Source organism: Henriciella aquimarina, assembly GCF_002088975.1.
Lineage (GTDB): Bacteria > Pseudomonadota > Alphaproteobacteria > Caulobacterales > Hyphomonadaceae > Henriciella > Henriciella aquimarina.
This window is the reverse complement of record NZ_NCST01000061.1, coordinates 170344-225274: the sequence shown is the minus strand read 5'-3', so window position 1 is coordinate 225274 and position 54931 is coordinate 170344. Positions and strand designations below refer to the sequence as shown.

60 protein-coding genes, 1 other RNA gene and 1 pseudogene (2 of these 62 running past the window's edge) are annotated in these 54931 nt (G+C 61.9%); 31 read left to right on the top strand and 31 right to left on the bottom strand.

Annotation, left to right across the window (positions count from 1 at the left end; translation table 11 throughout):
- The 3 genes from B8784_RS09600 to miaA form a co-directional block, all read right to left on the bottom strand.
- Nucleotides 1-674 carry the 5' portion of a hypothetical protein gene (locus tag B8784_RS09600; protein WP_143435400.1) on the bottom strand. 13 nt of this gene lie to the left of the window's left edge, so only the first 674 of its 687 coding nucleotides appear in the window; its start codon is at nt 672-674; its stop codon lies off the left edge, out of view.
- 27 nt (nt 675-701) lie between these two features.
- On the bottom strand, nt 702-2480 hold the full coding sequence (locus tag B8784_RS09595; RefSeq protein WP_084397726.1) for an acetolactate synthase 3 large subunit: 1779 nt from the start codon (nt 2478-2480) through the stop codon (nt 702-704).
- 197 nt (nt 2481-2677) lie between these two features.
- On the bottom strand, nt 2678-3607 hold the full coding sequence (gene miaA / locus B8784_RS09590; RefSeq protein ID WP_084397725.1) for a tRNA (adenosine(37)-N6)-dimethylallyltransferase MiaA: 930 nt from the start codon (nt 3605-3607) through the stop codon (nt 2678-2680).
- A 51-nt stretch (nt 3608-3658) separates the two neighbouring features.
- Here miaA and serB point away from each other — a divergent pair, with 51 nt between their 5' ends.
- Both serB and B8784_RS09580 read left to right on the top strand, forming a co-directional pair.
- Entirely contained in the window at nt 3659-4588 is a 930-nt protein-coding gene (gene serB, locus B8784_RS09585; protein ID WP_084397724.1) for a phosphoserine phosphatase SerB, read from the top strand.
- Between the two features lie 40 nt (nt 4589-4628).
- Nucleotides 4629-5999, top strand: a complete 1371-nt coding sequence (locus B8784_RS09580) for a hypothetical protein (protein WP_084397723.1) — start codon at nt 4629-4631, stop codon at nt 5997-5999.
- Between the two features lie 7 nt (nt 6000-6006).
- On the opposite strand, the gene B8784_RS09575 is transcribed toward B8784_RS09580, so the two are convergent.
- On the bottom strand, nt 6007-6864 hold the full coding sequence (locus B8784_RS09575) for a prephenate dehydratase (RefSeq protein WP_233356052.1): 858 nt from the start codon (nt 6862-6864) through the stop codon (nt 6007-6009).
- Nucleotides 6865-7126: 262 nt separating this feature from the next.
- On the opposite strand from B8784_RS09575, the gene B8784_RS09570 reads away from it, so the two are divergent.
- On the top strand, nt 7127-8005 hold the full coding sequence (locus B8784_RS09570; protein WP_084397722.1) for a c-type cytochrome: 879 nt from the start codon (nt 7127-7129) through the stop codon (nt 8003-8005).
- Nucleotides 8006-8008: 3 nt separating this feature from the next.
- On the opposite strand, the gene B8784_RS09565 is transcribed toward B8784_RS09570, so the two are convergent.
- The 6 genes from B8784_RS09565 to hflK all read right to left on the bottom strand — a co-directional run bounded on the left by B8784_RS09565 (nt 8009) and on the right by hflK (nt 13188).
- On the bottom strand, nt 8009-8860 hold the full coding sequence (locus B8784_RS09565) for a C40 family peptidase (RefSeq protein WP_233356051.1): 852 nt from the start codon (nt 8858-8860) through the stop codon (nt 8009-8011).
- A 16-nt stretch (nt 8861-8876) separates the two neighbouring features.
- The gene (locus tag B8784_RS09560) at nt 8877-9260 is read right to left on the bottom strand and encodes a MarR family transcriptional regulator (protein WP_084397721.1); all 384 of its coding nucleotides are present in this window, start codon (nt 9258-9260) and stop codon (nt 8877-8879) included.
- Nucleotides 9261-9360: 100 nt separating this feature from the next.
- Nucleotides 9361-10824, bottom strand: coding sequence for a Do family serine endopeptidase (locus B8784_RS09555; protein ID WP_233356050.1), 1464 nt, complete (start codon nt 10822-10824; stop codon nt 9361-9363).
- A 74-nt stretch (nt 10825-10898) separates the two neighbouring features.
- Nucleotides 10899-11096: a DUF2065 domain-containing protein gene (locus tag B8784_RS09550; RefSeq protein WP_084397720.1), complete on the bottom strand. Its 198-nt coding sequence runs from the start codon at nt 11094-11096 to the stop codon at nt 10899-10901.
- A 31-nt stretch (nt 11097-11127) separates the two neighbouring features.
- Entirely contained in the window at nt 11128-12024 is an 897-nt protein-coding gene (gene hflC / locus B8784_RS09545) for a protease modulator HflC (protein ID WP_084397719.1), read from the bottom strand.
- Between the two features lie 3 nt (nt 12025-12027).
- Complete coding sequence (hflK, locus tag B8784_RS09540) at nt 12028-13188, bottom strand: FtsH protease activity modulator HflK (protein WP_084397718.1); 1161 nt, start codon at nt 13186-13188, stop codon at nt 12028-12030.
- A 90-nt stretch (nt 13189-13278) separates the two neighbouring features.
- Between hflK and B8784_RS09535 the strand changes: the two genes are divergently transcribed.
- Nucleotides 13279-14460, top strand: coding sequence for a P-loop NTPase (locus tag B8784_RS09535; RefSeq protein ID WP_084397717.1), 1182 nt, complete (start codon nt 13279-13281; stop codon nt 14458-14460).
- Between the two features lie 7 nt (nt 14461-14467).
- Entirely contained in the window at nt 14468-14812 is a 345-nt protein-coding gene (locus tag B8784_RS09530) for a DUF3088 domain-containing protein (protein ID WP_084397716.1), read from the top strand.
- Between the two features lie 15 nt (nt 14813-14827).
- On the opposite strand, the gene B8784_RS09525 is transcribed toward B8784_RS09530, so the two are convergent.
- From B8784_RS09525 to B8784_RS21920, 3 genes are all read right to left on the bottom strand, one after another.
- On the bottom strand, nt 14828-15736 hold the full coding sequence (locus B8784_RS09525) for an SMP-30/gluconolactonase/LRE family protein (RefSeq protein ID WP_084397715.1): 909 nt from the start codon (nt 15734-15736) through the stop codon (nt 14828-14830).
- 99 nt (nt 15737-15835) lie between these two features.
- The gene (locus B8784_RS09520) at nt 15836-16360 is read right to left on the bottom strand and encodes a dihydrofolate reductase (RefSeq protein ID WP_143435399.1); all 525 of its coding nucleotides are present in this window, start codon (nt 16358-16360) and stop codon (nt 15836-15838) included.
- A gap of 62 nt (nt 16361-16422) precedes the next feature.
- Nucleotides 16423-16785: a hypothetical protein gene (locus B8784_RS21920; protein WP_233356048.1), complete on the bottom strand. Its 363-nt coding sequence runs from the start codon at nt 16783-16785 to the stop codon at nt 16423-16425.
- Here B8784_RS21920 and B8784_RS21915 point away from each other — a divergent pair.
- Both B8784_RS21915 and B8784_RS09510 read left to right on the top strand, forming a co-directional pair.
- Nucleotides 16777-17187, top strand: a complete 411-nt coding sequence (locus B8784_RS21915) for a VUT family protein (protein WP_233356047.1) — start codon at nt 16777-16779, stop codon at nt 17185-17187. The genes B8784_RS21920 and B8784_RS21915 overlap by 9 nt on opposite strands.
- Nucleotides 17188-17258: 71 nt before the next feature.
- Entirely contained in the window at nt 17259-18044 is a 786-nt protein-coding gene (locus B8784_RS09510) for an SDR family oxidoreductase (protein ID WP_084397713.1), read from the top strand.
- 84 nt (nt 18045-18128) lie between these two features.
- On the opposite strand, the gene B8784_RS09505 is transcribed toward B8784_RS09510, so the two are convergent.
- Nucleotides 18129-18923 carry a thymidylate synthase gene (locus tag B8784_RS09505; protein WP_084397759.1) on the bottom strand — a complete coding sequence of 265 codons (795 nt, stop codon included), beginning with the start codon at nt 18921-18923 and terminating at the stop codon, nt 18129-18131.
- Between the two features lie 185 nt (nt 18924-19108).
- On the opposite strand from B8784_RS09505, the gene B8784_RS09500 reads away from it, so the two are divergent.
- From B8784_RS09500 to B8784_RS09470, 7 genes are all read left to right on the top strand, one after another.
- Nucleotides 19109-20623, top strand: coding sequence for a TadE/TadG family type IV pilus assembly protein (locus B8784_RS09500; protein WP_084397712.1), 1515 nt, complete (start codon nt 19109-19111; stop codon nt 20621-20623).
- 145 nt (nt 20624-20768) lie between these two features.
- On the top strand, nt 20769-22112 hold the full coding sequence (locus B8784_RS09495; RefSeq protein WP_084397711.1) for a pilus assembly protein: 1344 nt from the start codon (nt 20769-20771) through the stop codon (nt 22110-22112).
- Nucleotide 22113: 1 nt separating this feature from the next.
- Nucleotides 22114-22472: a transfer-messenger RNA gene (ssrA, locus tag B8784_RS09490) on the top strand.
- 101 nt (nt 22473-22573) lie between these two features.
- Nucleotides 22574-22765, top strand: coding sequence for a hypothetical protein (locus B8784_RS09485; RefSeq protein ID WP_084397710.1), 192 nt, complete (start codon nt 22574-22576; stop codon nt 22763-22765).
- Nucleotides 22766-22946: 181 nt separating this feature from the next.
- Nucleotides 22947-23444, top strand: a complete 498-nt coding sequence (locus B8784_RS09480) for an SspB family protein (RefSeq protein WP_084397758.1) — start codon at nt 22947-22949, stop codon at nt 23442-23444.
- A gap of 2 nt (nt 23445-23446) precedes the next feature.
- Nucleotides 23447-23905 carry a PaaI family thioesterase gene (locus B8784_RS09475; protein WP_084397709.1) on the top strand — a complete coding sequence of 153 codons (459 nt, stop codon included), beginning with the start codon at nt 23447-23449 and terminating at the stop codon, nt 23903-23905.
- Nucleotides 23906-24070: 165 nt separating this feature from the next.
- Nucleotides 24071-24547 (top strand): SET domain-containing protein, encoded by a 477-nt coding sequence (locus tag B8784_RS09470; protein ID WP_084397708.1) that lies wholly within the window; start codon nt 24071-24073, stop codon nt 24545-24547.
- Nucleotides 24548-24553: 6 nt separating this feature from the next.
- On the opposite strand, the gene B8784_RS09465 is transcribed toward B8784_RS09470, so the two are convergent.
- The 3 genes from B8784_RS09465 to hemH form a co-directional block, all read right to left on the bottom strand.
- The gene (locus B8784_RS09465) at nt 24554-24955 is read right to left on the bottom strand and encodes an MAPEG family protein (RefSeq protein WP_084397707.1); all 402 of its coding nucleotides are present in this window, start codon (nt 24953-24955) and stop codon (nt 24554-24556) included.
- An 83-nt stretch (nt 24956-25038) separates the two neighbouring features.
- Nucleotides 25039-25395, bottom strand: a complete 357-nt coding sequence (locus B8784_RS09460) for a RusA family crossover junction endodeoxyribonuclease (protein WP_084397706.1) — start codon at nt 25393-25395, stop codon at nt 25039-25041.
- A gap of 1 nt (nt 25396) precedes the next feature.
- A complete protein-coding gene (gene hemH / locus B8784_RS09455) occupies nt 25397-26452 on the bottom strand; it encodes a ferrochelatase (protein WP_084397705.1) in 1056 nt (351 codons plus the stop codon).
- A 138-nt stretch (nt 26453-26590) separates the two neighbouring features.
- Here hemH and B8784_RS09450 point away from each other — a divergent pair, with 138 nt between their 5' ends.
- On the top strand, nt 26591-27022 hold the full coding sequence (locus tag B8784_RS09450; RefSeq protein WP_084397704.1) for a hypothetical protein: 432 nt from the start codon (nt 26591-26593) through the stop codon (nt 27020-27022).
- A 108-nt stretch (nt 27023-27130) separates the two neighbouring features.
- Nucleotides 27131-28540 (top strand): class II fumarate hydratase, encoded by a 1410-nt coding sequence (gene fumC / locus B8784_RS09445; RefSeq protein WP_084397703.1) that lies wholly within the window; start codon nt 27131-27133, stop codon nt 28538-28540.
- Nucleotides 28541-28547: 7 nt separating this feature from the next.
- On the opposite strand, the gene B8784_RS09440 is transcribed toward fumC, so the two are convergent.
- Nucleotides 28548-28910 (bottom strand): DUF4180 domain-containing protein, encoded by a 363-nt coding sequence (locus B8784_RS09440; protein ID WP_084397702.1) that lies wholly within the window; start codon nt 28908-28910, stop codon nt 28548-28550.
- A 150-nt stretch (nt 28911-29060) separates the two neighbouring features.
- On the opposite strand from B8784_RS09440, the gene B8784_RS09435 reads away from it, so the two are divergent.
- The 3 genes from B8784_RS09435 to B8784_RS09425 all read left to right on the top strand — a co-directional run bounded on the left by B8784_RS09435 (nt 29061) and on the right by B8784_RS09425 (nt 31268).
- Nucleotides 29061-30701 carry a SulP family inorganic anion transporter gene (locus B8784_RS09435; protein WP_084397701.1) on the top strand — a complete coding sequence of 547 codons (1641 nt, stop codon included), beginning with the start codon at nt 29061-29063 and terminating at the stop codon, nt 30699-30701.
- 81 nt (nt 30702-30782) lie between these two features.
- Nucleotides 30783-31079: an aspartate decarboxylase gene (locus B8784_RS09430; protein ID WP_084397700.1), complete on the top strand. Its 297-nt coding sequence runs from the start codon at nt 30783-30785 to the stop codon at nt 31077-31079.
- A gap of 12 nt (nt 31080-31091) precedes the next feature.
- The gene (locus B8784_RS09425) at nt 31092-31268 is read left to right on the top strand and encodes a DUF4169 family protein (RefSeq protein ID WP_084397699.1); all 177 of its coding nucleotides are present in this window, start codon (nt 31092-31094) and stop codon (nt 31266-31268) included.
- A 178-nt stretch (nt 31269-31446) separates the two neighbouring features.
- Here the strand turns inward: B8784_RS09425 and B8784_RS09420 are convergent, their stop codons facing one another.
- Nucleotides 31447-32517, bottom strand: a complete 1071-nt coding sequence (locus tag B8784_RS09420; protein WP_143435398.1) for a hypothetical protein — start codon at nt 32515-32517, stop codon at nt 31447-31449.
- A 160-nt stretch (nt 32518-32677) separates the two neighbouring features.
- On the opposite strand from B8784_RS09420, the gene B8784_RS09415 reads away from it, so the two are divergent.
- Entirely contained in the window at nt 32678-33790 is a 1113-nt protein-coding gene (locus B8784_RS09415; protein ID WP_084397697.1) for an NADH:flavin oxidoreductase, read from the top strand.
- Between the two features lie 38 nt (nt 33791-33828).
- Here the strand turns inward: B8784_RS09415 and B8784_RS09410 are convergent, their stop codons facing one another.
- Nucleotides 33829-33996: a YqaE/Pmp3 family membrane protein gene (locus B8784_RS09410; protein ID WP_084397696.1), complete on the bottom strand. Its 168-nt coding sequence runs from the start codon at nt 33994-33996 to the stop codon at nt 33829-33831.
- A gap of 177 nt (nt 33997-34173) precedes the next feature.
- Here B8784_RS09410 and B8784_RS09405 point away from each other — a divergent pair, with 177 nt between their 5' ends.
- The gene (locus B8784_RS09405; RefSeq protein ID WP_084397695.1) at nt 34174-34980 is read left to right on the top strand and encodes an enoyl-CoA hydratase/isomerase family protein; all 807 of its coding nucleotides are present in this window, start codon (nt 34174-34176) and stop codon (nt 34978-34980) included.
- A gap of 3 nt (nt 34981-34983) precedes the next feature.
- Here B8784_RS09405 and B8784_RS09400 read toward each other — a convergent pair whose 3' ends face one another.
- From B8784_RS09400 to B8784_RS09390, 3 genes are all read right to left on the bottom strand, one after another.
- Complete coding sequence (locus B8784_RS09400; protein ID WP_233356046.1) at nt 34984-35532, bottom strand: DUF5655 domain-containing protein; 549 nt, start codon at nt 35530-35532, stop codon at nt 34984-34986.
- 68 nt (nt 35533-35600) lie between these two features.
- The gene (locus tag B8784_RS09395; RefSeq protein ID WP_084397694.1) at nt 35601-36242 is read right to left on the bottom strand and encodes a hypothetical protein; all 642 of its coding nucleotides are present in this window, start codon (nt 36240-36242) and stop codon (nt 35601-35603) included.
- 59 nt (nt 36243-36301) lie between these two features.
- Entirely contained in the window at nt 36302-38110 is a 1809-nt protein-coding gene (locus B8784_RS09390) for an AsmA family protein (RefSeq protein ID WP_084397693.1), read from the bottom strand.
- Nucleotides 38111-38197: 87 nt separating this feature from the next.
- Between B8784_RS09390 and B8784_RS09385 the strand changes: the two genes are divergently transcribed.
- On the top strand, nt 38198-40540 hold the full coding sequence (locus B8784_RS09385; RefSeq protein ID WP_084397692.1) for a UvrD-helicase domain-containing protein: 2343 nt from the start codon (nt 38198-38200) through the stop codon (nt 40538-40540).
- Entirely contained in the window at nt 40541-41464 is a 924-nt protein-coding gene (locus B8784_RS09380; protein WP_143435397.1) for an SEC-C domain-containing protein, read from the top strand. It abuts the gene before it with no gap.
- A gap of 192 nt (nt 41465-41656) precedes the next feature.
- On the opposite strand, the gene B8784_RS09375 is transcribed toward B8784_RS09380, so the two are convergent.
- From B8784_RS09375 to B8784_RS09365, 3 genes are all read right to left on the bottom strand, one after another.
- Nucleotides 41657-42118 (bottom strand): XRE family transcriptional regulator, encoded by a 462-nt coding sequence (locus B8784_RS09375; protein ID WP_084397690.1) that lies wholly within the window; start codon nt 42116-42118, stop codon nt 41657-41659.
- 121 nt (nt 42119-42239) lie between these two features.
- Nucleotides 42240-43454 carry an MFS transporter gene (locus tag B8784_RS09370; protein ID WP_084397689.1) on the bottom strand — a complete coding sequence of 405 codons (1215 nt, stop codon included), beginning with the start codon at nt 43452-43454 and terminating at the stop codon, nt 42240-42242.
- 58 nt (nt 43455-43512) lie between these two features.
- Nucleotides 43513-44121 (bottom strand): GNAT family N-acetyltransferase, encoded by a 609-nt coding sequence (locus B8784_RS09365; RefSeq protein ID WP_084397688.1) that lies wholly within the window; start codon nt 44119-44121, stop codon nt 43513-43515.
- Nucleotides 44122-44286: 165 nt separating this feature from the next.
- Here B8784_RS09365 and B8784_RS09360 point away from each other — a divergent pair, with 165 nt between their 5' ends.
- The gene (locus B8784_RS09360; RefSeq protein WP_084397687.1) at nt 44287-45162 is read left to right on the top strand and encodes a pseudouridine synthase; all 876 of its coding nucleotides are present in this window, start codon (nt 44287-44289) and stop codon (nt 45160-45162) included.
- Here the strand turns inward: B8784_RS09360 and B8784_RS22185 are convergent.
- Together B8784_RS22185 and B8784_RS09350 are read right to left on the bottom strand one after the other, a co-directional pair.
- Nucleotides 45161-45694 (bottom strand): annotated as a pseudogene (locus B8784_RS22185) (DUF4349 domain-containing protein); the annotation flags it as partial. The gene B8784_RS09360 and the pseudogene B8784_RS22185 overlap by 2 nt on opposite strands.
- A gap of 350 nt (nt 45695-46044) precedes the next feature.
- The gene (locus tag B8784_RS09350) at nt 46045-47592 is read right to left on the bottom strand and encodes an acyl-CoA carboxylase subunit beta (protein WP_169712618.1); all 1548 of its coding nucleotides are present in this window, start codon (nt 47590-47592) and stop codon (nt 46045-46047) included.
- A gap of 135 nt (nt 47593-47727) precedes the next feature.
- On the opposite strand from B8784_RS09350, the gene B8784_RS09345 reads away from it, so the two are divergent.
- The 5 genes from B8784_RS09345 to B8784_RS09325 all read left to right on the top strand — a co-directional run bounded on the left by B8784_RS09345 (nt 47728) and on the right by B8784_RS09325 (nt 51104).
- Complete coding sequence (locus tag B8784_RS09345) at nt 47728-48357, top strand: TetR/AcrR family transcriptional regulator (RefSeq protein WP_084397755.1); 630 nt, start codon at nt 47728-47730, stop codon at nt 48355-48357.
- An 18-nt stretch (nt 48358-48375) separates the two neighbouring features.
- Nucleotides 48376-48855 (top strand): VOC family protein, encoded by a 480-nt coding sequence (locus tag B8784_RS09340; protein ID WP_084397686.1) that lies wholly within the window; start codon nt 48376-48378, stop codon nt 48853-48855.
- 145 nt (nt 48856-49000) lie between these two features.
- Nucleotides 49001-49303: an SCP2 sterol-binding domain-containing protein gene (locus B8784_RS09335; RefSeq protein ID WP_084397685.1), complete on the top strand. Its 303-nt coding sequence runs from the start codon at nt 49001-49003 to the stop codon at nt 49301-49303.
- Between the two features lie 94 nt (nt 49304-49397).
- Nucleotides 49398-50345, top strand: coding sequence for an alpha/beta fold hydrolase (locus B8784_RS09330; RefSeq protein ID WP_084397684.1), 948 nt, complete (start codon nt 49398-49400; stop codon nt 50343-50345).
- A gap of 96 nt (nt 50346-50441) precedes the next feature.
- Complete coding sequence (locus B8784_RS09325) at nt 50442-51104, top strand: glutathione S-transferase family protein (protein WP_084397683.1); 663 nt, start codon at nt 50442-50444, stop codon at nt 51102-51104.
- A gap of 9 nt (nt 51105-51113) precedes the next feature.
- Here the strand turns inward: B8784_RS09325 and bfr are convergent, their stop codons facing one another.
- Together bfr and B8784_RS09315 are read right to left on the bottom strand one after the other, a co-directional pair.
- Nucleotides 51114-51599 (bottom strand): bacterioferritin, encoded by a 486-nt coding sequence (gene bfr, locus B8784_RS09320; RefSeq protein ID WP_084397682.1) that lies wholly within the window; start codon nt 51597-51599, stop codon nt 51114-51116.
- 193 nt (nt 51600-51792) lie between these two features.
- Nucleotides 51793-51993 carry a (2Fe-2S)-binding protein gene (locus B8784_RS09315; protein ID WP_084397754.1) on the bottom strand — a complete coding sequence of 67 codons (201 nt, stop codon included), beginning with the start codon at nt 51991-51993 and terminating at the stop codon, nt 51793-51795.
- 139 nt (nt 51994-52132) lie between these two features.
- Between B8784_RS09315 and B8784_RS09310 the strand changes: the two genes are divergently transcribed.
- Both B8784_RS09310 and B8784_RS09305 read left to right on the top strand, forming a co-directional pair.
- Nucleotides 52133-52912, top strand: a complete 780-nt coding sequence (locus B8784_RS09310) for a GGDEF domain-containing protein (RefSeq protein WP_084397681.1) — start codon at nt 52133-52135, stop codon at nt 52910-52912.
- An 86-nt stretch (nt 52913-52998) separates the two neighbouring features.
- Nucleotides 52999-54585, top strand: coding sequence for a lysine--tRNA ligase (locus tag B8784_RS09305; RefSeq protein WP_084397680.1), 1587 nt, complete (start codon nt 52999-53001; stop codon nt 54583-54585).
- A 75-nt stretch (nt 54586-54660) separates the two neighbouring features.
- Here the strand turns inward: B8784_RS09305 and B8784_RS09300 are convergent, their stop codons facing one another.
- A protein-coding gene (locus B8784_RS09300; RefSeq protein ID WP_084397679.1) for an indolepyruvate ferredoxin oxidoreductase family protein crosses the window boundary here: on the bottom strand, nt 54661-54931 show its 3' portion. Its footprint extends 3188 nt past the window's final position; the window shows 271 of its 3459 coding nt (coding positions 3189-3459); its start codon lies beyond the right edge, outside the window; it ends in the stop codon at nt 54661-54663.

Here is a 54931-nt window from a genome sequence, read left to right as displayed (position 1 = left end):
TCCTCCTGGGAGTCGTCCGACTCGATGATAACTTGCGGCCGGCGGGCCTTCAGGCGGTTCTTGATCGAGGCGGCCCGTCCGAGCGCCTCCTCACGATGGGCACGGCGCTGCCTGTCATAGCGCTTCACGATCAGGTCACGCCGGCGCGGATCGGTATGCGCCTGCAGCTCCGACACGACAAGCCGGCGGCAATCCTCGAAGAAAAGCGCCGAGTTCTCGCCCGTCGGCCCGCCCTCGCGGGTCATCGCTTCAAGCTCGTAATGGGCATAGACCAGCGCGTCGAGAATAGGCGGGCGCGAGCCGCGATAGGCTCCCTCCTTTTCCGCGCCCTTCTTCTCCGGATCGACATTCGGGAAGAACATCCGCCCGCGCTCGATCAGCGAGGAGAGCTGCATCATCAGATTCACCTTGTTGGTGTTGAAGCCCTGCTCATTGGTCTGGGCCCGGCGGGTGCGCGCGAACATGGCCATGCGCCCAAGCAGATCGATCGCGGCCGCGCCCCAGTCGAGGGTCGCCCCGTCGACCTGCATGCGCAGTGTCTCCACCCGGATCTTCTCCTGACGGCGTGTTTCCATGTGCGAGGCGATGGCCCCGAGAATGGCAAAGACTGCCGACACCAGGGTGATAATGAGGGCCCAGTTGCCCTGCGCCATATCCGAGAGACTAGAGGTCATGCGTGCAATGTCCCGAACGTTTCTGGATCAGACCAGCTTACGACCTTCCTCATCGATTTCATCCCCGGAAATGCTGCCCAGGATCATCTCATTATGCGCTGCCCCGGACGGGATCATCGGGAAGCAGTTTTCCGCCTTGGTGACAAGGCAATCGAAGACGACAGGCCCGGGATGATCGATCATTTCCTGAATCCGGGCATCCAGCTCATCCGGATCGGAACACTGGATGCCATGGGCGCCATAGGCCTCGGCCAGTTTCACGAAATCCGGCAGGCTTTCGGAATAGGAATGTGAATAGCGCTGGCCGTGCAGCAGCTCTTGCCACTGGCGCACCATGCCCATCCACTCATTGTTGAGAATGAAGACCTTGATCGGCAGCTTGTGCTGAACCGCGGTGGAGATTTCCTGCATCACCATCTGCACCGAGGCTTCCCCGGCAATGTCGATGACGAGGCTGTCGCGATGGGCCGCCTGCACGCCGACCGCGGATGGCAGGCCATAGCCCATCGTGCCGAGTCCGCCCGATGTCATCCAGCGGTTCGGCTCCTCGAAGTGATAGTGCTGGGCCGCCCACATCTGGTGCTGGCCGACCTCGGTCGTGATGTAGGTGTCGCGGTCCCTGGTCAGCTCGTACAACCGCTCCACGGCATATTGCGGGCGGATCGAGCCGTCATTCTCCGGATAGGCAAAGCAGTCGCGCTCGCGCCACTTGTCGATCTGGGCTTTCCAGTCAGAGAGGTCGGGCTTTTTCGCCTTCGTCTTCTTCCAGCCGTCCAGCAGCGCCTTCAGCGCGGCCTTGCAGTCGGCCACGATCGGAATGTCGACCCGGATGATCTTGTTGATCGAGGACGGGTCGATGTCGATGTGAACCTTCCGCGAGCCGGGCGAAAAAGCCGAGACCTTGCCGGTCACCCGGTCATCGAAGCGCGCGCCGACGCAGATCATGAGATCGCAGTCATGCATCGCATTATTGGCTTCATAGGCGCCGTGCATCCCCACCATGCCGAGCCAGTCGGGATGGCTGGCCGGAAAGGCGCCGAGGCCCATCAGCGTCGAGGTCACGGGGAAACCGGTGGCTTCCTGCAGCTCGCGCAGGAGTTTCGAGGCTTCAGGCCCGGAATTGATGACCCCGCCACCGGTATAGAAGACCGGCCGGCGCGCGGCTCGCATCAGGGCAATCGTGTCCTCGATGGCGTGCGGGGACGGCTCGGTCTTCGGCTGGTAGGTCGGCTTGTAGACGCCCTCCTTGCCGATATAGGTGCCGGTCGCGAACTGGACGTCCTTGGGGATGTCGATGACCACAGGCCCCGGCCGCCCGGACGTGGCAATCAGGAAGGCTTCGTGGATGGTGCGCGCGAGGTCCTCGACGTCGGTGACGAGATAGTTGTGCTTGGCGCAGCAGCGGGTAATGCCGACCGTGTCGCACTCCTGAAAGGCATCGGTGCCGATGAGATGGGTCGGCACCTGGCCGCTGATCACCACCATCGGAATGGAGTCCATCATCGCATCCGTAATCGGCGTGACCATGTTCGTCGCGCCGGGCCCGGAGGTGACCAGCGCCACGCCCGGCTTGCCGGTCGAGCGGGCATAGCCTTCGGCGGCGTGGCCGGCGCCCTGCTCATGGCGCACGAGCACGTGGTGGATCGAGTCTTCGGAATAGATGGCATCATAGATCGGCAGGACCGCCCCGCCGGGATAGCCGAACATGGTGTCTACGCCCTGTTCCCGAAGCGCAGTGATGACGATCTCTGCGCCGGTCATGGTGCGGGCTTTCGTCTCTGTCTCGGTCAGGGGCTGGGTATCCATGGGTCTGCTCATTCGATCTTCACTGCTCAATTCATGCGACCTGAAAAAGAAAAAGGGCCTCGATTGAGACCCTTCCATACGCACCCGCGCCGACATCTGCTCAGATGTCAGTCACGGGCGGCTAATAAGTACGACGACCTTCTGCTGGCGCAAGGCTTTTTCCTCCAAATCGCAAATGGGGCATATCGTGCCTCAGCCTATCGGTCAACCTCCTTATAAAGGGCAGAAACAACCCTCATCCGGGTCGGGATCTCCGTGGACGGAATTCTGGGCCAGAACGGAAACTGCCGCCCGATCCAGGTGAATTGCCGCTTGGCATAACGCCGCGTATCGCGCTTGGCATTTTCGGCCGCGAGCGCGGCATCGATCTCGCCGCGAATGAACGCCGAAAGCCATGGCATGCCATGCGCCTTCATCGCCGGCAGGTCCGGATCGATGTCCTGGGCGACCAGCTGGCGGGCCTCTTCCATGGCACCTTCCATCAGCATTCCCTCGAAGCGCTTGTCGATGCGGGAATAGAGTTTCGCACGCGGCGGGGTGAGCGCGATGCCGAGCCACTCATCCTCGTTGAGGACCGGCTTGGAACGCTTGCTCTGGAAGCTGGTCAGCGGCGTGCCGGTGGCCAGCCACACCTCATAGGCCCGGCTCAGGCGCTGGCGGTCATTGTCGTCGATGCGCGCAGCCGCCTCCGGATCGACGGCCTGCAGCCGGATCTTCAACCCGCGCACACCTTCCGACTTGGCGATTTCGAGCACTTCATGACGGGTCTCCTCCGGCACGGGCGGGATCTCGGATAGCCCCTGCGTCAGCGCCAGGAGGTAGAGCCCCGTGCCACCGACGACGACAGCGGTCTTGCCACGCTTCTGGATCGCCTCGATCACCGGGCGGGCCTGCTCCAGCCATTGCCCCGTAGAGTAGCGCTCGCTGGCCGGCACATGGCCGAAGAGATGATGCGGAACGTCGGCCATCTCCGCCTCGTCGGGGCGCGCAGAGATTACCTTCAAATCCCGGTAGACCTGCATGGAATCCGCATTGACGATCTCGCCGTCATATTTGCGGGCGATCTGAATGGACAGTTCGGTCTTCCCGCTTGCAGTTGGTCCATGAATGAGGATAGCAGGTCTCATTGAATAGCAAGTAAGAGGTTTGCGCGCGCACGTTAAGTAAGGAGCGCCAGAATGGACGAAAAAACCGCAGATTACAGCCATGTCGCGACGGTAGTTGCCCCGGGCGGGGACAGCCTGCAGCTTGTCGGCGACACGCTGGAAACGGTCCTGCAGGAAACCGGGGTGAGCGAGAAAGCCCCGGTCCGCATGCTGAGCGGCGACGGTCACTTCACCGCAATCGAACAGGCCATCAGCCCGGCCGATGCCCAGGCGGTGCGCAAGGCGCTGGAAACAGCTTTTGCCGGCAAGGCCGATATCTGCGTCTCGCCTAGCCGGGGCCGGCGCAAGAAGCTCATGATCTGCGACATGGACTCCACCATCATCGAGCAGGAATGCCTCGACGAACTGGCCGATTTCGCCGGGCTGAAAGCCGAGATCTCCGCCATCACCGAGCGCGCCATGGCCGGTGAGCTGAATTTCGAGGAAGCGCTGACCGAACGGGTCGGCATGCTGAACGGGCTCGCGCTCGATACGCTGGAGACCTGCTACCGCGAACGCATCACGCTGATGCCGGGCGCGGAAACCCTTGTCGCCACGATGAAGGCCGGCGGGGCCCGCTGCGTCCTCGTCTCGGGCGGGTTCACCTATTTCACTTCACGCATCGCCGAAGCCGCCGGCTTCGATACCCATCAGGGCAACACTTTGCTCGACGATGGCAAGACGCTGACCGGCAAGGTCGGCATGCCGATCCTCGGACGCGAGGCCAAACTCGCCGCCCTGGAGACAGAGATGAAGGGCCTAAGCCTGTCACCGGCCGACACGCTTGCCATGGGCGACGGGGCCAATGACCTCGCCATGATCGAAGCCTCCGGCCTCGGCGTCGCCTACCGCGCCAAGCCGGTCGTGGCGGCGGCTGCCGATTGCGGGATCTCGGTCACCGACCTCACCACCGTGCTCTACTTCCAGGGCTTTTCCGACAGCGAGATCGTCTGGAAGCACTGACAGGCCTGCGCTCGCACAATTATCAAGAGGATGCTAAGAGATGCCGCCAAGCCCGGATCCAGAGGAAGACATCCGGCAGGCCCTCATGGAGACGGGCATTTACACAGCCGCTACCTCGACACCTGCACCCGTGGTCAGCGCCGAGTTGCTGAAATGGCTCATCACCTCTCCCCACATCCCCCACCCTGTCTGCCGGATTGAGGGCGTTGTCTTTCGCGACCCGGTCAATCTCTGCGCCTATCGCAGCGAGAAGCATGTTCACCTCATTGGCTGCCGCTTTCTCGGGGAGCTCGATCTGCGCCATTTGCGTCTGCCGCAACTGATCCTCGACCGAAGCTGCTTTGAAGCGCCCGTCAAAATGAATGGGGCACAGATCGAGCGCGGCATGCTCGCCAACAAGGCCGAGTTCGAAAACCTGACCGTTCAGGCAGCGGAATTCGGAGGCAATCTCGAACTCTCCGACACGAAATTTCGAACCGAACTCAAAGCCTATCAGGTAAACGTTGCAAAAAGCCTGTTCATCCGCGATGGGACAGAATTGAAGGGCGCAAACCTGGCCGGCGCGAAAGTCGGCACCAACTTCCAGCTACGCGGAACGAAACTGGCCGGCATGATCGACCTGACCGGTGCCGACATCAATGGCGAGCTCCAGTTCAGCAATCCGGAGTCCCCGCCCATTTCCTGGGCCGAAGACGCCTCGCTTTCCCTCCGCAACGTCCGGGCCCGTGCTTTCGGCGCCCGCCTGAGGGATTTTCAACGCGGGGCTGAATATGTCCCACTCGATCTGTCGGGTCTCACCTTTGAGGAATTTGGTGGGGTCAACCTCAAGGACAACTCGTCGATCGCGCATGAAAAGCCCGAAGCCCTTCTGACATGGCTTGAACAGTCTTCCTCGAAAGCCTCGAAATTCGATCCCAAACCCTTCATTACCGTGGCCGATGCACTCGCACGCACAGGACAGCTGGAAGCCGCACAGAAACTAAAAATCGGGCTGGAGTGGCAGGAAACCTACAAGGCAGACATGTCGCCAATCAGCCGTTCCGGGCGGTTTTTATCGGGCTGGTTTGTCGGTTTCGGCTATGCCCCCTGGCGGGCGCTTTGGCTGTTCGGGGGCCTGTTCCTACTGGGGTTCGCTTATGCCTATTTTGTCCAGACCGGGTTTTCCCTTGTCTGGGCCGGCATGGGCGCAACAATCGATGCCGTTCGCCTATCGCTGGAAAATTCGATCCCGCTGATTGAATTTACAGCGCCCCTCGGCCGGCAAAACTGCCCCGAAGCGCTAGATGCCGGTTGCATATCCCTCAGCAGCACGAGCCTCCTGCTCTTCGATGTACAGAAGGTCCTTTCACTCATCCTCGGCAGCTACTTCGTCGCCGCGATCAGTGGCTTCGCCTCGACGCGCCGGCACTGACCGGGCGTTACCGTGCCGAGCGATAGCGTTCCGGGTGGGCTGGGAAGACGCCGATGATCTTCAGCGAGGTCGAGAAGAAGCCAAGCTCCTCCAGAGCGAGTTGCACCGAACGCTCGTCCGGATGGCCCTCGATCTCGGCATAGAACTGGGTGGCGGTGAAGGAGCCGTCGATCTGGTAGCTTTCGAGCTTCGTCATGTTGACGCCATTCGTCGCAAACCCGCCCATCGCCTTGTAGAGCGCGGCCGGAATGTTGCGCACCTGGAAGAGGAAGGACGTGACCGTCGGCCCGTCTTCGATGTCATGCTCGACCGGCTCCGGCGCCATGATGACGAAGCGGGTCGTGTTGTGGTCGGCATCCTCGATATTGTGGGCCAGGATATCGAGCCCATAGACCTCTGCAGCCAGTTCCGGTGCGATGGCGGCAATCGACTTGTCGCCCGTCTCGGCCACGATACGCGCCGCCCCGGCCGTATCGGCGGCGATCACCGGATCAATGCCGTGCTCCTTCAGGAAGCGGCGGCACTGGCCAAGCGCCATGATGTGCGAATGGGCGAGCTTCACATCCGTGAGGGACGCGCCCTTCAAAGCCATCAGCTGGAAGCGGATCGGCATGAAATGCTCGCCGATCATGTGCAGGCTGGTGCCGGGCAGCAGGTGGTGAATGTCGCCCACCCGGCCGGCAATCGTGTTCTCCACAGGAATCATGGCGAGGTCGGCATCCCCGCGCTCGACCATGGAGAGGACATCCTCGAACGTCTTGCAGGCGACCGGCTCCATCGCGGGATAAGTGTCGCGGCAGGCAATGTGCGAATTCGCTCCGGGCTCGCCCTGATAGGCGATGCGGCCCGTCATCGTCTTGTTCATCTCACTGTCCTTATGGCGCCGTTCGGCCGGAAAGCGCCATGCCATGCGCGAGGCAGGCGGCATTTTCAAGTCCCGATTCGACAGCGCCTACGCCCCATCTTGTGCCGGCCATTGCCCGGAGACGCGGATTCCGGCTCACCAAGTGCGCCGTTTCGCCGCTATATGCCCCCGCGCATCCCCTGACGCACCCGGTTATATTGCCTCCGACTCGATAGCGTGCCAGAAGGCGCGCGTTAGAAGGTAATCACACAAGGACGATCCCATGGGCGATCTCTTCTGGAACAAGGTTTTCGGCGCCATCCTCGCCGTTCTGCTTGGCGTCATGGGCCTGAAGCTGCTCTCCGAGACAGTTTTCGGACATGGCGGCGGCCATCACGGCGGCGAAGAGGAGGAGATGTCGCTGAATGACTGGGCGCATAGCCGCTTTGCCTATTACACCGACATTGCCGAGACCGGCGGTGGCGCCGCAGAGGAAGAAGAGGTCTATGACCTTGGCGCCCTGCTGGCCAATGCCGATGCGAGCCGCGGCGAGCGCTCCTTCAAGGCAAAGTGCACGACTTGCCACACCATCGAACAGGGCGGCGCCAACGGCACCGGCCCGAACCTCTATGGCATCATGACCGCCGAGCATGCCCACAAGGACAATTTCGGCTACTCTTCCGCCATGATGGAAACGGCTGGCAAGCCGTGGACCTATGAGTCGATCGACGAGTGGCTGACCAACCCGTCCTCCTATATCCGCGGCACCACCATGGCCTTCGCCGGTCTGCGCCGCGACGAGGAGCGTGCCGACGTGATCGCCTACCTGGCCTCGATGACGCCGAATGCCCCGGCTTTCCCGGAGCCGCTGCCGGAAGAAGAAGAGACCGAGACCGCTGAAGGCGAAGAAGGTGGCGAAGCCACTGACGCGGCTGCCGAAGGTGAGCCCCCCGAAGCCGAGCCCGCCGCAGAAGGCGAAACCACCGAAGCGGCACCGGCCGAAGGCGAAGCTGCCGATACGGCTGAAACCGCAAACGAGCCCGCCGAGGGTGAAAACGCCGGCGAAGCTGAAGGTGAGGCTGCCAGCGAAGAAGCCGCTCCGGCAGAGGAAGAAGCTGCACCGGCCGAAACCGGCGACAGCGAACCGACTGAAGAAGAGTAAGGCTTAGCCGGCCTTTAGCCAGGCCGGCGTATCTGCCTTTCCGGAGACAAGATCGATACGGCGGGCCCCGATGGGCTCGCCGTATATTTTTGCGATCCGCTCAATCGCCCCGGCGAGCGGCTCTTTCGCGACCGCCATGTGATGGGCATTGGCATGCAGGAAGATATCCCCATCCAGCATGATGCCGACATGGCCCTTCCAGAAAACGAGATCGCTGCGCTGAAGTGCGCCCGGCTTTCGCCACTCGCCGATGGCTTCGCCGCACCAAGCGTATTGCATGTCGCTGTCGCGCGGCAGGATGATGCCGCAAGCCAGAAAGGCTGCGCGCATCAGGCCGGTGCAATCGATTCCGAGACTGTCGCAGCCGCCCCAGAGATAGGGTGCATGCAGGTAAAGTTCGGCCACACCCGCCGGATCGGTTTCATACGCATCAAGGGCGGCGACATGCTGCTCGGGCAGCCAGCCGCCGCGCTCACTCTTGAGGAAGCGGCCCTCCTGCCCCGTGATCCGGAGCCGGCTGCCCAGCGACACAATCAGCTGCGGGGCCGACTTCAGGTCGGGTTCTGAATAGACATAGGTCCTGAGCGCGGACACCTTGTGGGTCGGCGCGAGCACGGAGGATGCCACGGCCTCCTTGAGTGCCCAGCCGACATAGCGGTCGCGTTCAAGCTGCACCCGGACGAAACCGCCCCGTTCCTGGCCCGCCATAAGAGCCTCGCCATGCAGGGCCTGCGTCACCATCTGGGAGGCTGCATCCGGCGCTTCGTGGATGGCGGCCGTCCCGGCACTCACCTGCATCGGTGTGCCGTCCACGCCTTCCGGCAGGGTCAGTCTCTTGTCGTCAAACTCCGGCACACTGCCTCCCGATAGATCAGGCGGCTGCCTGCGGCTTTGTGGTCACCGCCGGAACGGCGACGTCCTTGCCATCGGCAGCCAGCATGATCAGCTGCGCAAAGCCGCGCAGCCAGTCCATGCCCTCTACCGTGCGCTCTATGAAGACGCTGCGCAAGTCGTTCTCGTCCTTGCGGCGGCGGACAAAACCCTGCTTTTCCAGCGTGTCGAGCGCGCGTGTAACCGCTGGCTTGGCGAGATCGAAACTCGCGGCCAGTCCGCGCACCGTGTGCGGGCCGGGTTCCAGGGCAACGGTCAGGAAAATCGCCTGCTGGCGCGCCGAAAGATCGCAGTCCGAGGTGCGGACATAGGCCGACATGGTGCGGCGCCACAGATCCAGGGACTGTCTTTCATTCATCGCCATTCGGATTCTCCTTCGCGCCATCTTCCGTCGATAAGCGAATCAGAATCTGATTTGCGCGAAGCGTAAAGAGTCCCTTAACGCAGACGGGACTCGAATTCCGCTAGCGCTCTGGCTTTATTGTGAAAAACATTGTCTGGCCGTTCCGCCAGATGCGAATCAGCATGTCTTTTCCGCCCGGCGCGGTCTGCGGATCCAGCGCGGCGTGCGCGTCTTCCACGCCGGCAATCTTCCTGAAACCGATCTCGGTGATGACATCGCCCTTGCGCAGCTTGCCGAAGCTCGGCCCGTTCGCGGCCACCGAATTGACCAGCACGCCATCGACATCGCGCGCGATGCCATACCGCCGGCGTGCATCGTCATCGATGGATTTGAGTTCGGCCCCGATGGGGTTCTGCGCCAGCGCATTCTCCGGAATGGGCTCACGCTCCTCGACGGCGCTTTCGCTCTCAAGCTCGCCGACCGTGAAGTCTACCGTGCGGCGCTTGCGGTCGCGCACGACATCGACGTCGACCGTCTTGCCGATGTCGGTGTCGGCCACGATCCGCGACAGGCCGCGCACATCCTCGACCACTTTGCCATCGAAGCTCAGGACGAGATCGCCCACTTCGAAGTCGGAATCGGCGGCGGGGCCTTCCCCGTCGATGGCGGTGATGATGACGCCTTTCGGCTCTTTCACGCCATAGGCGTCGGCAATGCCCTGGTCGATGCCCTGCACATTGACCCCGAACCAGCCACGGCGCGGGTGGCCATATTCGACGATCTGGCTGGCGACCTGGCTGACCAGGTTGGACGGGATGGAAAAGCCGAGCCCGACCGATCCGCCGGTCGGAGAAATGATGGCCGTGTTCACGCCGATCACCTCGCCATTCAGGTTAAACAGCGGCCCGCCGGAATTACCGCGGTTGATGGCGGCATCGGTCTGAATGAAGTCGTCATAGCGCCCGGACTGGATGTCCCGGTTGCGGGCCGAAATGATGCCGGCCGACACCGAGCCGCCAAAGCCGAACGGGTTGCCGATGGCCATCACCCAGTCGCCTACTTCCGCCCCGTCGCTGTCGGCGAAATCGACGTGCGGCAGCGGCTCATCGCTTTCCACCTTGAGAACAGCCACATCCGTTTCCGGATCGGTGCCGACCAGCGTGGCCTGCAGCGTGCGCCCGGAATTGAAGACGACATTGATCTCGTCGGCATTCTGGATGACGTGATTATTGGTCACGACGGTACCGTCGGCGGAAATCAGGAAGCCGGAGCCCAGCGAGCCTTCCCGGCGGAAGCCGTCCGGGTCACGGCCGAAAAATTCGTTGAAACGTTCCAGCGGTGATCCGTCGGGAAATTCGGGCATGCCGTCAGGCGCAATCGTCTGGCTGGTCGTGATGTTGACCACGGCCGGCATCAGGCGCCTGGCCAGTTTCGAGAAGGATTCCGGAGCCTGTTTCTGGTCGATGACAGAGGTCGTGTCCGACAGCGACGTATCGGCCTGCGAGGCGCGCTGGGCCATGGCGCCCGGCTGCAACAGCACGACACCTGCAAGCCCGGCCAGGACGGACGTCATTTTCAGGCTCATCGATACGCTCCGGTCTGCTTCAAACTTCACTCCTTGCACAGAACTATGGCGCTTCGCGGGCAGAGCGCAACGCATCACACGAAGCGCACCGCAGCATAGAAGAGAACCAGCCCCAATATGGCCGACCAGATACCACCACTGCGGATGCTTTCGATCGGCATACGCGACAGCCATTCGGCCATGCGCTGCATCGTGTCGGGAGCGGCCGCATAGAGGATACCCTCAAGAGCGAACCAGAGGCCGATGGCGGCGAGGAGTGTCTGCCATGTCATGGCTGATACATCCTGCCGCCTTCCATGCCCGTTAACCCGGCGTACCGCTGCGGGCCGCCTGCGTTATGAAGTCATTGCAGAGGCCCAGCTTGTTGGGCCCGACAACGACGCGGGTGCCTTCGGTGAAAGATTCCTCGCAAGCAATGAGCGCCCGCTGGAAGCGGAAGAACTCTTCGTCCCGCTCATAGGCGTTGGCATAGATCTCGTTCCGCTTGGCATCACCTTCACCACGGATCTGTTCCGATTGCTGGCGGGCATCGGCCAGGATGACGGTGCGCTGACGCTCTGCGCGGGCGCGGATACCGCGGGCGCGTTCGTCGCCCTCGGCCCGGATCTGCTCGGCTTCCTGGTTCCGGGTCGCTTCCATCCGAGAGAAGACCCGTTCGGACACATCGTCCGGCAGGTCAGCCCGGCGGATACGCACATCGATGATCTCGATGCCGCGCCCGGAAATATTGTTGGCGAGATTATCGCGGATCTCGTCCATCAGCTCAGACCGCTGACCGGAGATGATGTCCTCCGGAAGGCGTGAAGCCAGGGCGTTACGGATGGCCGCATCTGTGAAGTTCAACAGCTGGCTGCGGGCTTCCCGCTCGGTGCCGAGACGCTGATAGAAGGCCAGCGGATCGTCGATCTGCCAGCGCACGAAAGCGTCGACGATCAACTGCTCCTGGTTCGACGCATAGGCTTCGATGTTCGGCACATCGAGGCCGAGATTGCGCCGGTCATACATGACGACATTCTGAACCAGCGGGATCTTGAACTTCAGCCCCGCCTCATCCGAGCCCGGCTCGTTATAGGCTTCGACAGCCCGGCCGACCTGGAGCAGAAGCGCCTGCTTGCGCTGGTCCACGATAAAGAAGGAATTGAACGCGACGATCACGACGATCACGACCGCGACGATTCCAAGAATTCCGATCGGTCTCATGATCTAGTTCCCCTGACTGCTTCTGCTGCGGTTCATGCCCTCAAGCGGAAGGTAGGGCACGGCCCCGGACTCCTGATCCAGGATCATCTTGTCGCTGCGATTGAGAATACGTTCCATGGTCTCCAGATACATACGTTCCCGCGTGACCTGGGGCGCCTGACGATACTCATCCAGAATTTGCGTGAAGCGAGAGGCCTGACCGGTCGCATCGGCGATGACCTGCTCACGATAGGCTTCGGCATCCTGGATGATCTGCTCGGCGGCACCGCGTGCCCGCGGGATGATGTCGTTGGAATAACGGTTGGCTTCCTGCACGGCGCGTTCCGCGTCCTGCCCGGCGACAACCACGTCGATGAAGGCGTCACGCACCGGCGCCGGTGCCTGGGCTTCCTGGATCTCGACGTTCAGGATCTGCACGCCGGCGCGGTAGTCATTGAGAAGCGTGCTCAGCTGTTCGCGCACCTGCGCCTGCAACTCGCCACGGCCCGTTGTGATGATATCGTCGAGATTGGATTTGCCGACAACCTCACGCATCACCGATTCGGCGGACGCTTTCACGAGTTCTGCGCCGCCCTCGACATTGAGAATGAAGTTTTCCGGATCTTCCTCGTCATAATACCAGAAGACGCGGAACTGGACGTCGACGATATTCTCGTCGCCGGTCAGCATGAAGCGCTCATCATTGTCGGCGCCGATCTCGGTGACCTGTTGCTTCTCCGACGGCATGACCTCATGCGTCTCGATCGGGGTCGGCAGGTGAACGTGAAGGCCCGGCGGGAAATTCTTCTGCCATTCGCCGAAGCGGAAAACAGCCGCGCGCTCGCCTTCGTCGACGACCACGACACCCGTGGCCAGCCAGGCGATCAGCGCTGCCAGCGCCAGAACGGCAAAGCCGAAGGGCCCGAAGCCCTGACCGCCACCGCGGCCACGACCGCCGCCACCGCCGTTTCCACGGCCACGGCGAAAGCGTTCCTGCATCCGGCGCATCTGTTCCTCGAGGTCGGGACGGTTACCACCGCCACCGCCGCTCCCTCCGGAGCCTCCGGATCCACCTGAACCACCCGGTCGCGACCAGGGTGAATCATTGCCCTTCTTGCCGGATCCCCACGGGCTGCCATTGCCCTTGGACGAGCCGTCCCCGTCCTTGTTTTCATTCCAGGGCATTGCCCCTCCTTCATGACTGTCCGTCTATGGCCATATAGGCATTGCGCAGATATGTGCATCCCAGCGCGCTCGCATCAAGGAGTAACCCGCATGTTTCGTGCCCGGTCGCGACAATCAGACAAGCTTGAAAGCGCCATTCGGCGTGCGCTGGGCGATCCCGCCTGGCTGCAAGGCCTTCGGATTCGCGAAGGCGGCGTGGTGACGCTCGTACTCGAGGCGGATCCGGAGAACATGGAAGAATCCGAAACCCGCCGTGTCGAAGCCGAAGCCCGCGCCCTGAATGTGAAAGGCGTCAACGAAGTCCACGCCATGCTGACCGCCGAGCGACAGCCCGGCGCGCACACGCATGAAGCACACGCCCCTCAAGAGACGCCCCCGCAAGCCGGCGCGCAGCGCGTCCGCAAGGGCGCCCGGCTTTCGGACGAAGCGGTCTCACAGGGGCAGCCCGGCCAGCCGACGACCGACAAGATCCCCGGCATCTCCCGCATCCTGGTCGTCGCGAGCGCCAAGGGCGGCGTCGGCAAGTCGACCGTGGCGGTCAATCTCGCGGCCTCCTTTGCCAAGCTCGGCCTGAAGACCGGCCTCCTCGACGCGGACATCTATGGTCCGAGTGCGCCGACCATGCTGGGCACGGGCGATGCCCAGCCCGCAACCGACCGGAACGGAAAACTGATCCCTGTCGAAGCCCATGGCATCCACTCGCTATCCATCGGCTACCTGTCAGACCCGGACGCGCCGATGATCTGGCGCGGCCCCATCGTGATGTCGGCCATCACGCAGATGCTGAACGATGCCGCCTGGGGCACGCCGGAAGATCCGCTCGACCTGCTGATCATCGACACCCCACCCGGCACGGGCGACGCACAGCTCACCATCGCCCAGCGCGTGCCCGTCACTGCGGCCGTGCTGGTGACGACGCCGCAGGAAGTGGCCCTCTCGGATGTGCGCCGGGGCGCGGCCATGTTCGCCAAAACGGCGGTGCCCGTGCTTGGCATCATCGAGACGATGAGCTGGTTCGAGGACCCGGCTGGCAACCGGCATTACCTGATGGGCGAGGGCGGCGGCCAGAAAACAGCCGATACACTTGGCCTGCCCCTGCTCGGCCAGCTGCCCATGCTGACCGAGATCCGCGAAGGCGGCGACACCGGCAAGCCTGCCGCCGCCGGCGAGGGCGAGGCTTCGAAGCGCTTTCACGAGATTGCCCGCTCGGTCGCGCTCAACCTCGACAGCCTGCAGACAAAGACCCCACCGAAAATCATCTTTGAGGACTGAACCACCGATGAGCCACGATGTACTCTACCTGCTGAAGCCCGGCGAAGACCCCGACTATCCCGGCGAGACATTCTATTGTCCGCCCTGCGCGATGGTTGAAGGGGTGCTGGCGTCCTTCCCGGAGCTGGCCAAAAAGCTGGATGTCCGGCGGGTCGATTGGCCCCGCCCGCGCAAGGACGTGGTCGCCGTGGTGGGAGAGGACAATCAGTCCCTGCCGATGCTGCTTCTGGCAGAAGGCGAAACCTCAGCGCACCAGTCGGGCACGTTTGAAGGCCGCGCCTTCATCAATGACCGGGACGCCATTCTGGCAGCGCTCTCTGAACGCCACGGCTTCCCGGCCCCGCACCCCTAAGGGGCCGACGCGCCGTCAGGCATTGAAGTTCAGCTTCAGGCCCGCCTCCGGCCAGCGGCACTTGATGAGCTTGCCGGTGCCCGACAGCGTCACCCAGGCATCCATCATGTCCTCGCCGCCGAACGCGATGTTCGTCACGAACGGGTCGGGGAAAGGGATGTGCGAGTGCTGGCCGTCCGGCTGCACAGTGGTGATGCCGCCCTGCAGAATGGTCGCCACGCAGACATTGCCGGCGGCTGAAATGGCGAGGCTGTCGAAATAGCGAAGGTCCGGCATGCCGGCGAGGAGCCGGCCGGTCGTGAACGGCCCTGCCTGTTTCGCAACGCCCGGGCTTTCCAGGTCATAGGCCCAGACGCGCGCGGTCATCGTGTCGGCGAAATAGACCGTGTTCTCATCCGGCGAGAGGCCGATGCCATTCGGCGATATCTGGTTGTAGTCGAGTTCCTGCACCTTGTCCGAGCCGGCAGGCATGAAATAGACCCCGCCCGTGTCGCGATAATTGTCATAGCTCTTGCCGAGATCGGTGAAGTAGAGATTGCCCGCTTTGTCGAAAACGAGGTCGTTCGGGCCTTTCAGGGGGCGGTCCCCGCAATGGGTCGCGACGACCTCGACCTTTCCGGTCGACAGGTCGATGCGCTCGATCCGGCCGCCGGAATAGTCTTCCGGGGCATGGCCGGGGATCAGCAATCCGTCGCGTTCATGATAGATGAAACCGCCATTATTGGTGCACCAGAGCGCCCCGTCCGGGCCGATGGCGAGACCGTTCGGCCCGCCGCCCGGCTCGGCAATCACCTCTTTCTTGCCGTCGCCCCAGCAGCGCGTGATCTTCTTGCTCTCGATCTCGACAACAATGACCGAGCCGTCCGACATGACGACCGGGCCTTCCGGAAACCGCAAGCCTTCCGTGACCACCTCGAAATCCATGGCGCAACTCCCTTCCGTCTGGTTTTGACGGGGACTGTTGCGCGCTGACAGAGGCCTTTCAAGCGGGGCCGTAGGGGAAGGCGAGACAGGTTTCCGGCTTTAATCCTGCACGCGCTGGAGGACGCGCAGGGTAAAGGGATACTCATTGCGCTCGCCGGCCTCGAAACGGCTCGTCGCTACCTCCTCGAACTCGCTTTCGTCAAAACCGGGGAACGAGACATCGCCGTCAATCTCGGCATCCACCTCGCTGATATAGAGGATATCGGTCAGCGGCATGGCCCGCTCGAACAGGGACTGGCCGCCAATGATGAAAACCTCTTCCACCCCATCCTTGTTGGCAATGGCCTTGGCGGCATTGATCGCGGCGTTCAGGTTGGAATAGACGCGCGCGCCGATGGCGGCATAGGCCCAGTCCTTCGAGATGACGATATTCTGGCGGCCCGGCAGAGGCTTACGCGGAAGGCTTTCCCAAGTGTGCCGCCCCATGATGATCGGGTGGCCCATCGTGGTCCGCTTGAAAAATTTGAGATCGTCGGACAGCTTCCAGGGAAGGCCTCCATCTCTGCCAATGATGCCGTTTCGCGACCGCGCAACGATCATCGACAGCTTTACAGATCCTTCCATACCAAGTCCTCTTGCTTTCCCATCCCGTCTATCGCGGTTTTCTCTTCGCCCCCATGACCTATCTAGGTCGGTGATTTAACCCAGATCAATAGTGCTGGTTTCAGACAGGAAAAATTCAATTCATGATGGAACTTTGGGATGGTTTGATCGGCGCGATAACCAATGGCCGGCCAACGAATAAAGAAGAAGTATTGATTGGCCTTATGGTAACGGCCATTCTTATTTACTCTTTTGGTGGCCGTTTCTGGGCCTTCCTGTACTTCGCAACCATCCCATTCCTGAACTGGTCTTTCGGGATTGTGGAAAGCTTCATACTGCTGCCGCCGAACGAAACCTTCCGGCAGGGAATCGAGATTCACCCCCTCACTGTTGTAACCGGGCTGGTTTTCGTGTTCCGGGATTTCGTCCAGCGCGGCATGGGTCACAAGGTTCTGGTCGTCATGGCGTTGGCGATTGCCTGGTCGTTCTACTATGCATGGCCAGTTATCGCGCTGGCCTCGGGGATCGCCTTCGCCATTTCCGAGATCACGGACTGGTTGATCTACACGTTCACCAAATACCGGCTTTCCACCCGAATCATTCTCTCCAGCGCGGTCGCCGCCCCGGTCGATACCACGATTTTCCTCTATGGTGCCGACCTTGCGCGCCAGATCCGGCTGGGGGATGAGCCCGGCAACATGCTGCATCCGGCCAACTGGGTCGTCTTCATCATCGGCAAGATGATCGGCGCCGTTCTCGTCTCCTGGCTGATCCGGCGGCGCGAGGATGCCGGCCAGATCGATCCCTATGACGATGACGGTTACACACCGGCCACCAACCGGAGCTGACCCGACGGCACACTTCGCAGCCCGATTCAATCGGCTATCGTCCCGGTCACAAGACAAAGGGAGGATATCCAATGAAACTCGGTCCAGACACACCAGCCATCGTCACCGGCGGCGCTTCCGGCCTTGGCCGCGCCACCGCGGAGGCCCTGGCGGATCATGGCGTGAAGGTCGCCATCTTCGACATCCAGGAAGAGAAAGGCGAAGAGGTCGCCAAATCCATCGGCGGCATCTTCTGCAAAGTGGACATTCTCGACGAGGCTTCCTGCGAGGCCGGCTTCGAGAAAGCCCGCGCCGCTCATGGCCAGGAGCGGATCACGGTTCATTGCGCCATGACATCGGGCCGGGGCAAGACGCTCTCCTTCGACAAGGAAACGATGAAATACAAGCGCACACCGACGGAGATGTATGATCGCGGCGCGCAGGGCATCCTCGTCGCCTCCTACCGCATTGCCTCCATGTCAGCACTTGGCATGGCGAATTCCGAAGCGCTCAATGAGGATGGCGAGCGTGGATGTATCACTCTCACTGCCTCTGTCGCCGCGCAGGATGCGCAGATCGGCCAGGTCATCTATGGCTCGTGCAAGGCGGGCGTGAACGGTCTGGTTCTGCCCATGGCGCGCGACCTCATGGATATCGGCATCCGTGTGAACTCGATCATGCCGGGCATATTCGCGACCCCGCTCATGCTCGGGGCCCCACAGAAGGTTCTGGACAGCCTGGCCGCGTCCGTCCCCTTCCCCAAGCGGCTCGGCAATCCGGAAGAGTTCGGATCGCTGGCGCTCGAGATCGCGCGGAACACCTATCTCAATGGCCACAATTTCCGGCTCGACGGCTCGATCCGCATGGCGCCGCGCTAATCGGTGAGAGCAAAAGTGTCGTCATCCCGGCCAGTCGATAGAGAGGCGGGGATGACGGCCATGCCTTGTCCGGCGCCACCTAGCTTACACCGCCACCGGGGCCTTGATGTGCTTGTGGGCCTCGTAACCTACGAGTTCGAAGTCCTCATAGCTCCATGAGAAGAGATCGGTCTTCTCCGGATTGAGGATCATGCGCGGCGGAGCGAGCGGTGTGCGTGTCAGCTGCAACTTCGCCTGCTCGATATGGTTCGAATAAAGGTGCGCATCGCCCAGCGTGTGGATGAACTCGCCGGGCTCAAGCCCTGTTGCCCGCGCCATCATCATGGTCAGCAGCGCATAGGAGGCGATGTTGAACGGCACGCCAAGAAAGATATCGGCCGAGCGCTGGTAAAGCTGGCAGCTGAGCCGGCCTTCGGCCACATGGAACTGGAACAGGCAGTGACAGGGCGGCAGCGCCATCTCGTTCACATCCGCCGGGTTCCAGGCCGACACGACAAGGCGGCGCGAATTCGGATTGGTCCGGATCTCGTTCAGCACCCATTCGATCTGGTCGATGGTCTGCCCGTCCGGGCCGACCCAGGAGCGCCACTGCTTGCCATAGACGGGCCCGAGATCGCCGTTCTCGTCTGCCCACTCATCCCAGATCGAGACGCCGTTTTCCTTGAGGTAGGCGATGTTGGTATCGCCTTTCAGGAACCAGAGCAGTTCATGGATGATGGAGCGCAGGTGCAGCTTCTTGGTCGTCAGCAGAGGAAAGCTGTCGGCCAGGTCGAACCGCATCTGCCTGCCAAAGACACCGAGCGTCCCCGTCCCGGTGCGGTCGCCGCGCGCGACACCGTTGTCGAGGACGTCCTGAAGAAGATCGAGATACTGCTTCATGATGGAGCGACATTTGCCGAGTCTGGCGCCCGTGTCCAGCATTCCCAACCAGCCCGGAACGGCTTTCGCCTCTTAACGGACGGTAAACCGTAAACACGAAACTCACGCACCGGCTCCAATCAGACCTAAACGCGATTGCGTTAAGGGTGTCCCAGATTGAGAAACCATGTCTGGAGCCTAGCGCCATGAAATCCGCCTGGACCCTATCGAAATTCCGTCGCGATGCCCACGGCAATGTGGCCATGATTTTCGCGCTTTGCCTGATCCCGATTGTCATTGTCGCCGGCTTTGCCATCGACACGCAGCTTGCCTTTTCAAAGAAGGGCAAGATCCAGCATGCCATCGACTCGGCGACCCTCGCCGGCGCGCGGATGATGCAGAGCACAAACGACCAGAGCGCCGTGCGTGCCCATGCGCGGAAATATTTCGAAGCCATGATGGCCAACGAGCCGGGCGGGTTCGAATGCGATGCGCTGACGATCCGCTTCACCGGGCCGGAAGAACTCGAAGGCACGGCCGACTGCTACCAGCCGACCACGCTGACCCGCATTATCGGGCGTGACCAGGTCAAGCTGACGACCAGAAGCACTGCCACCTACGGCACGGGCCGCGTCGACGTCTCCTTTGTCTTCGACGTCTCGGGCTCGATGAACAGCTATGGCCGGATCTATGAGCTGAAGAATGCCGCCAAGGAAGCGGCTGACACGCTGCTGCCAAAGCCCGGCTCGGCCAGTGACGGCGACGTGCGTATCGCGATGATCGCCTATAACAGCATGGTCAATGCGGGCGAGTACTTCGAGGATGTGACCGGCCTGCGGGAACGGCGCACATATCAGGGCGTGGACAATTACGACGAAGACGCCAACCGCAATAATCCGCGCGCGGTGAAAAAGCCGGTAAGAGTTTGCCGCGCAAGCTGGGGAAGCTGGTGCTATGGCGGCTATGAATGGCAAGATCGCTGGGTCATCGAAAAAACCGACGAGGTTGAAGAGACGATTGCCGACACATGCGTCTATGAACGCGATGGCGAACATGCCTACACGAACCGGACCCCCAAGCTTCTGAAGCAGTGGGACCTCCTTCGTGACGTCGAATCCGGTACCTACAATGCGCGTGAAGAGGGCGACACTGAGAACGGAGACGCCTATCTCACGGCCAGTCACCTCGTCTGGAACGATAATGAGGAAGAAAAAGACGGCATCTGGAGCCGTGTCGGCGTGGACGAATGCCCGGATTCCGGTCCCTTCGCGCTTAGCCACAACAAGACGCAGATCAACCACTATATCGATGGCCTGCGGGCGGGCGGCGGCACGGCCGGCCACCAGGGTATCGCCTGGGGCTGGTACCTGATCTCTCATGAATGGAGCAGCATCTTTACCGGCAATTCCGCCCCCCTCGACCCGAACGATCCGGACGTTGTCAAGGCAATGATCATCATGACGGATGGTGAATTCCTGAACGAATTTCATCGCAGCCAAGGCACTTCGACCCAGCAATCCCGCATGCTGTGTGACTCGATCAAAAATGACGATGTCATCATCTATACAGTGGCGTTCCAGGCCCCACAGGCGGGCAAGGACATCCTGAGTTACTGTGCTTCCGGTCCGGAGTTCTACTTCAATGCCGAAAACGGCCAGGAGCTCGTGGAAAGCTACAATGCCATTGCAACGTCCATTTCGGATCTGCGCATCTCGCACTAGACGCTTTCTGGCGATCAAGTGAAAGCGGCCGGTCAGGGTTAATCACGCCCTGACCGGCTTTCTTTAATTCGCCGGCGCCGTTGAACGCTCCCGAAACCCGGAGCGCCCATGATTGGGCCCGTCTGTTGGCAGTGAGGAAGGGGCAATGGGGCAGACACGTCCGTCCACAATGCTGTTAAGCCGTCCACGCTGGCGCCTGCCGGGCGCCAAGGGCCTTGTGCGCGACCTGATGGGGCTCAACCAGGGCCAGGTTGCCGTCCTTCTGGCGCTCTCAATCCTGCCGATTGCGCTGATGGCGGGCTTCGCTATCGACTTCCAGCTGCTGACCTCGCGCAAGGCCAAGGCGCAATACACCCTCGATTCCGCGGTCATCGCCGGGACTCGCGCCTATCGTGAAGGCGCCAGCAAGGAAGCCGTCGCCGGGATCGTGCAGCGATATTATATGTCAGCGCTCAGCTCCACGGAGGGCGGACTCAACTGCGAGCTGCCTGTCGTGACGATCGACGAAATCGACGTCGAGGCCTCCACCAAATGCTCCATGGCGACGACCCTGTCTGCTGTCGGCGGGATCGACGAGATGAGCTTCGGCATCTCGACGGCGACGACGTATGGCGTTGGCAAGGTCGATGTCGCTTTTGTCTTCGACGTCTCCGGGTCCATGGATGGCTCGCGCATCCACGACCTGAAGATCGCCGCGCATGACGCAGTCAACACGCTTATCCCGGAAAACCCGCCACCCGGCCAGGAAGACGATATCCGTCTGTCCATGGTGGCCTATAACGGCTCCTTCAATGCCGGCAGCTATTTCCAGGCCGTGACAGGCGAAACGCCAGACATGACCGACACCTATTGGGACAACTACCGGGACGAATACAGAACACGGGATTATTATTCGACCTGTGTCTACGAACGTACCGGCAGCGAGGAGTATACCGATACCGCGCCCGGGCCTGGCAACTATATGGAGCCGATCAGCTATAACCGGTATTATGACTATTATAATCGTTATCGCTGCAGCGACGCCGCCCCGCTCACCCTGACCAGCAACGAGCAACCCCTGCACGATTATATCGATGCCCTGGAGGCAGGCGGGAACACGGCAGGCCATCTCGGCGTGGCCTGGGGCTGGTATACGATCTCGCCGAACTGGGCCGGAATCTGGCCGTCAGACTCGACACCACACCCCTATGACGAGCCCGACACTGCCAAGGCGATCATCCTGATGACCGACGGGGCCTTCAACACCAAGGGCGAGGGGTGGGGCAGTGACAGTTCCAGCAACCAGGCCGAAGCCCTCTGCGACAATATCAAGGAGGAAGATGTCATTATCTACTCCGTCGCCTTCCAGGCGCCCTATGCGGGTGAACAGGTCCTGAAATACTGCGCCAGCGGCGACGAGAACTTCTTCCGCCCGCAGGATGGCGAGGAGCTGACAGACGCCTATCGTGCCATCGCCGCCTCGATTTCCGATCTCAGGATCACACACTGACCCCCTTTCAAGGCGGCAGGCGAGCCTCTATATAGACAGTGTTCCTTCGGGAACTATGGCGATAAACGCACGTGTAATAAGCGGTTCGGACCCGGGTGCGATACCCGGCGGCTCCACCAATCATTCCCCGGTCATTGGGCGGACGGTATGGGGCCGAAACAGGATCGACGGACGTGTAAAGACGATGCTTTCGCCCGGCCGAGCTCCGTTAGAAGCTCATTTCAACATAGTTGCCAATGACAACTTTGCTGAAGGTGAACTGATGGCCGCGTAAGCGGTCGGTAGGTTTACCGTCCTAACTCCTGGGGCTTCAGTTCCTCAGGCGGGGCCCGGAGGCGCCTGGCAACAGAAGCCTCCACCTTATCTTTCCTCATACCCTGTATAAAGCCCGCAGCTCTTGTGCCTGGCCGGAACGCAAACCGCCGCATGGGCGTTCTCACAGGCAAAGTCTGGAGATCATCATGTCATCATTCACGCTGTACGCTATCGGTTTCGTCATCCTCATCGGCGGCCTCGTCTGGGGCGCACTGACGCTCGGTGTCCCGGGCCAATGGGTTGCGATCGGCGCGGTCGTGCTGACCGGAATCGGCATCATTACCGGCGTTACCTCGACCCGGCGCAAGGACGAAACCGAAGCCTCGGAACACCCCTGAGGCCGTCTGGCACGCACCATGCTGTAGCAGGGCCTACAGATCGCATGGCCGTAAATTTGTATGGCGGTGCGGTATAAACGTCAGCGAGCGAACGTGTTAAAATCCCTTCGCTTTCTGAATGAAGCGAGTTGAACCCTGCGACTGGCGCTTTAGAAAGGTGGCCGGGAAATGGATGGGCCGGATGACTGACTATATTGGTTATGAAGCACTAACACAGGCAGCCATGCGAGGCGTGGTGCGCGAAGCCCTGCGGGAAACCGCCCGCCAGGAAACGGCGCCGGGCGAGCACCACTTCTACATTACGTTCCGGACGCGCGCGCCCGGCGTTAAGATGGCCGAGCACCTTGTCGAACGCTTTCCAGACGAGATGACCATCGTCATCCAGCATCAGTTCTGGGACCTCGAAGTCTTCGACGGCCATTTCGAAGTGATTCTCAAATTCAACGGCGTGCCGCAGCACCTCTCGATCCCGTTCGCGGCAATGACGCGCTTCGTCGATCCGTCGGTGAATTTCGGCCTTTCCTTCGAGCGCCCGGAAAAAGCGGCCGGCCAGGACATTGTCGGCCCGACCGGCGCGACCGCACCCGCGACGGACCCACAGCCTGAAGAACAGAAGCGCGCTTCCGGCGACGATACGCCCGGCACGGTCGTGAATATCGACGCCTTCCGCCGGAAATAGCCTTGGCGGATTCCAGCGAAGACAAGCCACGCCTGAGCGATGCCGACATGCTGGCGCGCTTCCGCAACTCGAAGAAGCGCCCTGCCTGCTCCGACACGCTCGGCATGCAGCTCGCCGAGGTCCATCAGGACGAGCAACGCATCGTCGTGGATTTCACCGCCGATGAGAGCTTTGCCAACCCGACAGGCGCCATACAGGGCGGGTTTATCGCCGCCATGCTGGATGAAGCCATCTCGACCAACATCATCATCGCCTCCAATGTGACGATGACGGCCCCGACGCTCGAGATGAAGGTCTCCTACCTCGCCCCGCTCTTCGTGGGTCCGGCCAAGGTGGAAGCGAAAATTCTGAAATTCGGCAAGACGGTGTGCTTCTCCGAAGCCCGCTGCCTCGCCCCCGACGGCAAGGTGGTCGCCACGGCCACGGCGACCGCCGCCCCGAAACCGTTCAAGCGGTTCTGAACCGTCAGCCTGACCCGGTTTAACCGCGATCAAAAGCTCTGCAATTATTTAACTTGAATAATCCCCGATTGCGGGCATCTAGCGTAATTGCGCGACGCCAGCGCGGGCAAAACCCTGATTCGTCTTCCGGGCGGCGACCCGGATTGTTCAGGAGCCCTTCCGGCCATGATGCTGGTGCCCTGCTACCTCGCCGCCTCGGATATTGAGGGTCTTGGCGTTTTTTCCCGTGAACCTGTCAGACGCGGCCAGCTGATCTGGCGCTTCGATCCCCGCATCGACCGGATGGTCTCGCTCGACAGCTTCTCCGATGCCGACGAGCGGCTCTCGGACTTTCTGAAGCGCTACACCTACATTCCGCCCTATGACCGAAGCGTATGCATTCTGGACGGCGATGAAGGCCGCTACATGAACCATAGCGAAACCCCGAATACGGACTTCTCCTCGATCGATGCGGGTTATGCGCTGAGAGACATCCCGGCGGGCGAGGAGCTGACCTGCGACTATCGCGAGTTCGACACCACGGCCCACATCATGATGGCTTCGATCAGCCCGCTCGGGCGCCAGCTGGTGAGCGACGCCATCACGCCGGTGCACACCAATGGCGCCGCCGGCAAGGGCCGTATCCCGCCTCATCTGTCCTGACGGGGCCTAGAAGCCTGTGACGGCGATGACGTAGAGCTCGATCAGGATCCCGATCAGGCTGACCGCCCAGATCAGGGTGCGCAGCACCGGTATCCCGATAAGGTAGACCGGGGCATAGGCCAGACGTGCCCAGAAATAGAGCGCCCCGCCCATCGTTGTCAGGCTGGAATTCAGGTCCGATACCTCGATCATCAGGATCGAGAAGCCGAACAGGAGAAGGCCCTCGATATGGTTGTTCAGCGCGCGTTTGGCCCGCCCGCTGAACGCATCTTCCCTGGCCGGCACATCGCGGGCGCTGAAACCCCATTTCAGACCGTTGACGAGAATGGTGCTGGACGCCTGAACGGCGATCAGCACCAGCAGGATCACGACGGACCCGAAAAGATAGAGAAGTTCCTGAGACATCATGGCAATAGCCCTCCCGTGCTATGGGCAGGAAAATACTCTCCTTCGGGGAAGCTTGCCAGCAGGTTCAGAAAATCCGTTAAAATTCAATCCATGGCTTCGACGCGCATATAAATGCCCTCGCGCTCGCCCACCCGACGCTCGACCAGAAGCCGGGCGACCTGGTGGTCATCCACGAAGACATTGCCGACCACACTGTCGAGCAGGGCCTTGGCGAGATTGTCGAGATCCATCCAGGGCGGATCGCCGGTATATTCCATCACGATATGGACGGCATAATCGCCATGGCCGGGGCGCAGGCGTGTGAAATCCTTGCGGAAGAACTCTCTCAGAAGCGGCTTGTAATACTTCGCCTGCGTCGTCAGCCCGAAGCAGCGCACTTCCAGCGCGCCATCATCGGTAATCCGCGCGCGAACCTTGCCGTTCTTCGTCCAGCCATCCACGCTAATCGGCCACCCAGCCGGCAAGTTCGCGTTTCACCACCGTCTCGATGACGTCGACCGCACGTTCGCTGTCATTGAGACACGGCACGACGGAATAATGCGTGCCACCGGCCTCGGTGAACTGTTCGCGGCCCAGGATGGCGAGCTCCTCCAGCGTCTCGAGACAGTCGGAGATGAAGGCCGGGGAGACGACGGCCAGCTTCTTCACGCCTTCGCCCGGCAGCGCCTCCAGCGTCTTGTCGGTATAGGGCTGCAGCCATTCCTGCGGGCCAAACCGGCTCTGGAAAGTGGTCATCGCGTAACCGTCCGACCAGCCGAGTTTTTCCGCGACCAGCCGCGTCGTCTTCTGGCAGTGGCAGTGATACGGGTCGCCCTTGTCGAAATAGGCTTTCGGAATGCCATGATAGCTCATCAGCACTCTGTCGGGCGTAAAATCGAGACCGGCCAGGTGCTCGCTGATGGAGGCTGCCAGCGCCTCGACATAGGCCGGTTTATCGAAAAAAGGCGGGGTGGTGCGCACTGCCGGCTGCCAGCGGAGTTTCGAGAGCGCGGCAAAAGCGCGGTCATGCACGCTGGCTGTCGTCGTGGCCGAATATTGCGGATAGAGCGCGACAATCGCGATGCGGTCGCAACCCTCATCCTTCAGCCGCTCGATCTTCGAGGCGATGGAGGGGTTGCCATATGTCATGGCGAAATCGACCAGGAGCTCATCGCTGCCGATGCGTGCGGCGAGTTTTTCCGCCTGGCGCCTGGTGTAGACAAGAAGCGGAGAGCCCTCTTCCATCCAGACCTTCTTGTAGGCCGCCCCCGACTTGGAGGGTCGGAAGGTCAGGATCGGGCCCTGCAGGATCGGCTGCCAGAGGAGCGGGTTCAGCTCGATTACCCGCCGGTCGGACAGGAATTCGGAGAGATAGCGCCGCATCGACCAGTAATCGGTGCCGTCCGGGGTGCCGAGATTGACGAGCAGGACGCCCACCTTTCCGCGCGCCACGGCCGGATGGCCCGCCGGGGCATGCTGTGGCACGTCTGCCTGTCCTGTCTTCAATGGTTCGGCCATTCCAGCGCCTTCGTATCTGATCATCCGCGCCTATACATAGACCTGTCGGCGCAGAGGCAAGGCCGACGTGCTGCCGCAGCTTGCCTTTCCCCTCGTCTTGTTGCGAAAAGGAGAGGAATGCAAATTCGGGGGTCGTATATGAAGGCACGTAACGGGGCGATCCTGGCCCTGGGAATGCTGTCCATGCTTGTCGCTTGCAATAGCGAGGACTCCGATCCGATCCGCTTTGAATACGCCGGCTCCGACCTGGAGACCTGCGCGGAGACCGATATCGGCTTTCATCCCGATGCCGCCGACCTGACCGACGCGGCCAGGAGCATTCTCTTCGAGACGGTGGAGAAGCTAAACACGCTCTGCGAAGGCGCGGAGGTGGACATCACCGCCTATTCCGCCGTGCCGGGCGACCAGATCGCCTATATGCGCACCGCCACCATTCAGGACGCCATCACGACCGAGTACGGCCTGTCGGCAGACCGCTTTTCCATGGACGTTTCCGCCCCGCCGTCCGACGAGATGACCGGGCGCGCCAGGATCGCACTCATGGTCGAGCCCAGCGACGAAAGCGAATAATCGTCTACACGCCTGCGACATGCGCGGTCTGGCGCATTTGCGCGCGCTGGCCTGCATGCTAAAGCGCGCGGGACACTCAGGATTTGCCGAACACGAAGGAGCCACCCGATGGGCATTTTTGGCGACAAGGAGCCGAAGCCGCGCACTGAAACCGATACGATGGGCGAGATCGAAGTCGCCGGTGAAAAGTATTGGGGTGCGCAGGCGCAACGCAGTCTCGGCAACTTCAAGATCGGCTGGGAAAAGCAGCCCGCACCGATCGTGCGTGCCCTCGGCATCGTCAAGAAGGCCGCCGCCCAGACGAATATGGAACTGGGCAAGCTGGACGAGAAACTCGGCAATGCCATCATCCAGGCTGCCGACGAGGTGATTACCGGCAAGCTGGATGAGCATTTCCCGCTTGTGGTCTGGCAGACCGGCTCGGGCACGCAGTCCAACATGAACGCCAACGAAGTGATCGCGAACCGCGCCATCGAACTGCTCGGCGGCGAAATGGGCACGAAGACCCCGGTTCACCCGAACGACCACTGCAATATGAGCCAAAGCTCAAACGACACCTTCCCGACCGCGATGCACATCGCCTGCGCGGAAGAGGTCACCGACCGGCTCGTCCCGGCGCTGAAGAAGCTGCAGGAAGCCCTCCACGCCAAGGCGGAAAGCTGGGCTGACATCATCAAGATCGGGCGCACCCACACCCAGGACGCCACGCCCGTCACGCTCGGCCAGGAATTCTCCGGCTATGCCCAGCAGCTCGCCAACGGCATCGAGCGCATCGAGATGACGCTGCCCAAGCTGATGGAGCTTGCCCAGGGCGGCACCGCCGTCGGCACGGGCCTCGCCTCCCCGGCCGGCTTCGACGAAATGGTCGCCAAGAAGATTGCCGACATAACCGGCCTCGACTTCAAGACGGCGCCAAACAAATTCGAGGCGCTGGCCGCCCACGACGCAATGGTCATGACACATGGCGCGATCAACACCGTCGCCATGGCCTGCTTCAAGATCGCCAACGATATCCGCTTCCTCGGCTCCGGTCCGCGGTCGGGCCTTGGCGAGTTGGCCCTGCCGGAGAATGAGCCGGGCAGCTCCATCATGCCGGGCAAGGTCAACCCGACCCAGTGCGAAGCCCTGACCCAGGTCTGCGCACACATTCACGGCAACAATGCCGCTATCGGTTTCGCCGGCAGCCAGGGTCATTTCGAGCTGAATGTCTACAACCCGATGATGGCCTACAACTTCCTGCAGTCGACGCGCCTTCTGGCCGACGCCGCCGTCAGCTTCACCGACAATTGCGTCGTCGGCATCGAGCCGCGCCTCGAGAACATCGAGCGCGGCCTGAAGAACTCACTGATGCTGGTCACGCCGCTGAAGGAAAAGTACGGCTACGACCGCGCGGCCAAGATCGCCAAGACAGCCCATCAGAACGGCACCACGCTGCGCGAGGAAGCCGTGAAGGACGGCATCCCGGCCGAGGATTTCGACGCCATCGTACGCCCGGAGAAAATGATCTCGCCGGGCTGATGGCGGCCTAGCCGGCGGAAAGCTTCGCAGCGAGCGCGTCCTGGTCGGAGATGAACAGGACGTGCTTGCCGCGATTGGACTCGCGAATGAAGTCGGCCATTGGCTTGCTGGATGCAGCCAGCGCCTCGATGTCGCCGAGGATGGCGACCCTGACGTGATAGTTCATGAATTTCTGGAGGAAGAGACCGAACTGGCGCGTCCGCAGGTCCACCATCTCAGGGTGCAGCCGCTCCACCGGAATAGCGATCCAGTCTGCTCCAGTTGCGTACATGTCGCCCATCAGCGTCATGGCGTCGGCCTCCTGTTTGAGGGCCGGGCCATCCTGATCCGCAAATGCGACAGGGATGCCTGAGAGCAACTCCGTTTTCATACCGGATTTATCCGGCGTGGTCTCCCAGACGTCAATCTGGCCGGCTAGCGCCCGTCACACATATTTCTTCACTCTTCATGTTGCGCCGCACCATGAAGGCCGTCATAGGGGCTTGCGAAGACTAACAGCCAACAAGACTGAGCCTTTCCCGTGACAAGCAAATCCACCTTCTCAGCTTTCGCTGACCGCCTTGGCGCGCAAAATTTTTCGCAATCCAACCTCGCCAAGTTCACGCCAAGCCGGATCAAGACCGAGCTTCTGGCGGGGCTGACCGTTGCGCTCGCGCTTGTCCCGGAAGCTGTTGCCTTCGCTTTTGTGGCCGGTGTTCATCCGCTGGTCGGGCTCTACGCCGCCTTCATTGTCGGCCTGATCACCGCAGCCTTTGGCGGGCGGCCGGGCATGATCTCGGGCGCGACGGGCGCCTTGGCGGTGGTCATGGTGGCGCTGGTGGCCCAGCACGGCGTGGAATACCTGTTCGCAACCGTCGTTCTCATGGGCATCCTGCAGCTTGGCGCGGGGGTCTTCCGCTTGGGCAAGTTCATCCGGCTGGTACCCCACCCGGTCATGCTCGGCTTCGTCAACGGGCTCGCCATCGTCATCTTTCTCGCCCAGTTGACCCAGTTCCAGGTGCCCGGCACGGCCGAAGCCTCCGGCCATGGTATGGCGGGCGGTGAATGGATGAGTGGCCTGCCGCTTTACATGATGCTCGGCCTCGTCGCGCTGACCATGGCGATCATCTGGGCGATGCCGAAACTCACCCGGGCCGTCCCGGCCCCGCTCGCAGGCATCGCCATCGTTGCCATCATCGTGATCACGCTCGGCCTCGACGTGCCGCGCGTCGGCGATCTCGCCTCGATCGAAGGCGGCCTGCCTAGCTTCCATGTGCCGATGGTGCCGCTCAATATCGAGACGCTGGAAATCATCTTCCCCTATGCCCTGATCCTTGCGGCCATCGGCCTGATCGAGAGTCTGCTGACACTGAACCTGGTCGGCGAAATGACGAACAGGCGCGGCGGCGCGAGCCAGGAATGCATCGCCCAAGGCGCGGCGAATGTCGTCACCGGCTTCTTCGGCGGCATGGGCGGCTGCGCCATGATTGGCCAGTCCATGATCAATGTGAAATCGGGAGGGCGCACGCGGCTCTCGGGCCTGTCGGCCGCCCTCTTCCTGCTCGCCTTCATCCTGATCGGCTCCAGCCTGATCGAGCAGATCCCGCTCGCCGCCCTGGTCGGTGTCATGTTCATGGTGGTGATCGGCACCTTTGCCTGGAACAGCCTGCGCATCATGACGCGTATTCCGCTCACCGATGCGCTCGTCATCGTGCTCGTGACCGGTGTCACCGTTGCCTATGATCTCGCGACGGCGGTTGTCGTCGGCGTGATCGTCTCGGCGCTCGCCTATGCCTGGAACAATGCCAAGCGTATCCGCATCATCGAGCGCGACTCGGTGCGCACACCGGGCGCGCATGTCTATGAGATCGAGGGCCCGCTCTTCTTCGGCTCGACGGATGGGTTCGCAGAACTCTTCCACCCGGAAACCGATCCTGACATCGTCATTGTCGACTTCATGCGCTCACGCGTGGTCGATCAGTCGGCCCTGCAGGCCATCGAGGATCTCGCGGCCAAGTACGAGGCCCTTGGCAAGACGCTCAGGCTGCGCCACCTCTCGCGTGACTGCCACAAGCTGCTGAACCGGGCCGGCCAGCTGATGGTCGATTCCGACGATGATCCAGACTACGCGCTCGCGGTGGATTATTCGGTGCGCACGGGTGTGTTCGGCGCCGGCCACTAAGTGGTCTCCCGCAGGTGACGCAAAGCCCGCCTTTGCCTAGGCTGACGGTCAGAAACGCCACTGATTCGAAAGGCCAGCTCCATGTCCAACGCGCCCATCGGCTCGAAGTCCAATCCGTCCGAATTCGACGTCATTTCCAAGCTGGGTGACGACGAACCCTATTTCGTCATCCGGGCGCATGACCCGCTCTCCTCGGCTCTGGTCGAGCTGCATGCCTATATCGGTGCCGGCCAGTCGGGGGCGGCTCACAACAAGCTCGCCGAGATCATGGCGCTGACATCTGCGCGGGCCCCGCGGCCAGCCTCCAGCCCGAAATACCGCGAAACCTTCGCGATCTCGCTCGCCATGGAACAATGGCGCGCAAATCATCAGGAGTAAGGGCGCTCCGCCATGGCCGAGCCCATCAATCTGAACAAGGCCCGCAAGGCGAAAGCGCGGGCCGACAAGGCGCAACAAGCGTCTGAGAACCGGGCGAAATTCGGCCGTACGAAGGCACAGAAACAGGCTGAGGCGACCGAACAGGAAAAGCTCAGAAAGGCGATTGAGGCGAAAAAACGGGAACGGTGATCCGTTGTCCTGCGTTCATGTCGGCATGGGAATTGCCCGGAAGGGCTACCCCGCAAGAGCTAGGAAGGATGCTGCCATGACCAAGATCGCCCACAAGGTCTCGATCATTACCGCCTGTTTTCTCGTTGCCGTCGCGGCTGGTTATGCGATGCATGGCATGGCTTGGGCCTGGTAGCCCCTAGCTTCCGACACCATCGCTTTCCGGGCTTGTCCTGATGTCCGGAAACTGCTCCCAGCCGGCCTCTTCACCCGTGAGCCGGTTAAGCAATTGAAGCCCCGATCGATAGGATGACATACGCGCCAGCGCCTTGCGGAAGGCTTTGTCCGGCTGGCCCGCCCCACTGATGGCCGAGGACTGTTCGGCCGCCTCGGCATAAAGCGTGTGAGCGCCGAGATAGTCCCCTGCGGACTCGTAACAGGCCCCGAGATTATGCGTCACCGCCGGGGCATCCGGATAGGCCACGCGCAAATCCCGCCACACCATACAGGACGCATTCGGCGTATCGCGCCCGGCTTTCACTGCCTGCTCAAAGCGCGGATCCGCGCGCACGACCGGGTCGATGGCTTCGTCGATGAACTCAGCCTTCAGCGTTGTGTTTCGCGGCGCGATATCGACGCGGACCTGGTGGAGGGTGTCGGCCAGCGCATCGATCACCATGTCCTGGGGCGGTTGCACACCGCCGAACAGGCCGTAGCTGTAATGGCCGTCATGGCGTCGCCCGCGACGCCCGTGCCAGTAGGTTTCGTCGCAGCTTTCATGCGAGGAATGACCGTAATAGGTCGCCCGGAAGAGGATCTCGCCGGTGCCATACTCAACCAGCCTCGGCGATACGGCGACCTCGACCTCCTCACGCAGGCAGATTTCCTCGACGTCCTCGCGATGCTCGCAATCGAAGATGCCATCCCATTCAACACATTTCTTGACCGTCTGGGTGTACTCCTCAGCCTCATACTCGGTGATGTCGATCACGCCTTCATAAATGCCTGCGCGTTGCCCTTCGGGGACTGTGCCGTCGCTATAACGGGCAATCCGGAACCAGGGCTCACCGTCGAACGTGGCATTGGCCAGCATGGCCTCGAAGCGGCCTTCATACCAGTTGCCCGCGGGGCCGTCGAAGCGGCCGACATCCACGCTTCGCGTTTCCACAGCGGCGGTATTCGGGGGCACAAGGCGCGCAGCATAGTCGATCCCCGGTGTCGAACAGGCCGCTACGACGCAAAGCGCGGCCATTGCGATTATTGATCTCATTACGTCCCTCCCATGCGAGGCGGCATTCGTGACAGGAAGTTTAGGAACGCTCAAGTGAATGCGTACTGAACGCATCGTGAAGGGAAAAATCATTGATCCGGGCGGACGGCTGCGCCAGATACTTGCCTGGTGAAGTATTCTGAGGATTGGGAGAGGTCAGATGTCATCCGTTGCCCCGCTTTTCGAACCCTTCCGGCTGAAAGGCCTGGATCTGCCGAACCGCATCGTCATGGCGCCCATGACGCGCGGCTTCAGCCCCAATGGCGTGCCGACCGACAAGGTGCGCGATTATTATGCCCGCCGGGCAGGCGCCGATGTCGGCCTCATCCTGTCGGAAGGCACGCTGATCCGGCGCAAGGGCGCGGCCGACAATCCCAACTTCCCCCTCTTCCACACCGAACCGGCGCTGGAAGGCTGGAAGAATGTGATTGATGCAGTCCACGCCGAAGGCGGCAAGATGGGGCCGCAGATCTGGCATCAGGGCATGGTCCGCAAGGCCGGCACCGGCCATTATCCGGACGCACCGACCGACAGCCCTTCCGGCACGACCCACAAGGGCAAGCAGATTTTCGAAGCGCCGAGCGAGGAAGAGGTTGCCGACATGGTTGCCGCCTATGCCGACGCGGCCGCCAGCGCGAAGGATCTTGGCTTCGACACCGTCGAAATCCATGGCGCGCATGGCTATCTCATCGACCAGTTCTTCTGGGACGTCATGAACAAGCGCGAGGACAAGTATGGCGGCGGCCTGGTCGAGCGGGCGAAATTCGCCGGAGAGATCATTTCCGAAGTGAAGAAAGCCGTCGGCCCGGACATTCCCGTGATCCTGCGCTTCTCGCAATGGAAGCAGCAGGACTACGCTGTAAAGCTCGCCCAGACGCCGCAGGAGCTGGAAGCCTTCCTGAAAGTCTTCGTGGATGCTGGCGTCGACATACTGCACGCCAGCCAGCGCCGCTTCTGGGAGCCGGAGTTTCCGGAGGTCGACGGCGAGAAGGGCCTCAATGCTGCCGGCTGGACGAAGAAGCTGACCGGCCTGCCAACCATCACCGTTGGCTCTGTCGGCCTGTCAGGCGAATTTATCGGCGGCATGCGCGGCGAAGACTCCAAGACGCGCCCACTGACCGATGTCATCGAGCGCCTGGACAAGGGTGAGTTCGATCTCGTCGCGGTCGGCCGTGCCCTCCTGCAGGACCCGTTCTGGGCCCAGAAGATCAAGGAAGGCCGGACCGACGAGCTTACAGGCTATGACGCCAAATCCATGGCGACGCTGTACTAGCTAAGGCCGGACAAAGCGGCGTGTTCAGGCTTTCCGCCTTAGACCACAGGGCCGCGGCTGTTCACCCAGAAGGCGTGGATGACGGCCGGAAGCCAGAGCACGAAGCACAGGACGATATTGATCACCAGCTGCAGTCCAATGCCGGCGCGGAGAGCCACCGCGACCGGCGGCAGGAATATGCAGAGAAGAATTGTGAGAAGGGACATATTATCTTTCCTTTGGATACCAGACAGAACGCGCCTTCGCCCGGCCCCGTTCCGGTGCGGCATGCGTTTTGAGGGACGCCTGAAGCCCCAGCGACCGGCTTTCGCATAAAGATTCCGCGTGACTGCCGCGGCGGAACGGCGCTCATCCTCCTCGATAAAACATCAGGGAGGTGCGCTATGTCATATGAGCAGATCAAGGTTGAAAACCGGGGTCCCGTTTGCCTCATCACGCTGAACCGGCCCGAGGCGCTGAACGCCTGGACACCGCAGATGAGCCGGGAGCTCGGCGAGGCGATCACGGCCGCAAATGAAGATGAGGATATTGGCGCCATCGTCATGACCGGTGAAGGCCGCGGCTTCTGCGCGGGGGCCGACATGAAGGCCTATTTCCAGTCGAACATCGAGGAGTCAGAGACGAAGGCGCACCAGCGCGACGGCGGCATCGACTGGATCAGCCTGATCCGTGCATCAAAGCCCTGCATCGCTGCGGTAAACGGTCCGGCTTTCGGGATCGGCGTGACCCAGATCCTGCCCTTCGACATGATTGTCGCCTCAAGGGATTCGAAGTTCGGCCTTGTCTTCGTGAAGGTCGGCATCGTGCCGGAACTGGCAAGCTCGCATTATCTCATGCAGCGCGTCGGCTGGGGCAAGGCGCACGAGCTGATGCTGACGGCGAAACCCGTCTCCGGCGAGGAAGCCGTCGCGATCCGCCTGGCCGACCGCCTCGCCGAGCCGGACAGTCTTCTCGACGACGCCATCGCGCTCGCCGGCGAGATCGCGGAAAACCCCTCCCCCATGCTGCGCATGACGAAGGAATTGCTGAGCGCCAATGCCTGCGAGACCGATACCCGGCTCATGCAGGCGCGTGAGCATGAGAAGCTGGAGACCTGCTACAGCCTGCCGGAACACACCGAGGCGGTGTCGGCCTTCCTCGAAAAACGCAAGCCGGACTTCAAGGCCGCGCGAAAAAAGGCGACAGTCTAGGCTTCACGCCCGCTCATAAGCGGCCTTCATCCAGGCCTTCACTTCGTCATCGACCTCACCGGCGGCCTGCAGCTTGATCTTGTGGGTGCACATCCCGCCCGGCTTCTCCTCGATCAGGCGCAACGTACCGGTCTCGCCCTTGAGATTGAGGCCGAGATCGAGCCGGCTTTTGGTCGCCGCAGTCACGACGGCGAAATTCTTCGAGCGGCGGAAGGCGACGGATGTCTTCCTGGGCGCGATATCGACATCTTGCCCCAAGCTTTTCGCATAGGCTTCAAGCGCCTCGTAAATGGGCTTGAGCCCCTCCTTGCCAGCATATTGAGCCGCCAGCAGGTCATCCTCATCGGCCTCGAACCGGCCCTTGGCCGCCTGGCAGACCAGATTGGCATGGCCGTGGCCGAGGCCTTCGGCTTTCAGCATGTTCAGCTGTTCGCCATGCTTTTCGAGACCGCTGTCCTGAACGCGCTTCACCCAGTGCTCAAGCGGCCTGCCGGTCTTCGCTTCCAGCCCCGCCTTCATGCTTTCCAGCATCTCTGCCTGCGATTTGGCCATCTGTGCGCTCCTCCCACGTCAAGAGAAGAGCTTCCGCTTTTGCCCACGCAGGGGCAAGCGTTTTCGGATCAGGGCAGCCTGGGCGCGTACTTGCCTGTCATGACGTCGGTGCGGAACTGCGTGCACTCCGCGCCGGACGGGCTTTTGCCAAGATAGCCGGCCGCCTGCTTTTCGGTGTCCGCCATCATCGACTCGAACTGTGCCTGGCGCTGCAGGGCGTTCATGGCGAGCTGGCCCGTCATCCCCTGGACCATGATGGCCGCCGGGTCGGTCGGCAAATCCTTTTCGAACGCCGACATGTTATGCTCCGGCGGCTCGCTTGCCGCGAGCTGGCGCAATTGTTTGACCTTGCCGGCATGCTTGTTCTGATAGCTGATATGGGCCTTCATGTAGTGCTCGGACAGCCCGCCGCGCGCGCAATAGCGCAGTGTGGTCAGCGTCATCGCATAGCGCTTCAGTTCGGCATGGGCGGAATAGGCTGGCTTGGCCTTCTTTTTTGCCGCGCGGACCGGGGCGGCGGCCGGAGGCGTTGCAGCCGGTTCCGCCGCGGCGGTCTTCACCGGCGAGGGCTTTCCCGACGGCATCGCCGCAAAGGCGAGCCCGGCGGCAATCCCGATCACCGGCAAGGCACCAACGGCCATCCAGAATGTGGTCGAGCTGCCCTGCTTTTTGGTTTTCGCCACAAGCGCGTCGCGGTCAAAGTCCGTCATGCTTCCGGTCCCGGTATTACTCTCCGGCCGGTGAGTAGCAGAATATCCCTGCCGCTGGCTTAATCGGAAGGCGAAGATTTACCGCTTGCCGCTTCGGCACGGGCCAGCAGCGCGCCACAGGGCGCGTCCTCGGCCATGCCGGGCTCGATGAAGGGCAAGGCGGCCAGCCCCCCGCTCAGCGAGCCGAGAATGCTGGCAATCCCGATCTGGGCGACCGTCTTCGCGCTGAAAGGCATCAGCTCCGGATGGCGCAGCGTACCGCCAATGCCGACATCGCCGATAAGCGAGCCGAGCGAGGCATCTTTCGCATCCGAGCGGATCGAGAGCTTCATGCGCTCGGTGCCGAGGTCGATATCGCCATGGACGAGCACGATGCTGTCATCGGTATCGATCACGGCCGGGTCGAACGTCGCGACTCCCGACTCCATATTTGCCACCGCGACGGCGCAACGGGTCTCGGCATAGGTGCGGTCATCGGCCTCTTCGCCCAGCACGGTCAGCGCCTCGCCAATGTCGAGGGCGGCGCCTTCGACCGCGAGCGCCAGCACATCGGCATCGGTGGACCAGATGGACAGCGTCCCGTCCAGCGTGTCCGCCGCCGCCCGGAAACCGTCGCCGGTCGCGGTGACATTGAATCGGCCCTTGGCCGTGCCGCGCAGATAGGGGGCAAGCGCCAGATTGGCGAATGCCACATCGTTCAGGTCGCCCTCGGCCGTCGTCACTGCCGGCGAGCGCGTCCCGTCAATCGTCGCATAGGCATCGAGCGAGCCCTGATCGAAGCTGAGCTGCAGCAGCGGCGCGCGCACCACCCGGCCGTCGATCTCGAAATCGAGCTCCAGACCGGTCAGGTCGAATACGGAATCCGTGACCGTTGCGGCCCGGTATTTGACCGAGCCGTCAATCGCGTCGAGACGGGTAAAATCGATGACCACATTCGGGATCAGCCGGTCGCTTTCATCATAGGCCTGGCGCGCGCGTTTCTGCGTGGCGCTGACAGTCTCGCCCTCGCCGGTGCCGATCGGAATGCCGAAGACGATGCCGAGGTCGTCGGCGTCCAGTGTTTCCGAAACCAGGTCGGCGTCCACCACAGGGGTTCCTTCCCCGAAGGTCACGATCAGCGGACCGGCAATATCGCTATCGCCCACCCGCGTCTCACGGCGGACGTCGAACCGCCAGAGCGCGTCTTCGATATCGACGCCCATCACCACGTCGTAAGGCGGAGTGTCGGGGGCGGCGAGACCGGCAAGCGCGGCGAGGTCTGCGAAATTGTCGCCGGTCACGCGCAAATCGCCCTTGATGGCGGACAGGCTGTTGGAGGCATGGCCCTCAAAATCGAGCGTTGAGTCCGCCCCGGTGGCGCTGATGCCGAGAGCGCCGGAGCGCAGGGAGCCACGGGCCTGCTCGATCATGACCCGGTCCTGACCATCGGGCCGGGTCAGGCGCAGCGCGATATTCGAAAGCGCCACTTCGTCCACAATGGCGCGGTAATCGCTGAGCTCGGTTTCATCGTCCTCATCTCCGCCTTCGCGCCCGTCGAAGCGGATATAGCCATCCGCCCCTTCCAGCCGCGACACCCAGCTGACGAGCGGGAGAAAGCCGAACGGATTGAAGCGGGCCTCAACGCTCTCAGCCTCCAGACGGTCCGGCAGGATGACATCGTCAGCCACAGCCGTCGTCAGCGCGGGAAACTTCAGATGCGCGCGAGCCACGCTGGAGCCTTCCGGGCCCCATGTGCCAAGCGCCCAGTTGGCGAAGGGCGTGCCGAAGCGCGGCTGCGTCAGCGCCAGCAGGAACAGGACGAGAGCGAGCAAAAGCCCGGTCAGGACCATCAGCGTAATCTGTACTGTCTTTTCCGTTCTGGCGCGCATGAGAAGGAAACGCGCCGTGCGCCAAGGGGTTCTATTAACGGTTGGTGAGCGCAGTCAGCCCCTGCCAATGCAGGCGATCCCTGCTATATGTTCGCCATGAGTTCCAACCCGAATCGCCAACGCTCCATCTCCGAAATGGCCGCCGCGCGCGCGCCGATCCCGGAGACGAATGCCGACTATCTCGAAGGCCTCAACCCCGAACAGCGCGAAGCCGTCGAGACGACCGATGGCCCGCTGCTCGTTCTGGCCGGCGCCGGCACCGGCAAGACGCGCGTCCTGACGACCCGGCTTGCCCATATCATCGCGTCCAAGCTGGCCTGGCCGTCGCAGACGCTGACGGTGACCTTCACCAACAAGGCCGCGCGCGAAATGCGCGAGCGGGCGATGAGCCTCATCGGAGAGGCTGGCGAGGGCCTGCGCTGGCTCGGCACCTTCCACTCGATCAGCGCGCAGATCCTGCGTCGCCATGCCGAACTGGCGGGCCTGAAATCCACCTTCACCATCCTCGACAGCGACGATGCCATCCGGCTCTGCAAGCAGGTGATCGAGTCCGAGAATATCGATACCAAGCGCTGGACACCGCGCCACCTCGCCAGCCTCATCGATGGCTGGAAGAACCGCGCGCTGACGCCCGGCAAGGTGCCGCAGGAAGAGGCCTGGAACTTCGCCGACGGCAAGGCGATCAAGCTCTACGAGATCTACCAGTCCCGCCTGAAAGTGCTGAACGCCTGCGACTTCGGCGATCTGCTCATTCACAACATCACCATCTTCCAGGAAAACCCGGACCTGCTGGCCGACTACCACGCCAAATTCAAATACATCCTCGTCGACGAGTATCAGGACACGAACGTCGCCCAGTACCTCTGGCTGCGCCTGCTCGCACGCGGGACCGGCAATATCTGCTGTGTCGGCGATGACGACCAGTCGATCTATGGCTGGCGCGGCGCGGAGGTCGACAACATCCTGCGCTTCGAAAAGGACTTTCCGGGCGCCAAGGTGATCCGGCTGGAGCGCAATTACCGCTCCACCACGCATATCCTCGGCGCGGCCTCTTCGGTCATCGCACAGAACAAGGGCCGGCTCGGCAAGACGCTCTATGTCGGCGAGGAAACCACCGCCGATCCCGATGCGGGCCGGGTGAAGGTGCGCGGCCTGTGGGATGGCGAGGCCGAAGCGCGTCTCATCTGCGACGATATTGAGAGCTGGGTGAACAAGGGCGGCAGCTATGAGGATTGTGCCATCCTCGTGCGCGCCTCCTGGCAGATGCGGCTGTTCGAGGAACGCCTCATCATGCTGGGCATCCCCTACCGCGTGATCGGCGGCCCGCGCTTCTTCGAGCGCGCCGAGATCCGCGATGCGCTCGCCTATCTCCGCCTCATCCGCTCGCCCGACGACGATCTCGCTTTCGAGCGCGTGGTGAACCAGCCCAAGCGCGGAGTGGGCGCGACGACGGTGCAGAAACTGCAGATGTTCGCGCGCCAGGATGGCCGCTCGCTCTTCACGCTGACCCCAATGGTGCTACAGACCGACGAGGTAAAAGGCCCGGCCAAGCGCGGCCTGACGACCTTCATCGACCAGATCAATATGTGGCGCGACCGGCTCAATAACGGCATGCCGCACCATGAGCTGGCGCAGGTCGTCCTCGACGAGTCCGGCTATACTGACATGCTGCAGAAGGACCGCTCCCCGCAGAGCCAGACGCGGCTCGACAACCTGAAGGAATTCATCCAGGCGCTGAGCCAGTTCGATACGCTGGCAGCCTTCCTCGAACATGTCGAGCTGGTGATGGATCTTGGCGGGGAAAGCTCCGGCAATGAGGTGCAGATCCTCACCCTCCACGCGGCCAAGGGGCTGGAATGGCCGATGGTCTTCCTGCCGGGCTGGGAGGAAGAGGTGTTCCCGTCGCGGCGCTCGCTCGACGAGAGCGGCATGAAGGGCCTCGAGGAAGAGCGCCGCCTCGCCTATGTCGGGATTACCCGCGCGCGGCGGAACTGCTCGATCTCGTTCGTGGCCAATCGCATGATTTTCGGGCGCTGGCAGTCGGTGCTGCCGTCCCGCTTCGTCGACGAGCTGCCGCATGACCATGTCGAGGCCGTAAGCGAGACCGGTTATTCCACCATGCCGGGCGCGCAGGACGGCTTCCAGGGCACCATCGAGGACCTCGGCGAGCGCTCCTCCTACAACTCGCCCGGCTGGCGGCGGCTGAAGGAAAACGCCAGGTCCGCCGGCAAGTCAGGCCCGGTCATCGAAGGCAAGGCCGACCTCATCGCCAAGAGCTCCGGCGCGTCGGGCTTCAGGATCGGCCAGCGCGTGCACCATGAGAAATTCGGTTATGGCCAGGTGCTCGCCGCCGACGGGACCAAGCTGCAGGTCAATTTCGAGAAGGCGGGGCTGAAGAAGGTCATCTCGACCTTTGTGACGGGGGTTTGATTGGCAAACGTCTCTCGAGAAGTCGACGAAGCTAGAGCTGAGCTAGACGTTCAGCTTCGACTTTTACGTAAGTCTTGCCATGAATTTGACTCGGGAGACAGCGACGAAACCAGAAATATCTCAAGGGCGCTAAGAGTTATTTGTGCTGACGACAACGGACACAATAACCCATGTTTGCTCAGTCTCGCCCAGAGGGACAATGTCGATTTCATAGACACTAGCTTCCAATATAATCCCTACAATATTGCACCTGAATTTGGTTTGATCGTAGCGGTACTAGGCCCGCAAACAGCTGGACCCAAGGCTTTCTTGGATACGTACGAGCAGGCTCGGAATGTATCATTTTCAAACTGGTTAAACGCCACCATTATAGACGACAAAGAGGGCACAACATTTAGTCGCTTACGTCTATTAAAAGCGATGGCGAACATGGGAGGAGGGACCCACTTCCCGCGAGATTTGCGTCCCTTCTTCACCCGTTTGAGGGAGTATAAATTCACTGCACAAATGACCTTCACGGACAAAGAAATTCCGCTGTTGGGAGCGGCGGATCAATCCATGAGGCAAATTGCCCACGAAGTTTTGAAATCTCTCGACCCTAGCTATCAGCGCTCCATATGGGTAGAAAGCGGAGCGATGATGGCCGGCAAAACTCAGACCATATTATTGCCAGGTCGCAAGATGATCATGTCGATGATTACAAGAACCATCAAGAATGGTGTGACAATTCAAGGGGCACCATCTGCAATTCGCGGTATCGCTCCGCCGACCGTCAAGCTTCCTTACGAAGACACAGCACGAAATGCGGCTTGCCCATGTGGAAGCGGCATTAAATTCAAAAAGTGCTGCGAAACAGCAAGGGAGTTCGATGCAGATTTCATGGCCGAGTTCAGGCGCAGTCGTGGATTATCCGCCAAAGACTGACAATTGTCCGTCGAGACTTCTTAAAAGCGATCAATCTACGAAATAGAACGACGCCCCCTGCCCCGCTATGCCCAAGCGACACCGCAAAGCACCACCAGCGTCGCGGACATCACACCCGCCAGCACCGCATTCCCGGCCCAGCCGGCGAGATCGTAAACGGCTGTGACAGCCGCTCGAGTGGCAGGCTATCCCTCACCCCGCCACTTCAAACTGATCCTGGTGCCGGGTCACGACTTCCACGATGACCACCGCCACCGCATGGCCGGAAAGCCCCACCGTCCACCAGATGGTCGGCAGGATCATGGCATAGTGGTCTCCGCCCACACCGATGCTGATGGCGGCGAAGATGATCATGCCCATGACGTAGCTTGCGAGGTGGATCCAGAACGCCACGCGCATGCCGGAGCGGATCCTGGCGTTCTGCAGCGCGACAAGGCGTACGGCCTCCGCCTGCTGGTCGACGGACAAGGCCACGACATCGACATTGAACGCGGCGGCCAGCGCCTTCAGCGACTCCTGCGAGGCCGGCTCTCCATTCTCGATCCGTTGAACCGTGCGCAGTCCGATCCCTGCAAGGTCGGCCAGATGTTCCTGCGACCAGCGCCGTTCCTCGCGCCAGCGTTTGATCTTGGGGGCATCCGGTTTGAAGGACATTTTTCTCTCCTGGGTTCGCTTCATTAACAGAAGCGATCAGGAAACGGAAAAAACGTTTCTGCGCCACGCCAGCGGGCCGTCAGCAAGCCGTCACGGCCCCGCCACAGCGGGGATATGCCGGCTACTCGGTCGCCCTGCCCCGCCATGCCCAGGCGACACCGCAAAGCACCACCAGCGTCGCGGACATCACGCCCGCCAGCACCGCATTCCCGGCCCAGCCGGCGAGATCGTAAACGGCTGTGCCGGCCGATGAGCTTATCCCGCCGCCGATGAACATCATCACGATATAGACCGTCATCAGCCGCGTGCGGATCTCGGGTGCGAGGCTGAGGAAGGTCATGCGGTTGGTGATGTCGACGGCCGGGCCGACCAGAGTCATCAGCATCACCGGCACGATCAGCAGCCACACACTATGGCCCATCGGCCAGAGCAGCAGCACGCCGATGAGGTTCACCGAGGCGAAGATCATGCGGGACTTGTAGGGCCCGATATTGTCGGCCAGCCGCCCAAGCCATGGCGTCGTGAACAGGTTCAGGATGGAGAAGGCGGCGAGATAGCCGACCACGTCGACGCCATACCCCATGTCCGGCAGATGCAGGCCGAGCCCCATCCAGACCGAGAGAAACACCCCGAAACCGAGCCCCTGGATCGTGCCCGAGAGCAGGATTTCCGGATAGCGCTTCACTAGCCCGGCCATCGACAGGAGCAGGCTGAAATAGCCCTGCTTGGGCTGGGTGTCGTGGCCAGCCTCGCGTTCATCCATCAGGAAGGGCAAGAGGATCGAGACGACCAGCATGAAGCTCGCCGCAATGTAATAGACCGTGCGCCAGCCGAAGAGCTCGGCCACAATGCCGGCGCCCGCGCGCGCCACCAGGATGCCACCAATGATGCCCGTCGTCAGCATCGCCGTCACCGCGCCGAGGCGGGCCGGGTCGATACGCTTGGAAGCATAGGTGGGCAGCAGGTAAGGCGCGATGGTGAAGAAGCCGAGCACGGTGGAGGCCAGCGTGAACAGGCGGAAGTCCTGTGCGAAAGCCATGCCCGTGATGGACAGGAACTGCCCGGTCACGGTGACCGTCACCAGCTTGCGATTGGAGATGCGGTCGCCGAGCGGCAGGATCAGGAAGACACCCAGCGCCAGCGCGATCTGGTTGGCGCCGGGCACGATGCCGATCAGGCCATGACCGACATCGAAGCTGCGTGCCACTTCGGAGATGATCGGGTGGATGTAATAGGCGTTCGCCGTCACCACCGAACAGGCAAGCGTCAGCAGCAAGACCTCTGTGGAGGACAGCCTGCGCTCGCTCTTGGTCGGTTCAGGGGCAGATTCGCTCATCCCGGCCAGTGATAGTGAAGCCAGCCTGCGAGACAAGCTGTGCCGATGCGGCAGGCCGTCAGGCCGCGGCCGGTACCAGTCCGCCGGACTCGATTACCGTGAAGACCGTTTCCTGCGCATCGCCACGGATCGCCTCATTGAGACGCTTGAGTGCGGTTTCGGTGTCGAAGCGGAAGTGGATAACATCGCCATCCGTTCCGGTGCTATTCGCCCCGATCGTTGTCATCAGCGCCCGGCCCTTGCGGTTCTCCCAGAGAACCTCAGCAGTCATGGACGCAATGCCCTTGCCCCGAGATTCCGCAGCCAGAAGCGCGACGAGCAGACGGGCGACACCCTTGTGCTGCCAGGCATCGACCAAGCCAATAGCGAAGTCGGCCACCGGCTCATCCGCCGTGCCGCGCATGGCATGCGTGGCCCCGATCACGGGCCGCTCGGGTTTGGACTCATCGATCGCCACCCATGCAAGATGGCAAGCCCCATCGACATCGGCGAGCCGATGGATCACAGGCGCCGGCACAGGCTGCACACCGGAGAAGAAGCGCATATAACGCGACCGGTTGGAGAAGCTGCCAATCGCTTCGGCCAGCGCCGCCTCGTCGCGCAACTCTAGCGGGCGCAACAGGACCGGCGTTCCGTCGGATGTCTTGATGTGAAGCTGATGAGTCATGATGCAGCCTCCAGTTTTATGCTGCACCTGCGAAATGGGCCCACTGCCCCGCCATTGCAAGGTGTAAGGGCAGCATAAGGCAGGACTCAGCCATGCAGGAATGCATATTACGCTGCAGCGCAGCATACGCTCGCATGAAGCGCGTGCCTCTGCTAGGAACAGCGGATGGCTGATGAGCATACTTTTGACGGCGACGCCCCGATGCGGCTCAATAAATGGATGGCGCAACTGGGGCTCTGCTCCCGGCGCGAAGCCGAAGGGCTGATCGCGAAGGGCGAGGTCAAGGTGAACGGTGAAACCGTGACCGAACCCGGTCACAAGATCTCACCCGGCGAAACCCTTGTCCTCGGACAGGCCGGCGCCAAGGCGCTGGATGACCAGCTCACCGCCGTCCTGCACAAGCCGGTCGGCTATGTCTCCGCCCAGCCCGAAGCCGGACAGACACCCGCCGCCCGGCTGGTGACGAAAGCGAACCTGGTCGGCAAGGCGCCGAAGCTGCCGGGCGGCAAGACGCTGCTCGCCCCGCTCGGGCGCCTCGACATGGATTCGCGCGGACTGCTGCTGCTCTCGGAAGACGGGGTGCTGGCCAAGGCGTTGATCGGGCCCTCTTCCGGGCTTGAGAAGGAATATCTCGTCACCGTGCAGGGACAGGTCACGCCGCAAGCGCTCTCACAGCTGCGCCACGGCCTGTCGCTCGACGGGCGGCGACTGAAGCCGGCCAAGGTCGAGACCATTGGCGCCGGGCGCCTGCGCTTCCGCCTGAAAGAGGGCCGCAACCGCCAGATCCGGCGGATGTGCGAACTGGTCGGCCTGTTGGTCATCGACCTTCATCGCGTCCGCATCGGCCCGCTGGAGCTGGGCAGCCTGCCGGAAGGCAAGTGGCGCGCCCTGACCAGTGAAGAGCGCGCCAGCCTGATCAGCGCGTCTTCTCCGTCTGCGAAGGCTTCCGCCGGCGGATCCGGGGCCAGATCAGCTTCAGCCAGATCCAGAGGAAAATCCCGATCAGGATCAGCCAGGGCAGGCCGACCGCGAAAGCCGTGATCACCGATGCGATGGCTGCCGACAGGTTGTAGAAGAAGTCGCCCAAAGCTTCGCCCAGCGGGTTGGACCGCGACCCCGAGAAAGGCGGCACCTTCGTCTCATAGGAGATATCGAGCGAGGACATGGAGACACGCAGGCGCAGCGCCTTGAGCTGTGCCTCGATCGACTCGATCTCGCCGGTCACCCGCGCCAGCTCGCGCTCGATGGAGAGGAGATCGCCCAGCGTGCCGTCGCGGCGCTCCAGCAGGCCCTCCAGGCGCGTGCGCAGCGTTCTCTGCGCGTCGAGCCGGCTGTCGGTGTCGATGATCTGCCGGGTCAGGTCTTCCGCACGGGTCGAGCGCGATGTGATCTCGCCGCCCGCTTCTTCGGTGGCTTCATCGATGGCGCCGAGAAAGGTCTCGATCCAGTCCGGCTTGGCTCGCAGCGAGAGGTTGCCGGACATATAGTCCTCATTGGCATTGTAGACGTTCGAGTTGATGACGATGCAGATGCTGGTGCCCGCCGACCGGCAGGCCTCGACATGCGCCTTCATCATGGCGTCCACCTCGCCTTTGGGCAGGCGCAGGCCCAGCGAGTGGCTATAGGCGATGTATTGCTCGGCGCCGGGCTCGGCATCCGGGCGATCAGGCGCTGGCGCGCTGTCATTATAGGCCTGGTCGGCGGCCATCTTGGAAACACCGCCATAGCTTTCCGCCACCTCCATCGGTGCGGGCGGCGGCGGGCTGGCCGGACGGTCGGCTTCGCTACCGCCTGGCCCACCACAGGCGGCAAGCCATCCGACAGCCAGCAAGGCCGGGGCAAACTGTTTCATCACGCATCCCTCCCACTCATGGATCACACCAAAGAGCATGACACGGGATTCAGGGCGAATCTGGGGCGAAATCAGGGACGTGGGCCGAAAACTGTCTGGCCGGGTTCCAGCCGGCGGCGAGCATGATGGACGAAATCGACCATCAGCGGTCGTGTCTCGCGCGGATCGATGATCTCTTCCGCGAAGAAGGCCTCGGCCGTGCGGAACGGGTCCTCCATCGCCTCGAACTTCTTGTAGAGGTCTTTCAGGAGCGCTTCCTTGTCATCAGTCTCGGCGAGTTCCTTGCGGAAGGCCGCCTCGATACCGCCGGACATGGGCAGCGAGCCCCAATTTCCGGACGGCCAGCAATAGCGCCACTTCGCCTTGGTCGGGTTCATCATCGCCGAGCCTGCCAGCCCGAACGCCTTGCGGATGACGACCGCGCAGACCGGTACACTCGCCTGGTAGACAGCCGCCATGGCGCGCACGCCTTTCCGCGTCACACCCGCTGTCTCGTGCTTCACGCCGACGGCAAAGCCCGCACAATCGACAAAGTGGATGACCGGCAGGTGGAAGGTCGAGCAGAGATCCATGTGCCGGATGACCTTGGCGCAGACATCGGCCGTCCAGGCGCCATCGAGGAAGTAGGGATTGCCGGCAAGGATGCCGACCGGGTGGCCGTCGACGCGGGCGAGCCCCGTGACGATACCGCGGCCCCAGTGCGCCCCGATCTCGAAAAAGCTGTCCTTGTCGACGGTGGCATTGATGATCTTCTGCGGCTTGTAGGGCGTCTTGCCATCGGTCGGCACGATGGAGATGAGGTCCTCTTCCTTGCGGTTCGGATCGTCCGTCGGCGGGGTGACCGGTGGCAGCTCGTGAACCGAGGACGGGAGGTAGGAGAGAAAGCGTTTGGCCGCCTTGAAGGCGTCGGCTTCCGTGTCGACGGCATCATCGACCGTGCCATTGCGGGCCTGGATCTCCCAGCCGCCGAGCTCCTCCTTGGAAACATCTTCGCCGATGGCAATCGCCACGGGCGGCCCGGCGACAAAGACCTGGGAGAGCTCCTTGACCATGACCGAGTAATGGCTTGAACCGACACGGCCCGCACCCAGCCCCGCGCAGGGCCCGAGCGCCAGCGAGACCATCGGGATCTCGCCCATGCCCTCGACCAGCAGCTCCCAGCTCGGCGTTTCGGGGATATAGGTGCGCGGATCCTTGAGGAACATCTTGATCGAGCCGCCCCCGCCCGTCCCGTCGACGAGCTGGACCAGCGGCATGCGGTATTCGATGGCCTGCTTCAGCGCGATGGTGGTCTTGCCGCGGATCGAAGCGTCGGCCGCCCCGCCGCGCACGGTGAAATCATCGGCCAGCACCATGGCCGGCCGGCCATCGAGCCGCGCCCGACCGACAACCGAATTGGACGCCATGAAGCTTTCGAGCTGTTCGTCCTCGTCATAGGTCGCCACGCCGGCGATCTTGCCGATCTCGTGGAAACTGCCCGGATCGACCAGGAAGGACACGCGCTCGCGGACCGTCAGCTTGCCGCGCCCACGCTGGCGCGCCACCGGCTCCTCGCCGCCCATCTTCTCCGCCATGCGTTCGCGCCGGCGAAGCTCTTCAATCGACTTTTCCCAACTCATAGGGTGATCAATCCAATCTTGGTGACGGGTCCGTCAAGAACATTCCGGCCTTTCCACCAGGATGACGCAAGGACAATCAGGGCGGAAAAGAATCATGATTGATTCACATACCAACCAGTTGGTATGCATGCATTCATGTCAAAGCCTCAACGGATTTCCGCCCGGACGAAACTGCTTGATGCGACGCTCACCATGGTGCGCCAGCAAGGCTTTGCCGCGACCAGCGTGGATGAACTCTGCAAGGCAGCCGGCGTCACCAAGGGCGCCTTCTTCCATCACTTCGACAGCAAGGAGGCACTCGGCGTGGCGGCGGCCGATTACTGGTCGGAAACGACTGGCGCAATGTTTGCGGCCGCGCCTTATCACGAGATTGAAGACCCGGTGGAGCGCTTGCTCGGCTATATCCGGCTGCGCCGCGACCTGCTCGAGGGCGAGGAAGCTGAATATACCTGTCTCGTCGGGACAATGGTTCAGGAGGCCTATGCCTCCAATCCGGCCATTCGCGATGCCTGCAGGACGTCCATTTTCGGCCACGCTGAAACGCTGGAAGACGACATCCAGGCCGCCATCGATGCGCACGGGCTGTCTCCGGACTGGACCGCAAAGAGTCTCGCCCTGCATACGCAGGCCGTCCTGCAGGGCGCGTTCATTCTTGCCAAGGCAAGCGGTGAGCGCGCCGTTGCCAAGGAGATGGTCGACCATCTCGCCCGCTATATTCGCTCCCTCTTTCACGAAATGCCTGTGGATCAGGCCTCACACCCCTAATAAAAAAGGAGCTACGTCATGACCGCAAAACCGAAGGTCCGCACCTGCCTGTGGTTCGACGGCAGAGGCGAAGAGGCCGCGGAATTCTACACCAACCTCTTGCCCGACAGTTTCATCGAGAGCCGCTCCTATCCCGAACCCGGTAAACCGGCCCTTGTCGTGGAGTTCATGCTCGCTGGCGCGCCCTATATGACGCTCAATGGCGGCACTATGTTCCAGCACTCGCCGGCCGCATCCATCTCGGTTCTGACAAAGGACCAGGCCGAAACGGACAAGCTCTGGGACACTCTAATCAAACATGGCGGCAAGGAAAGCATGTGTGCCTGGCTGATCGATGGCTTTGGTATATCCTGGCAAATCATCCCCGAGGTCCTCCCACGTATGATGGAAGCCGAAGACAAGGCCGGTGCCATGCGCGCCAGGGAGGCCATGATGAAGATGAAGAAGATCGACATTGCAGGCCTGCAAGCCGCCTTTGACGGACACACTCCCCAGTGACATGAGAGGGGCAACTTGTCGGCGCCCATGAGCGAACTCTTCGTGTCCTTTCAGTGACATGCGCAGGAAAGCAGAGTGATTGCCTCTTGCTTTCCCTAGTGTCGGCCTGCTTTATCCCCTGAAGGTTCCACTCGAGGAGGCGTCCATGGATCTCGCAACCCTAACCCAGAAAGCCAACGAAGCCGTCACAGCCGGCAGCGACTTCAACAAGAAGGTGAAGTTCGACTTCGGCGATGTCGGCAAGCTTTTCATCGACGGTGCCAATGGCACGGCAGACAATTCCGACGGCGATGCCGATGCAACGGTCAAGGTCGACTGGGAGGACTTCAAGAAGCTGGCCTCCGGCGACATGGACCCGACCATGGCCTTCATGCAAGGCAAGCTGAAGGTGCTGGGCGACATGTCGGTCGCCATGCAGCTCCAGAGCCTGATGAAGAAGCTCGCCTGAGGCAGCCCTTGTCCGCCCGGCGCGGACACTCATCTGACCAGGAGGGCGCTGGAGCGATGGCTCACAGCGCCCTTTTTGATTTGAAGGACCCGGTATGACGGCAAATGACACCAGCGATCTCGGGCAGTTCGTCCAGGTGCCGGGCAACCCGCCCCCCGACGGCGCGAGGATCATCTGGTTCGAAGGCATTGCCGGGCGGCGCTTGCGCGCCTGCATGGCCCCCTCGCCGCGCGAGACGCCCCGCGGCACGGTCATTGTCTGCCCCGGGCGCACCGAGTTTATCGAGAAGTATTTCGAAGTCGCCCGCGAGCTTCAGGACCGCGGCTTCGCCGTCGTGATCCTGGACTGGCCCGGGCAGGGCCTTTCGGAGCGGCTGCTGGAAGACCGGGCGAAAGGCCATATCGACCGGTTCGAGACTTTCATGGGCGCGCTCAGGAACGGTCTGGACGCCTTTGATGACCGCCTGCCCCGGCCCTATGTCTGCCTCGCCCATTCGATGGGTGGTGCGATTGCGCTGGCGGCTTTGACTCAAAAACTGGTCAAGGTCGAAGCGGCGGCCTTCTCGTCGCCGATGTGGGGCCTGCCGGTTAATCTTGCCGCGCGTTACCTGATCTGGGCCATGCGTGCCATGGGCCGCTCGAACGATTATGTCCGCCAGCCGGGGCCGCCGGAAAAGTTCGAGGACAATATCGTCACCCATGACCGCAAACGCTGGCAGCTGCAGCGCGACCTGATCGATGCCGCACCGGAGCTGGAGCTTGGGCCGTTTACCTGGGGCTGGCTCGGCGCGTCGCTCGATATTCTCAATCAGACCACCAAGCCCGCCCTGCTGCGCGGTGTCGACATTCCCGTCTTTGTGGCCAGCGCCGAAGAGGAGCAGCTGGTCGACAACAAGGCGCATACCCGCGTGGCCAGGCACCTGCCGCATTGTCGGCATGTGACGGTCGAGGGCGCCCGCCACGAAATCTTGATGGAAACCGACGACAAGCGCGCCGAATTCTGGACCGGATTTGACGCCCTGATCGAGGGCGCCGGCATCTGACATTCGGCAGCCAGGTCAGTGACGCAAGGTCAGCGCTTTCCGGCGATGCGCGTCGGTCTATGTCCAGCTCACCGCAAACGCCAAGGAGCCCCCGGCATGATCAGGATCCATCACCTCGAACATTCGCGTTCGCAGCGTATTCTCTGGCTTCTGGAAGAACTTTCGGTGCCCTACGAGATCGTCCACTACAAGCGTGATCCGGACACCATGCTGGCCCCGGAGGCGCTGCAGAAGGTTCACCCGCTCGGCAAGTCACCTGTACTCGAAGAGGACGGGATAATCGTCGCAGAGACTGGCGCCATTATCGAGTACATCATCGAACAACATGGCGGCGGGCACCTGAAACCGCCGCCCGGCACGCCCGAGGCGCGCGCCTGGACCTATTGGCTGCATTATGCCGAAGGCTCGGCCATGCCGCCGCTTCTGATGAAACTGGTCTTCGAGCGTCTGCCGCAAGGGGCCAATCCGCTGATGCGCCCATTGTTCAAGGGCATTGCCTCACGCGCGCAGGCCGCCTTCGTCGACCCGCGCCTGAAGCAGCATATCGAATTCTGGGACACGTCCCTAGCCGAAACGGGCTGGTTTGCCGGCAGCGACTTCAGCGCCGCCGACATCATTATGAGCTTTCCGCTGGAAGCCGCCGCCGATCGCGCCGGGGCCGACGCATACAGGAACGTCAAGGCGTTCCTGGAGCGCATTCATGCCCGCCCGGCCTATCAGGCCGCCCTGCAGAAGGGCGGGCCTTACGCCTATGCCTGAGGCGGCAGCCTACTCGCCGTCGTCGACGGGCTTCGACTGAAGCTGGATATAGTTCTGGATGCCGACCCGCTCGATGAGGTCGAACTGGGTTTCGAGGAAGTCGATATGCTCTTCCTCGCTGTGCAGGATCTTGCCGAGCAGGTCGCGGCTGCCATAGTCGCGGATCGATTCCGCATACTCCATACCATCGCGCAGGAGCGCGACGGCCTCGATTTCCATTTTCAGGTCGGACTGCAGCATTTCCTCGACCGACTCACCGATCATCAGCTTTCCGAGGTCCTGCAGGTTGGGCATGCCTTCAAGATACAGGATGCGCTCGATCAGCCAGTCGGCATGCTCCATCTCCTCGATAGATTCCTTGTACTCGAAATGGCCGAGGCGGCTAACGCCCCAGTCATTCAGCATGCGGCTGTGCAGGAAGTACTGGTTGATCGCGGTCAGCTCATTCTTCAGCGCCGCGTTGAGAAATTCTATGACTTTCGGATCGCCCTTCATGGCGGCCTCCTTGAATCTGGAATCGGGAATGCTGCAGTGGAGATAACACGACGAACCCGATTCTCAAGGAGAAAAATCGAATAAAATCAGATGCTTATGATAGTGAGAAGCAATTGCAGGCAGTAAAATGTTCTCGGCTTTCAAGCCAAGCTTTTGAATCAATTGCAATTTGATGTCTGGAGAAAGAGAGCGCCTACTCAGCCGCTACAATCGGCTGATCCGGCGGCATGGCGTCGACAGCGTCGGAAATCATCTCGCCCATGACCGGCATGCACTTGCCGCAGTTGAACCGGCATCCATGATGGGCCTGAACGGCCGCAGGGCTGCGAGCGCCTGCATCGATTGCGGCCTGCACGCCCTTGTCATTGATACGTCTGCAAATGCAAATGATCATGGTTCGCAATAAGCCCCACATGCGAATGATTGTCAATAACATTGTTCAGGATTCTTTGCCGTGAGAATGTTTTCAATTTCCGAGTAATTTTCACGACCGCCGATGACGCTTCTTCAGACTTTTGTGGCAGCGTCAGGCCATGCACAACGGACCGCTGATAACCGAGTCGCCTGTGCGCGTTTCCTACCGGCGAGCGCTGATCATAACGATGATCACCCTCATCGTGAGCCAGCTGATCACGGCGATCGCCATTCTCGTCTGCGACATCCCTGAGGATATTCTTCGTGAGATTGTCGGTATCTGGTTTGCCCTCGCCGCCATCTGTTCGACGGTCGTCGCCTTTCCCCTGGCCCTGGTCTTTCAGCGTGAACGCCTGAAACTTGCCCGGGCCATGCAGCAGCTGGAAGAGGTCCACGCCGAACTCGCCCGCCGCGCACGTCTGGATCCGCTGACCGGCATCCTCAACCGCGAGGCTTTCCTGACCCGCATCAAACGCTTCCAGGAACAGGAGGTCTCCGGCGCGATGCTCATGGTCGATATCGACCACTTCAAACAGATCAATGACACGTACGGCCACCATGCCGGCGACAAGGCCCTGCAGCTCGTTGCCAACGCGATCGAGCAGGCGATGCGCGACCAGGACATTGTCGGGCGGATCGGCGGTGAGGAATTCGGGGTCTTCGTGCCGGGAGAAAAAGCCGAACTTGCCGGGCTTGTGGCCGAACGCATCCGCCTGGCGATCGCCCGGATCGATTTCAAACCGGAGCCCGGTCTCCGCTACGGGATCACGGCCAGCATCGGCGTGGCCCAGGGCGCCTATTCCGACAAGGTCTCGGAACTGTTTCGCATGGCCGACAACCGGATGTATGACGCCAAACAGGCCGGGCGAAACCGGGTTGTCATCGATGCGGCGGCCTGATCGGCCCGGCCCCCTTGCATCGTCAGCTTGACCGCGTCCCCCTGCCCTTCTACCTCCGGCACGGCCCATTTACCGACGGAGACATCATGAGCGCGCTATCCACCCTCGCCGAGAGTGCAAAGGCATGGCCCTTCGAACAGGCCCGTGCCCTGCTCAAACGGCTGGAGAACCTGGAGCGCGCCGGCACGCCGAAGGAAGGTCCGGTGACGTTCGAGACCGGCTATGGTCCGTCCGGCCTGCCGCATATCGGCACCTTCGGCGAAGTCGTGCGCACGACCATGGTGCGAAACGCCTTCGAGACGTTGACGGATGGCAAGTATGAAACCCGTCTCATCTGCGTCTCCGACGATATGGACGGCATGCGCAAGGTGCCGCCAACGGTGCCGAACCCGAAAGAGCTTGAGCCCTACCTGCAAATGCCGCTGACCGCCGTGCCGGACCCGTTCGGCACGCATGAAAGCTATGGCGCGCATATGGGATCGCGGCTCTGCGCCTTTCTCGACAATTTCGGCTTCGACTATGAGTTCAAGTCGGCCACCGAGCTTTACAAGTCAGGCGCCTTTGACGCGGCCCTGCTGCGCGCGCTGGAAAAGTTCGACGAGATCATGGGCGTAATGCTGCCCACGCTGGGAGCCGAGCGCCAGGCGACCTATTCGCCCTTCCTGCCCATCTCCCCGACCACGGGGCGTGTGCTTTATGTGCCGATGAAGGCGACCAACCCGCAAGATGGCACCATCACCTTCGAGGATGAGGACGGCACCGACGTCACCATCCCCGTCACCGGCGGCAACACCAAGCTGCAATGGAAGCCCGACTTCGGCATGCGCTGGGCCGCTCTCGGCGTCGACTTCGAAATGTTCGGCAAGGACCACCAGGACAATGCGCCGATCTATTCGAAGATCTGCCAGATCCTCGGGAGCCGTCCGCCGCAGCAATATGTCTACGAGCTTTTCCTGGACGACAAGGGCGAGAAGATCTCCAAGACCAAGGGCAACGGCATCTCGGTCGATGACTGGCTGGCTTATGCGCCGCAGGAAAGCCTGTCGCTGTTCCAGTTCCAGAAGCCGCGCGCAGCCAAGAAACTCTATTTCGACGTCATCCCGAAAGCGGTCGACGAATATCTGACCTTCCTGTCGAAATACCCGCAAGAGGAGCCGGCCCGCCAGATCGAGAATCCCGTCTGGCACATCCATTCCGGCAACCCGCCAGCCGGCGACACACCGGTCTCGTTTGCGCTGCTTCTGAACCTGGTCAGCGCCGCCAATACCGAGACGAAGGAACAGCTCTGGGATTTCATCTCGCGCTATGCGCCCGAGGCGAGCCCGGAAAGCCACCCGCTGCTCGACACGCTCGCCGGCTATGCGATCCGCTATTATGAGGACTTCGTCCAGCCGACCAAGGTTTACCGGGCCCCCGACGAGAAAGAGCGCGCGGCCATGGAGGAGCTTGCCGAGCGGCTCAGCCTGATCGAGGGCGATGCCACGGCCGAAGAGCTGCAGACGCTCACCTTCGAAATCGGCAAGAAACACGCCTTCGACAACCTGCGGGACTGGTTCAAGGCGCTTTACGAAGTCCTGCTCGGCCAGAGCCAGGGGCCGCGCTTCGGCGGCTTTGCCGCACTCTATGGCGTCCACGAGACCGCACGGCTGATCAAGAACGCGCTGGCGCGATAAAGCGGCCCTCCGCACAATAAAAAAGCCCCTGCCGGCATCCGGCAGGGGCTCTCAAGTCTGACGCAGGCGTTTCGCCTACTCGGCCGCGATCAGCGTCTGCTTCTTTGCGGGCAGGCCGCCTTTCGGCCAGTTCTGCCAGAGCTCTTCTTCATGGCTCTTGGCTGCCTCGACAGAGGCATCCTTGACGTGGCCGTAGCCACGGATCTCGTCGGGAACGGAGGCAATCGCGATGGCAAGCTCGTGATTCTTCTTCGTCAGGCCCTCCGAGAGCTTCACGACGTTTTCGAGATAGTCATCGCGCAGCTGACGCTCCATCTTGCGCTCCGCCGTCCAGCCGAACGGGTCG

What these genes read in the sequence shown, in the direction of transcription:
- B8784_RS09595 (WP_084397726.1), bottom strand. Translation starts at nt 2,480, where the DNA reads ATGGATACCCAGCCCCTGACCGAGACAGAGACGAAAGCCCGCACCATG.
- miaA (WP_084397725.1), bottom strand. Translation starts at nt 3,607, where the DNA reads ATGAGACCTGCTATCCTCATTCATGGACCAACTGCAAGCGGGAAGACC.
- serB (WP_084397724.1), top strand. Translation starts at nt 3,659, where the DNA reads ATGGACGAAAAAACCGCAGATTACAGCCATGTCGCGACGGTAGTTGCC.
- B8784_RS09580 (WP_084397723.1), top strand. Translation starts at nt 4,629, where the DNA reads ATGCCGCCAAGCCCGGATCCAGAGGAAGACATCCGGCAGGCCCTCATG.
- B8784_RS09575 (WP_233356052.1), bottom strand. Translation starts at nt 6,864, where the DNA reads ATGAACAAGACGATGACGGGCCGCATCGCCTATCAGGGCGAGCCCGGA.
- B8784_RS09570 (WP_084397722.1), top strand. Translation starts at nt 7,127, where the DNA reads ATGGGCGATCTCTTCTGGAACAAGGTTTTCGGCGCCATCCTCGCCGTT.
- B8784_RS09560 (WP_084397721.1), bottom strand. Translation starts at nt 9,260, where the DNA reads ATGGCGATGAATGAAAGACAGTCCCTGGATCTGTGGCGCCGCACCATG.
- B8784_RS09555 (WP_233356050.1), bottom strand. Translation starts at nt 10,824, where the DNA reads ATGAGCCTGAAAATGACGTCCGTCCTGGCCGGGCTTGCAGGTGTCGTG.
- B8784_RS09550 (WP_084397720.1), bottom strand. Translation starts at nt 11,096, where the DNA reads ATGACATGGCAGACACTCCTCGCCGCCATCGGCCTCTGGTTCGCTCTT.
- hflC (WP_084397719.1), bottom strand. Translation starts at nt 12,024, where the DNA reads ATGAGACCGATCGGAATTCTTGGAATCGTCGCGGTCGTGATCGTCGTG.
- hflK (WP_084397718.1), bottom strand. Translation starts at nt 13,188, where the DNA reads ATGCCCTGGAATGAAAACAAGGACGGGGACGGCTCGTCCAAGGGCAAT.
- B8784_RS09535 (WP_084397717.1), top strand. Translation starts at nt 13,279, where the DNA reads ATGTTTCGTGCCCGGTCGCGACAATCAGACAAGCTTGAAAGCGCCATT.
- B8784_RS09530 (WP_084397716.1), top strand. Translation starts at nt 14,468, where the DNA reads ATGAGCCACGATGTACTCTACCTGCTGAAGCCCGGCGAAGACCCCGAC.
- B8784_RS09525 (WP_084397715.1), bottom strand. Translation starts at nt 15,736, where the DNA reads ATGGATTTCGAGGTGGTCACGGAAGGCTTGCGGTTTCCGGAAGGCCCG.
- B8784_RS09520 (WP_143435399.1), bottom strand. Translation starts at nt 16,360, where the DNA reads ATGGAAGGATCTGTAAAGCTGTCGATGATCGTTGCGCGGTCGCGAAAC.
- B8784_RS21915 (WP_233356047.1), top strand. Translation starts at nt 16,777, where the DNA reads ATGGGTCACAAGGTTCTGGTCGTCATGGCGTTGGCGATTGCCTGGTCG.
- B8784_RS09510 (WP_084397713.1), top strand. Translation starts at nt 17,259, where the DNA reads ATGAAACTCGGTCCAGACACACCAGCCATCGTCACCGGCGGCGCTTCC.
- B8784_RS09505 (WP_084397759.1), bottom strand. Translation starts at nt 18,923, where the DNA reads ATGAAGCAGTATCTCGATCTTCTTCAGGACGTCCTCGACAACGGTGTC.
- B8784_RS09500 (WP_084397712.1), top strand. Translation starts at nt 19,109, where the DNA reads ATGAAATCCGCCTGGACCCTATCGAAATTCCGTCGCGATGCCCACGGC.
- B8784_RS09495 (WP_084397711.1), top strand. Translation starts at nt 20,769, where the DNA reads ATGGGGCAGACACGTCCGTCCACAATGCTGTTAAGCCGTCCACGCTGG.
- B8784_RS09485 (WP_084397710.1), top strand. Translation starts at nt 22,574, where the DNA reads ATGTCATCATTCACGCTGTACGCTATCGGTTTCGTCATCCTCATCGGC.
- B8784_RS09480 (WP_084397758.1), top strand. Translation starts at nt 22,947, where the DNA reads ATGACTGACTATATTGGTTATGAAGCACTAACACAGGCAGCCATGCGA.
- B8784_RS09470 (WP_084397708.1), top strand. Translation starts at nt 24,071, where the DNA reads ATGATGCTGGTGCCCTGCTACCTCGCCGCCTCGGATATTGAGGGTCTT.
- B8784_RS09465 (WP_084397707.1), bottom strand. Translation starts at nt 24,955, where the DNA reads ATGATGTCTCAGGAACTTCTCTATCTTTTCGGGTCCGTCGTGATCCTG.
- hemH (WP_084397705.1), bottom strand. Translation starts at nt 26,452, where the DNA reads ATGGCCGAACCATTGAAGACAGGACAGGCAGACGTGCCACAGCATGCC.
- B8784_RS09450 (WP_084397704.1), top strand. Translation starts at nt 26,591, where the DNA reads ATGAAGGCACGTAACGGGGCGATCCTGGCCCTGGGAATGCTGTCCATG.
- fumC (WP_084397703.1), top strand. Translation starts at nt 27,131, where the DNA reads ATGGGCATTTTTGGCGACAAGGAGCCGAAGCCGCGCACTGAAACCGAT.
- B8784_RS09440 (WP_084397702.1), bottom strand. Translation starts at nt 28,910, where the DNA reads ATGAAAACGGAGTTGCTCTCAGGCATCCCTGTCGCATTTGCGGATCAG.
- B8784_RS09430 (WP_084397700.1), top strand. Translation starts at nt 30,783, where the DNA reads ATGTCCAACGCGCCCATCGGCTCGAAGTCCAATCCGTCCGAATTCGAC.
- B8784_RS09425 (WP_084397699.1), top strand. Translation starts at nt 31,092, where the DNA reads ATGGCCGAGCCCATCAATCTGAACAAGGCCCGCAAGGCGAAAGCGCGG.
- B8784_RS09420 (WP_143435398.1), bottom strand. Translation starts at nt 32,517, where the DNA reads ATGAGATCAATAATCGCAATGGCCGCGCTTTGCGTCGTAGCGGCCTGT.
- B8784_RS09415 (WP_084397697.1), top strand. Translation starts at nt 32,678, where the DNA reads ATGTCATCCGTTGCCCCGCTTTTCGAACCCTTCCGGCTGAAAGGCCTG.
- B8784_RS09410 (WP_084397696.1), bottom strand. Translation starts at nt 33,996, where the DNA reads ATGTCCCTTCTCACAATTCTTCTCTGCATATTCCTGCCGCCGGTCGCG.
- B8784_RS09405 (WP_084397695.1), top strand. Translation starts at nt 34,174, where the DNA reads ATGTCATATGAGCAGATCAAGGTTGAAAACCGGGGTCCCGTTTGCCTC.
- B8784_RS09400 (WP_233356046.1), bottom strand. Translation starts at nt 35,532, where the DNA reads ATGGCCAAATCGCAGGCAGAGATGCTGGAAAGCATGAAGGCGGGGCTG.
- B8784_RS09395 (WP_084397694.1), bottom strand. Translation starts at nt 36,242, where the DNA reads ATGACGGACTTTGACCGCGACGCGCTTGTGGCGAAAACCAAAAAGCAG.
- B8784_RS09390 (WP_084397693.1), bottom strand. Translation starts at nt 38,110, where the DNA reads ATGCGCGCCAGAACGGAAAAGACAGTACAGATTACGCTGATGGTCCTG.
- B8784_RS09385 (WP_084397692.1), top strand. Translation starts at nt 38,198, where the DNA reads ATGTTCGCCATGAGTTCCAACCCGAATCGCCAACGCTCCATCTCCGAA.
- B8784_RS09375 (WP_084397690.1), bottom strand. Translation starts at nt 42,118, where the DNA reads ATGTCCTTCAAACCGGATGCCCCCAAGATCAAACGCTGGCGCGAGGAA.
- B8784_RS09370 (WP_084397689.1), bottom strand. Translation starts at nt 43,454, where the DNA reads ATGAGCGAATCTGCCCCTGAACCGACCAAGAGCGAGCGCAGGCTGTCC.
- B8784_RS09365 (WP_084397688.1), bottom strand. Translation starts at nt 44,121, where the DNA reads ATGACTCATCAGCTTCACATCAAGACATCCGACGGAACGCCGGTCCTG.
- B8784_RS09360 (WP_084397687.1), top strand. Translation starts at nt 44,287, where the DNA reads ATGGCTGATGAGCATACTTTTGACGGCGACGCCCCGATGCGGCTCAAT.
- B8784_RS09350 (WP_169712618.1), bottom strand. Translation starts at nt 47,592, where the DNA reads ATGAGTTGGGAAAAGTCGATTGAAGAGCTTCGCCGGCGCGAACGCATG.
- B8784_RS09345 (WP_084397755.1), top strand. Translation starts at nt 47,728, where the DNA reads ATGTCAAAGCCTCAACGGATTTCCGCCCGGACGAAACTGCTTGATGCG.
- B8784_RS09340 (WP_084397686.1), top strand. Translation starts at nt 48,376, where the DNA reads ATGACCGCAAAACCGAAGGTCCGCACCTGCCTGTGGTTCGACGGCAGA.
- B8784_RS09335 (WP_084397685.1), top strand. Translation starts at nt 49,001, where the DNA reads ATGGATCTCGCAACCCTAACCCAGAAAGCCAACGAAGCCGTCACAGCC.
- B8784_RS09330 (WP_084397684.1), top strand. Translation starts at nt 49,398, where the DNA reads ATGACGGCAAATGACACCAGCGATCTCGGGCAGTTCGTCCAGGTGCCG.
- B8784_RS09325 (WP_084397683.1), top strand. Translation starts at nt 50,442, where the DNA reads ATGATCAGGATCCATCACCTCGAACATTCGCGTTCGCAGCGTATTCTC.
- bfr (WP_084397682.1), bottom strand. Translation starts at nt 51,599, where the DNA reads ATGAAGGGCGATCCGAAAGTCATAGAATTTCTCAACGCGGCGCTGAAG.
- B8784_RS09315 (WP_084397754.1), bottom strand. Translation starts at nt 51,993, where the DNA reads ATGATCATTTGCATTTGCAGACGTATCAATGACAAGGGCGTGCAGGCC.
- B8784_RS09310 (WP_084397681.1), top strand. Translation starts at nt 52,133, where the DNA reads ATGCACAACGGACCGCTGATAACCGAGTCGCCTGTGCGCGTTTCCTAC.
- B8784_RS09305 (WP_084397680.1), top strand. Translation starts at nt 52,999, where the DNA reads ATGAGCGCGCTATCCACCCTCGCCGAGAGTGCAAAGGCATGGCCCTTC.